This window comes from Haloferax gibbonsii ATCC 33959, from assembly GCF_000336775.1.
GTDB classification, from domain to species: Archaea; Halobacteriota; Halobacteria; order Halobacteriales; family Haloferacaceae; genus Haloferax; species Haloferax gibbonsii.
Map to the genome: position 1 here is coordinate 1 of NZ_AOLJ01000015.1, position 53,121 is coordinate 53,121.

62 protein-coding genes and 2 tRNA genes (1 of these 64 only partly in view) are annotated in these 53,121 nt (G+C 68.9%); 31 read left to right on the forward strand and 33 right to left on the reverse strand.

Going from position 1 to position 53,121, the window contains the following annotated elements:
- Positions 1 to 6 precede the first annotated feature (6 nt).
- A complete protein-coding gene (gene cruF, locus C454_RS09635; protein ID WP_081605200.1) occupies positions 7 to 750 on the forward strand; it encodes a bisanhydrobacterioruberin hydratase in 744 nt (247 codons plus the stop codon).
- A gap of 54 nt (positions 751 to 804) precedes the next feature.
- Here the strand turns inward: cruF and C454_RS09640 are convergent, their stop codons facing one another.
- The 4 genes from C454_RS09640 to C454_RS20725 all read right to left on the reverse strand — a co-directional run bounded on the left by C454_RS09640 (position 805) and on the right by C454_RS20725 (position 4,067).
- A complete protein-coding gene (locus C454_RS09640) occupies positions 805 to 1,752 on the reverse strand; it encodes a DMT family transporter (protein ID WP_004974989.1) in 948 nt (315 codons plus the stop codon).
- Between the two features lie 171 nt (positions 1,753 to 1,923).
- Positions 1,924 to 2,667 (reverse strand): helix-turn-helix domain-containing protein, encoded by a 744-nt coding sequence (locus C454_RS09645; RefSeq protein ID WP_004974997.1) that lies wholly within the window; start codon positions 2,665 to 2,667, stop codon positions 1,924 to 1,926.
- A 59-nt stretch (positions 2,668 to 2,726) separates the two neighbouring features.
- On the reverse strand, positions 2,727 to 3,746 hold the full coding sequence (locus C454_RS09650) for a phytoene/squalene synthase family protein (protein ID WP_004974998.1): 1,020 nt from the start codon (positions 3,744 to 3,746) through the stop codon (positions 2,727 to 2,729).
- 168 nt (positions 3,747 to 3,914) lie between these two features.
- Positions 3,915 to 4,067, reverse strand: a complete 153-nt coding sequence (locus C454_RS20725; protein ID WP_004974999.1) for an HVO_2523 family zinc finger protein — start codon at positions 4,065 to 4,067, stop codon at positions 3,915 to 3,917.
- 285 nt (positions 4,068 to 4,352) lie between these two features.
- Between C454_RS20725 and C454_RS09655 the strand changes: the two genes are divergently transcribed.
- The 3 genes from C454_RS09655 (at position 4,353) to C454_RS09665 (ending at position 5,862) form a co-directional block, all read left to right on the forward strand.
- The gene (locus tag C454_RS09655) at positions 4,353 to 4,628 is read left to right on the forward strand and encodes an ArsR/SmtB family transcription factor (RefSeq protein WP_004975000.1); all 276 of its coding nucleotides are present in this window, start codon (positions 4,353 to 4,355) and stop codon (positions 4,626 to 4,628) included.
- Positions 4,629 to 4,630: 2 nt separating this feature from the next.
- Positions 4,631 to 4,927 carry a hypothetical protein gene (locus tag C454_RS09660; protein WP_049905074.1) on the forward strand — a complete coding sequence of 99 codons (297 nt, stop codon included), beginning with the start codon at positions 4,631 to 4,633 and terminating at the stop codon, positions 4,925 to 4,927.
- 152 nt (positions 4,928 to 5,079) lie between these two features.
- A complete protein-coding gene (locus tag C454_RS09665) occupies positions 5,080 to 5,862 on the forward strand; it encodes a spondin domain-containing protein (RefSeq protein WP_004975003.1) in 783 nt (260 codons plus the stop codon).
- 487 nt (positions 5,863 to 6,349) lie between these two features.
- On the opposite strand, the gene C454_RS09670 is transcribed toward C454_RS09665, so the two are convergent.
- Positions 6,350 to 6,823, reverse strand: coding sequence for an Lrp/AsnC family transcriptional regulator (locus C454_RS09670; protein WP_004975004.1), 474 nt, complete (start codon positions 6,821 to 6,823; stop codon positions 6,350 to 6,352).
- 164 nt (positions 6,824 to 6,987) lie between these two features.
- Between C454_RS09670 and C454_RS09675 the strand changes: the two genes are divergently transcribed.
- Positions 6,988 to 8,049: a CNNM domain-containing protein gene (locus tag C454_RS09675; RefSeq protein WP_004975005.1), complete on the forward strand. Its 1,062-nt coding sequence runs from the start codon at positions 6,988 to 6,990 to the stop codon at positions 8,047 to 8,049.
- A gap of 126 nt (positions 8,050 to 8,175) precedes the next feature.
- Here C454_RS09675 and C454_RS20315 read toward each other — a convergent pair.
- Positions 8,176 to 8,324 (reverse strand) — tRNA-Met (locus tag C454_RS20315).
- Positions 8,325 to 8,452: 128 nt separating this feature from the next.
- On the opposite strand from C454_RS20315, the gene C454_RS09680 reads away from it, so the two are divergent.
- On the forward strand, positions 8,453 to 9,571 hold the full coding sequence (locus C454_RS09680; RefSeq protein WP_004975007.1) for a DUF7115 domain-containing protein: 1,119 nt from the start codon (positions 8,453 to 8,455) through the stop codon (positions 9,569 to 9,571).
- A 35-nt stretch (positions 9,572 to 9,606) separates the two neighbouring features.
- Here the strand turns inward: C454_RS09680 and C454_RS09685 are convergent, their stop codons facing one another.
- Positions 9,607 to 9,978 carry a DUF5830 family protein gene (locus C454_RS09685; RefSeq protein ID WP_004975009.1) on the reverse strand — a complete coding sequence of 124 codons (372 nt, stop codon included), beginning with the start codon at positions 9,976 to 9,978 and terminating at the stop codon, positions 9,607 to 9,609.
- 90 nt (positions 9,979 to 10,068) lie between these two features.
- Between C454_RS09685 and C454_RS09690 the strand changes: the two genes are divergently transcribed.
- A complete protein-coding gene (locus tag C454_RS09690; RefSeq protein WP_004975010.1) occupies positions 10,069 to 10,701 on the forward strand; it encodes a TVP38/TMEM64 family protein in 633 nt (210 codons plus the stop codon).
- Positions 10,702 to 10,751: 50 nt separating this feature from the next.
- Here the strand turns inward: C454_RS09690 and gpmI are convergent, their stop codons facing one another.
- Entirely contained in the window at positions 10,752 to 12,332 is a 1,581-nt protein-coding gene (gpmI, locus tag C454_RS09695) for a 2,3-bisphosphoglycerate-independent phosphoglycerate mutase (RefSeq protein WP_004975013.1), read from the reverse strand.
- Between the two features lie 182 nt (positions 12,333 to 12,514).
- Between gpmI and C454_RS09700 the strand changes: the two genes are divergently transcribed.
- Both C454_RS09700 and C454_RS09705 read left to right on the forward strand, forming a co-directional pair.
- Positions 12,515 to 13,192 carry a DUF1405 domain-containing protein gene (locus C454_RS09700; RefSeq protein WP_004975016.1) on the forward strand — a complete coding sequence of 226 codons (678 nt, stop codon included), beginning with the start codon at positions 12,515 to 12,517 and terminating at the stop codon, positions 13,190 to 13,192.
- A 112-nt stretch (positions 13,193 to 13,304) separates the two neighbouring features.
- Positions 13,305 to 13,958, forward strand: a complete 654-nt coding sequence (locus C454_RS09705; protein WP_004975018.1) for an ArsR/SmtB family transcription factor — start codon at positions 13,305 to 13,307, stop codon at positions 13,956 to 13,958.
- Positions 13,959 to 13,961: 3 nt separating this feature from the next.
- Here C454_RS09705 and C454_RS09710 read toward each other — a convergent pair whose 3' ends face one another.
- Complete coding sequence (locus C454_RS09710; RefSeq protein WP_004975019.1) at positions 13,962 to 14,456, reverse strand: hypothetical protein; 495 nt, start codon at positions 14,454 to 14,456, stop codon at positions 13,962 to 13,964.
- Between the two features lie 81 nt (positions 14,457 to 14,537).
- Positions 14,538 to 14,741, reverse strand: coding sequence for a PLDc N-terminal domain-containing protein (locus C454_RS09715; protein ID WP_004975021.1), 204 nt, complete (start codon positions 14,739 to 14,741; stop codon positions 14,538 to 14,540).
- Between the two features lie 255 nt (positions 14,742 to 14,996).
- Between C454_RS09715 and gatD the strand changes: the two genes are divergently transcribed.
- Positions 14,997 to 16,244 (forward strand): Glu-tRNA(Gln) amidotransferase subunit GatD, encoded by a 1,248-nt coding sequence (gene gatD, locus C454_RS09720; RefSeq protein ID WP_004975022.1) that lies wholly within the window; start codon positions 14,997 to 14,999, stop codon positions 16,242 to 16,244.
- 4 nt (positions 16,245 to 16,248) lie between these two features.
- Positions 16,249 to 17,157 (forward strand): GNAT family N-acetyltransferase, encoded by a 909-nt coding sequence (locus C454_RS09725; protein WP_004975023.1) that lies wholly within the window; start codon positions 16,249 to 16,251, stop codon positions 17,155 to 17,157.
- Positions 17,158 to 17,192: 35 nt separating this feature from the next.
- Here C454_RS09725 and C454_RS09730 read toward each other — a convergent pair whose 3' ends face one another.
- A complete protein-coding gene (locus C454_RS09730) occupies positions 17,193 to 18,230 on the reverse strand; it encodes a PAS domain-containing protein (protein WP_004975024.1) in 1,038 nt (345 codons plus the stop codon).
- A gap of 178 nt (positions 18,231 to 18,408) precedes the next feature.
- Positions 18,409 to 19,491, reverse strand: a complete 1,083-nt coding sequence (carA, locus tag C454_RS09735) for a glutamine-hydrolyzing carbamoyl-phosphate synthase small subunit (protein ID WP_049905075.1) — start codon at positions 19,489 to 19,491, stop codon at positions 18,409 to 18,411.
- 97 nt (positions 19,492 to 19,588) lie between these two features.
- Here carA and C454_RS09740 point away from each other — a divergent pair, with 97 nt between their 5' ends.
- From C454_RS09740 to C454_RS09755, 4 genes are all read left to right on the forward strand, one after another.
- A complete protein-coding gene (locus tag C454_RS09740; RefSeq protein ID WP_004042482.1) occupies positions 19,589 to 20,002 on the forward strand; it encodes an Lrp/AsnC family transcriptional regulator in 414 nt (137 codons plus the stop codon).
- A 72-nt stretch (positions 20,003 to 20,074) separates the two neighbouring features.
- Positions 20,075 to 20,644 carry an NUDIX hydrolase gene (locus C454_RS09745; protein ID WP_004975027.1) on the forward strand — a complete coding sequence of 190 codons (570 nt, stop codon included), beginning with the start codon at positions 20,075 to 20,077 and terminating at the stop codon, positions 20,642 to 20,644.
- The gene (locus tag C454_RS09750) at positions 20,631 to 21,050 is read left to right on the forward strand and encodes a desampylase (protein ID WP_004975028.1); all 420 of its coding nucleotides are present in this window, start codon (positions 20,631 to 20,633) and stop codon (positions 21,048 to 21,050) included. The genes C454_RS09745 and C454_RS09750 overlap by 14 nt, the downstream gene beginning before the upstream one ends.
- A gap of 87 nt (positions 21,051 to 21,137) precedes the next feature.
- The gene (locus C454_RS09755; RefSeq protein ID WP_004975033.1) at positions 21,138 to 21,836 is read left to right on the forward strand and encodes an SDR family NAD(P)-dependent oxidoreductase; all 699 of its coding nucleotides are present in this window, start codon (positions 21,138 to 21,140) and stop codon (positions 21,834 to 21,836) included.
- A 27-nt stretch (positions 21,837 to 21,863) separates the two neighbouring features.
- On the opposite strand, the gene kynU is transcribed toward C454_RS09755, so the two are convergent.
- Complete coding sequence (gene kynU / locus C454_RS09760) at positions 21,864 to 23,135, reverse strand: kynureninase (protein ID WP_004975037.1); 1,272 nt, start codon at positions 23,133 to 23,135, stop codon at positions 21,864 to 21,866.
- A gap of 84 nt (positions 23,136 to 23,219) precedes the next feature.
- On the opposite strand from kynU, the gene C454_RS09765 reads away from it, so the two are divergent.
- Entirely contained in the window at positions 23,220 to 24,248 is a 1,029-nt protein-coding gene (locus C454_RS09765) for an alpha/beta hydrolase (protein ID WP_004975038.1), read from the forward strand.
- Between the two features lie 6 nt (positions 24,249 to 24,254).
- Here C454_RS09765 and C454_RS09770 read toward each other — a convergent pair whose 3' ends face one another.
- The 7 genes from C454_RS09770 to C454_RS20535 form a co-directional block, all read right to left on the reverse strand.
- A complete protein-coding gene (locus tag C454_RS09770; RefSeq protein WP_004975039.1) occupies positions 24,255 to 25,295 on the reverse strand; it encodes an AIR synthase family protein in 1,041 nt (346 codons plus the stop codon).
- A gap of 314 nt (positions 25,296 to 25,609) precedes the next feature.
- On the reverse strand, positions 25,610 to 26,560 hold the full coding sequence (locus tag C454_RS09775; protein ID WP_004975040.1) for an alpha/beta fold hydrolase: 951 nt from the start codon (positions 26,558 to 26,560) through the stop codon (positions 25,610 to 25,612).
- A 94-nt stretch (positions 26,561 to 26,654) separates the two neighbouring features.
- Positions 26,655 to 28,874 (reverse strand): amino acid permease, encoded by a 2,220-nt coding sequence (locus C454_RS09780; protein ID WP_004975044.1) that lies wholly within the window; start codon positions 28,872 to 28,874, stop codon positions 26,655 to 26,657.
- On the reverse strand, positions 28,871 to 29,332 hold the full coding sequence (locus C454_RS09785; protein ID WP_004975045.1) for a universal stress protein: 462 nt from the start codon (positions 29,330 to 29,332) through the stop codon (positions 28,871 to 28,873). The genes C454_RS09780 and C454_RS09785 overlap by 4 nt, the downstream gene beginning before the upstream one ends.
- Positions 29,333 to 29,526: 194 nt before the next feature.
- Positions 29,527 to 29,922: a hypothetical protein gene (locus C454_RS09790; protein WP_004975047.1), complete on the reverse strand. Its 396-nt coding sequence runs from the start codon at positions 29,920 to 29,922 to the stop codon at positions 29,527 to 29,529.
- Positions 29,923 to 30,012: 90 nt separating this feature from the next.
- Positions 30,013 to 31,032, reverse strand: coding sequence for a YeiH family protein (locus C454_RS09795; RefSeq protein ID WP_004975055.1), 1,020 nt, complete (start codon positions 31,030 to 31,032; stop codon positions 30,013 to 30,015).
- On the reverse strand, positions 31,029 to 31,175 hold the full coding sequence (locus C454_RS20535) for a hypothetical protein (RefSeq protein ID WP_156037881.1): 147 nt from the start codon (positions 31,173 to 31,175) through the stop codon (positions 31,029 to 31,031). Before C454_RS20535 ends, C454_RS09795 begins: the two co-directional genes overlap by 4 nt.
- A gap of 208 nt (positions 31,176 to 31,383) precedes the next feature.
- On the opposite strand from C454_RS20535, the gene C454_RS09800 reads away from it, so the two are divergent.
- The 4 genes from C454_RS09800 (at position 31,384) to C454_RS09815 (ending at position 34,653) form a co-directional block, all read left to right on the forward strand.
- Positions 31,384 to 32,010: an adenylate kinase gene (locus C454_RS09800; protein ID WP_004975057.1), complete on the forward strand. Its 627-nt coding sequence runs from the start codon at positions 31,384 to 31,386 to the stop codon at positions 32,008 to 32,010.
- A gap of 121 nt (positions 32,011 to 32,131) precedes the next feature.
- Positions 32,132 to 33,052 carry a DUF106 domain-containing protein gene (locus C454_RS09805; RefSeq protein ID WP_004975060.1) on the forward strand — a complete coding sequence of 307 codons (921 nt, stop codon included), beginning with the start codon at positions 32,132 to 32,134 and terminating at the stop codon, positions 33,050 to 33,052.
- A gap of 150 nt (positions 33,053 to 33,202) precedes the next feature.
- Positions 33,203 to 33,781 carry a (d)CMP kinase gene (gene cmk / locus C454_RS09810; RefSeq protein WP_004975061.1) on the forward strand — a complete coding sequence of 193 codons (579 nt, stop codon included), beginning with the start codon at positions 33,203 to 33,205 and terminating at the stop codon, positions 33,779 to 33,781.
- A gap of 2 nt (positions 33,782 to 33,783) precedes the next feature.
- Positions 33,784 to 34,653 carry an RNA-guided pseudouridylation complex pseudouridine synthase subunit Cbf5 gene (locus C454_RS09815; protein ID WP_004975064.1) on the forward strand — a complete coding sequence of 290 codons (870 nt, stop codon included), beginning with the start codon at positions 33,784 to 33,786 and terminating at the stop codon, positions 34,651 to 34,653.
- Between the two features lie 12 nt (positions 34,654 to 34,665).
- Here the strand turns inward: C454_RS09815 and C454_RS09820 are convergent, their stop codons facing one another.
- A complete protein-coding gene (locus tag C454_RS09820) occupies positions 34,666 to 34,950 on the reverse strand; it encodes a hypothetical protein (protein ID WP_004975065.1) in 285 nt (94 codons plus the stop codon).
- 173 nt (positions 34,951 to 35,123) lie between these two features.
- On the opposite strand from C454_RS09820, the gene C454_RS09825 reads away from it, so the two are divergent.
- A tRNA-Pro gene (locus tag C454_RS09825) sits at positions 35,124 to 35,194 on the forward strand.
- 424 nt (positions 35,195 to 35,618) lie between these two features.
- Here C454_RS09825 and C454_RS09830 read toward each other — a convergent pair.
- The 3 genes from C454_RS09830 to C454_RS09840 form a co-directional block, all read right to left on the reverse strand.
- The gene (locus tag C454_RS09830; RefSeq protein ID WP_004975066.1) at positions 35,619 to 35,816 is read right to left on the reverse strand and encodes a hypothetical protein; all 198 of its coding nucleotides are present in this window, start codon (positions 35,814 to 35,816) and stop codon (positions 35,619 to 35,621) included.
- Positions 35,817 to 35,929: 113 nt separating this feature from the next.
- Positions 35,930 to 36,199: a DUF7571 family protein gene (locus C454_RS09835; protein WP_004042445.1), complete on the reverse strand. Its 270-nt coding sequence runs from the start codon at positions 36,197 to 36,199 to the stop codon at positions 35,930 to 35,932.
- Between the two features lie 337 nt (positions 36,200 to 36,536).
- A complete protein-coding gene (locus tag C454_RS09840) occupies positions 36,537 to 37,058 on the reverse strand; it encodes an HPP family protein (RefSeq protein WP_004975069.1) in 522 nt (173 codons plus the stop codon).
- Between the two features lie 136 nt (positions 37,059 to 37,194).
- Between C454_RS09840 and C454_RS09845 the strand changes: the two genes are divergently transcribed.
- Positions 37,195 to 37,779: a GNAT family N-acetyltransferase gene (locus C454_RS09845; protein ID WP_049905096.1), complete on the forward strand. Its 585-nt coding sequence runs from the start codon at positions 37,195 to 37,197 to the stop codon at positions 37,777 to 37,779.
- Position 37,780: 1 nt separating this feature from the next.
- On the opposite strand, the gene asd is transcribed toward C454_RS09845, so the two are convergent.
- A complete protein-coding gene (asd, locus tag C454_RS09850) occupies positions 37,781 to 38,815 on the reverse strand; it encodes an aspartate-semialdehyde dehydrogenase (RefSeq protein ID WP_004975076.1) in 1,035 nt (344 codons plus the stop codon).
- 197 nt (positions 38,816 to 39,012) lie between these two features.
- Here asd and pccA point away from each other — a divergent pair, with 197 nt between their 5' ends.
- Entirely contained in the window at positions 39,013 to 40,815 is a 1,803-nt protein-coding gene (gene pccA, locus C454_RS09855; protein ID WP_004975077.1) for a propionyl-CoA carboxylase biotin carboxylase/biotin-carboxyl carrier subunit, read from the forward strand.
- Positions 40,816 to 40,881: 66 nt separating this feature from the next.
- Positions 40,882 to 42,012: a bifunctional biotin--[acetyl-CoA-carboxylase] synthetase/biotin operon repressor gene (locus tag C454_RS09860; RefSeq protein WP_004975078.1), complete on the forward strand. Its 1,131-nt coding sequence runs from the start codon at positions 40,882 to 40,884 to the stop codon at positions 42,010 to 42,012.
- A 31-nt stretch (positions 42,013 to 42,043) separates the two neighbouring features.
- Here the strand turns inward: C454_RS09860 and C454_RS09865 are convergent, their stop codons facing one another.
- The 5 genes from C454_RS09865 to C454_RS09885 form a co-directional block, all read right to left on the reverse strand.
- A complete protein-coding gene (locus C454_RS09865) occupies positions 42,044 to 42,610 on the reverse strand; it encodes a universal stress protein (RefSeq protein ID WP_004975080.1) in 567 nt (188 codons plus the stop codon).
- A 132-nt stretch (positions 42,611 to 42,742) separates the two neighbouring features.
- Positions 42,743 to 43,756: an amidohydrolase family protein gene (locus C454_RS09870; protein ID WP_004975082.1), complete on the reverse strand. Its 1,014-nt coding sequence runs from the start codon at positions 43,754 to 43,756 to the stop codon at positions 42,743 to 42,745.
- A gap of 52 nt (positions 43,757 to 43,808) precedes the next feature.
- Entirely contained in the window at positions 43,809 to 45,032 is a 1,224-nt protein-coding gene (locus tag C454_RS09875; protein WP_004975084.1) for an HD domain-containing protein, read from the reverse strand.
- 70 nt (positions 45,033 to 45,102) lie between these two features.
- On the reverse strand, positions 45,103 to 46,275 hold the full coding sequence (locus C454_RS09880; RefSeq protein ID WP_004975086.1) for an HD domain-containing protein: 1,173 nt from the start codon (positions 46,273 to 46,275) through the stop codon (positions 45,103 to 45,105).
- A 99-nt stretch (positions 46,276 to 46,374) separates the two neighbouring features.
- Entirely contained in the window at positions 46,375 to 46,977 is a 603-nt protein-coding gene (locus C454_RS09885) for a hypothetical protein (RefSeq protein WP_004975088.1), read from the reverse strand.
- 134 nt (positions 46,978 to 47,111) lie between these two features.
- Here C454_RS09885 and C454_RS09890 point away from each other — a divergent pair, with 134 nt between their 5' ends.
- The 7 genes from C454_RS09890 (at position 47,112) to C454_RS09920 (ending at position 51,905) form a co-directional block, all read left to right on the forward strand.
- Positions 47,112 to 47,372 (forward strand): hypothetical protein, encoded by a 261-nt coding sequence (locus tag C454_RS09890; RefSeq protein WP_004975090.1) that lies wholly within the window; start codon positions 47,112 to 47,114, stop codon positions 47,370 to 47,372.
- A gap of 105 nt (positions 47,373 to 47,477) precedes the next feature.
- Complete coding sequence (gene cofD, locus C454_RS09895) at positions 47,478 to 48,470, forward strand: 2-phospho-L-lactate transferase (RefSeq protein WP_004975093.1); 993 nt, start codon at positions 47,478 to 47,480, stop codon at positions 48,468 to 48,470.
- Complete coding sequence (locus tag C454_RS09900) at positions 48,470 to 49,261, forward strand: tRNA-dihydrouridine synthase (protein WP_004975095.1); 792 nt, start codon at positions 48,470 to 48,472, stop codon at positions 49,259 to 49,261. Before cofD ends, C454_RS09900 begins: the two co-directional genes overlap by 1 nt.
- Positions 49,261 to 50,121 (forward strand): triphosphoribosyl-dephospho-CoA synthase, encoded by an 861-nt coding sequence (locus C454_RS09905; protein ID WP_004975099.1) that lies wholly within the window; start codon positions 49,261 to 49,263, stop codon positions 50,119 to 50,121. The genes C454_RS09900 and C454_RS09905 overlap by 1 nt, the downstream gene beginning before the upstream one ends.
- Positions 50,118 to 50,819 (forward strand): DUF447 domain-containing protein, encoded by a 702-nt coding sequence (locus C454_RS09910; protein WP_004975102.1) that lies wholly within the window; start codon positions 50,118 to 50,120, stop codon positions 50,817 to 50,819. The genes C454_RS09905 and C454_RS09910 overlap by 4 nt, the downstream gene beginning before the upstream one ends.
- Positions 50,820 to 50,843: 24 nt before the next feature.
- Positions 50,844 to 51,032: a 30S ribosomal protein S17e gene (locus tag C454_RS09915; protein WP_004042417.1), complete on the forward strand. Its 189-nt coding sequence runs from the start codon at positions 50,844 to 50,846 to the stop codon at positions 51,030 to 51,032.
- 216 nt (positions 51,033 to 51,248) lie between these two features.
- Positions 51,249 to 51,905 (forward strand): glycerophosphodiester phosphodiesterase, encoded by a 657-nt coding sequence (locus C454_RS09920; protein ID WP_004975104.1) that lies wholly within the window; start codon positions 51,249 to 51,251, stop codon positions 51,903 to 51,905.
- Between the two features lie 36 nt (positions 51,906 to 51,941).
- Here C454_RS09920 and C454_RS09925 read toward each other — a convergent pair whose 3' ends face one another.
- The 3 genes from C454_RS09925 to C454_RS09935 form a co-directional block, all read right to left on the reverse strand.
- The gene (locus tag C454_RS09925) at positions 51,942 to 52,250 is read right to left on the reverse strand and encodes a hypothetical protein (RefSeq protein ID WP_004975106.1); all 309 of its coding nucleotides are present in this window, start codon (positions 52,248 to 52,250) and stop codon (positions 51,942 to 51,944) included.
- Positions 52,251 to 52,313: 63 nt separating this feature from the next.
- Positions 52,314 to 52,583, reverse strand: a complete 270-nt coding sequence (locus tag C454_RS09930; RefSeq protein WP_004975108.1) for a hypothetical protein — start codon at positions 52,581 to 52,583, stop codon at positions 52,314 to 52,316.
- Positions 52,580 to 53,121 carry the final stretch of an acyl-CoA carboxylase subunit beta gene (locus tag C454_RS09935; RefSeq protein ID WP_004975110.1) on the reverse strand. 1,003 nt of this gene lie beyond the right edge of the window, so the window shows 542 of its 1,545 coding nt (coding positions 1,004-1,545); its start codon lies off the right edge, out of view; the stop codon is at positions 52,580 to 52,582. The genes C454_RS09930 and C454_RS09935 overlap by 4 nt, the downstream gene beginning before the upstream one ends.

Consider the following 53,121-nt stretch of genomic DNA (forward strand, 5'->3'; position numbering starts at 1 on the left):
TCAGAGATGTGTATAAGAGACAGCCCCGACCCGCTGGCGTTCAACGCGTTTCTCATCCTCCTCGGGACGTTCGTGATGCGCTCGCCGCTCATCGTGGGCGTCCTCCCGCTCGTGACCCGGCGGGCCGCCCTCGGCGTCGGCACGCTCACCGCGTACGCCTACGCCATCGAGTACACCGGCGTCACCACGGGCTGGCCGTACGGCTGGTTCCACTACGGCGTCGACCTCGGGCCGACGGTCGCCGGCGTTCCGATCGGCTTGCCGGTGTTTTTCATCCCGCTCGTGATGAACGCCTACCTGCTGTGTCTGCTCCTGCTGGGCGACCGCGCCCGCAACGGGGCCGTCCGCCTCGGCGTCGTCATCGCGGCCGTCCTCGCCATGGACGTGGTGCTCGACCCCGGCGCGGTCGCGCTCGGCTTCTGGGAGTACTACCGCCTCGCCGACGACGCGGTGCTGTTCTACGGCGTCCCGCTTTCGAACTACGCCGGTTGGGTCGTCAGCGCGACCGTCGCCGTCGTCGCGCTCGACTGGTCGTTCGACCGCGAGGCGCTCCTCGCGCGGCTCGACCGCACGGAGTTCATGCTCGACGACCTGGTGAGCTTCGTCATCCTCTGGGGCGGCATCAACGCGTGGTTCGGCAACTGGATTCCCGTCGCGGTCGCGGCGCTGTTCGGCGTCGGACTGCTCAAGACGGACCGGTTCGACTCGCGGCTTCTGCGGCTTCCGCGGCGGCTGCCGTGGCGCTCCTGAGCAGCGGGGTTCGCTCGCGCTCGCGCCCGTCTGTCGCGACCCCAGCGCTGTCTCTCAGTCGGATTCGACGCCGCGACGCCGGCCCCGATAGGCGGCTCCGAGCCGTTTCCACTTGAGCAGGCCGAAGCCGAGGAGGATGAACCCGAAGCCGACGAGCGTGGCCGCGGTGACGGGCTCCGTGAACAGAAGCCAACTGTACACCGTCCCGAAGCCGGCGATGGCGTAGGTGACGAGGTTGAGCTCGACGGAGCCGAGTCGGGGGAGAAGCGAGAAGTACAGCAGGTAACTGACCGCGCTCGCGAAGACGCCGAGGTAGACGAGGCCGACGACGCCGGCGACCGACACATCGACCCCCGCCAGCGACTCCGTCGGACTCGCCGCGCTCGCGAGATGGGTCGCGGCGGCCCCGACGACCATCGCCCACGCGGTCTGGGCGGCGAACGGCATCTCGGTCTCGATTCGCTGGGCGAGTACGCCGCCGAGCGCGAAGGACGCCGCGGCGAGCACCAGTATCACCTGCCCCGCGGCGTTCGCCCCGAGGAGGTTCGACGGGTCCGGGTCGGTGATGACGACTAAGCCGAGGAAGCCGACGACGACGCCGAGCAGTTCGACCGGGCCGAACCGCTCGTCGGGGAGAAACAGCTTCGCGAAGCCGACGGTCAGTATCGGAATCAGCCCCGCCAGCACCGACGCGACCGCGCTCGGGACGGTCTGCTGGCCGACGTTCTGGAGGACCCCGTAGCCCGCGAGCGTCAGGAGACCGGCGACCGAGACGGCCGCCCAGTCGCCTCGCGTGCGGGGCCGCCAGTAGTCGGTGCGCCACGCCGCGTACGGCAACAGGAGCGCCGCCCCGATGTCGAGTCGGAACGCGGCGTACAGAATCGGCGGGAACGACCCCAGCCCGAGCGTCACCGCGGGGTACGTCCCGCCCCACAGCGCCGCCAGAATAACGAACAGGACGGCGTTTCGGTACCGACCGGGGAGGAGTTGGTCACCGACCATGGGGCGGCTGATCGGGGACCCCCGGGGTCGCGGGCGCGGTCGAGTCAGCGGTTCGCGGTGGCGTGTCGAGAATCGATCTCGGCCCGTCGGCGGTCGAGAGCGATGCGTCGGCGTGTGCGCTCATCACCGTGACCTACGCCCGCGAGCCGGGAGAACCGGAGGGTTAGGATGCTAACCCCCGTCGCCGGGCCGCCCGGTCGGCGGGTCGCGGTCGGCGTCGAGACCGGCGAGCGCGGAGACGGCGGCCCCGAGGAGCTTTCGCTCCGCGCGGCGGAGCGTCTTCGAGATGGCGACGTCGGAGACGCCACAGCGGTCGCCGAGGGAGGCGAGCGACTCGCCCCGCGGCGTCTCGTAGTAGCCGTGTTCGACCGCGGTTCGAAGCACCCGCGCCTCCGTCTCGGTGAGTCGCTCACAGCCGTCGAGGAGCGTCGCGGCCTCGTGGAAGTTCCGGAAGACGGCGGCCGCACCCGAGTCCGTGAGCGGCGTCTGCTCGACGACGGTGAGTTCGTAGCGGCGGTCGAGCGAGTCGAGGGTGGCCGCCGCGGCATCCGGCTCGGCGAACCCGAGGTGCCACCGTTCCCAGCCGTCCCTGTCGCGGAACGGAGCGATGACAGCGCCGCCGTTGGCCATGACCGTCTCGATGGCGACGGTCTCTTCGAGCACGACGTGGGCCGTCGCGTGCGACCCGCGCTTCCACTTCAGTTCGAAGCGGCGCACGCCGTCGGCGTCTCTGAGCGCGCGGATGCCGGCCTCCAACTGCGACCGCCCCGGCGACGAGGCTTCGACCCAGAGGTCGCACTGGCCGGTTTCGGGCGAGAGATTCCAGTACGGCGTGGTCAGCGTCACGTCGTGCGCGGCGGTCACCCGTCCCAGCGGACAGTCGTCTAACCGGGTGTCGAGGGTGACGCGATGCATGCCGAGGGCTCTCTCGGCCGCCCACTAAATCTTTCAGTCGCGGAAAAATCGCGCGTCGCTCAGTCCGAGCCCCAGCGGTTCAGCGACCGGAGCCAGCCGGAGACGCGCCCGCTGCGTCGGGGGCGGGTGGCCCGCGTCGAACCGGGGCCGAACTCCGCGTCGAGGTCGTCGTCGTCCGGGTAGGGGACGACGCTGACGGCCTTGAACACGGCCACGGGGTCGCGCCAGACGGCCCAGTACGCCGCGGTCTTCGCGAGGAGCGTGAGCTTCCGCCCGAAGCTCAGTTCGGGTGTCGTCGCGAGCGTGTCGTAGCCGAGGTTCCGAATCGAACGGTGGTGGTCGGCGTACAGCACCGCCGAGAGGAGCACCGGGAACTGGCAGTCCGCCGGGAGGTACTCGATGCCGGCGACGCCGTCGCGGTACAGCGACTCCGTTCGGCGGAGTTCGTCGCGCATCACGTCGGCGACGCGCTCGTCGAACTCGAGGGCGAGTATCTGCTCGGCGTCGACGCCGTGGCGGTCCAGCGTCGTCCGCGGGAGGTACACCCGGTCGCGTTCGACCACGTCTTCGCCCACGTCGCGCAGGAAGTTCGACATCTGGAACGCCTGTCCGAGCGCCGTCGCGTGCGGGAGCGCCGCCTCGGGGTCGTCGGGACGCATGACGTCGGTCATCATCCGACCGACCGCCGAGGCCGACCCGTCCATGTACGTCTCAAGTTCGTCGTAGGTCTCGTAGCGGTCCTTCTCGATGTCCGACTCCATCGCGTCGATGAAGACGTTCACGTCGTCGGGGTCGATACCGTAGCGCTCTCTGAGTTCGGCGAACGCCGACAGGACGGGGTCGTCGGTCTCGACCTCGCCGAGCGCCTCGGCGCGGAGGCGTTCGAGACGCTCGCGCTGTTGTGCCGGCGGCGCGGTCTCCTCGGCGTCGACGACCTCGTCGGCGACCCGAAAGAACGCGTACAGCACGTACGTGGCGTGTCTGACGCGCTCCGGGAGGAGGCGCGTCGCGAAGTAAAACGTCTTTCCCGTCCGCTGTTGGATGTCTTTTCCCGCCTCGACCTGTGATTCGTTGAGCATCGTTTCGTGTACGTGGCCGCATCCGTCTCGGGACCAACTGAGCTGACCGGGGAGGACAGTCATTCGTTAGGTCTCCGCCGACATAACGCTTCGTGCTGTCGTGAAATCAACCCGCGAACCCGCCGACTTCGCAGTGGTACCAGCGCGGGCGCCTCCTGTCAGGTTTCGTTACCAGAACGTGTCGCTGCAGTCGTAGACGACCCCGTGTTCCGGGCAGACGTACTTGCAGTGGCGGTGGTCCATCGACGTGCCGCAGAAGGGACAGGGCCGTCCCTTCGGGGACTCGATGGCACACGCGTTCCGTCCGGTGTCGTCGTCCATACGAGTTTTCGTAGGACGCGACCGACATATCCCTTACTGCCGTCGGGGGGTCCTGCCGGTTCGAGTCGGTCCGCCGGTGAGGCCGAGTCGGTTCCGTCTCGGACACCGGCGAGCGCCGTTGGGGCGGCGGCACCGACCGACTCGACGCGTCCGGAGACTCCACCCGAATTTGGTACGGAACTGGAACAACGCTCATGTACGGTCGTCGCCGAGTCGAACTCGTCGCGTCGAACGGCACCCGCGAGAATATTACCGCGCTCGACCAATCAACTAAACGAACAGTCGATGGAGAAGGCGCTTTGGTATCTGCTCACGGCGACTCGCGGCGGTGAGAACCGCGTCCGCATCATCCGCGCCCTCTCGGAGCGCCCGCAGAACGCGAACCGCCTCGCCGACGAGCTCGACGTGGGCTACAAGACCGTCAGACACCACCTCGACGCCCTCGAATCCCACGGGGTCGTCGAGGCCGGCGGCGACAAGTACGGACGGCTGTACTTCCTCACCGACCAGTTCGAACGGTACCGCGACACCTTCGAAGAAATCACGACACACCTCGAATGACCATGGCAATGGACACCCAAATCATGGCGGCCAGCGCCCTCTCGGGCGCGAACATCGTCTTCCTCGCGGCGCTGACCGCCGTGTGGATTCGCAACTACCGGACGTTCCGCACCTCGCTCGTCCTCGGCCTGCTCGCGTTCGCCGTCGTCATGCTCGTCGAGAACGCCGTCGCGCTCTACTTCTTTTTCACCATGCAGAGCCTCTACTCCGGGGACCCCCACGTCCAGCAGGCCGTGTTGGTCCTCCGCGGCCTCCAACTCGTCGCGCTGGCGTTCCTGACCTACGTGACGGTCCGGTGAGCGCCCGGCGGTCTCGACCTTCGGCCCCCGCCCGGTCCGAATTTGGTACAGAGTCGACCCCGATTCGTCACGGAGTCACCCCGAATCTCGAAAAACCGCCTTTAGCCGGTCTCGCGTCTTCGTTGTCGTGGCATCGACCACACGTGAGACCAATGACGGACACGACGACTCCGACGACGCGACGAACCGTACTCGGACTGACCGGCGCGGGCGTGCTGGCCGCCCTCGCCGGCTGTTTGGGTAGTGCGAGCCTGCCGGGCCAATCGGCCGGAAACGGAAACAGCCAGTCCGCGCGAACCTACCGCGTGACCGTGGCGAACCTGACGACGGGACAGCCGTTCACCCCGCCCGCGGTGGTCGCCCACCGCGCCGGCGTGGAACTGTTCGCCGTCGGCGACCCGGCGAGCGACGCCATCAGGGAACTCGCCGAGAACGGGAACCTCGGCCCGCTTGGCGAACTGGCCGAGGAAACCGACGACGTTCGCGGCGTCGCGGTCGGCGACGCGCCGCTCGTCCCCGACGAACTCCCGGCGAGCGAGATGTTCCCCGCGGCCGCGACGCTCGAACTGGAGACCGACGCCAGCGGCGCGTACCTCTCGTTCGTCAGCATGCTCATCGGCACGAACGACGGGTTCGCCGGCCTCGACACCGTCCCGCTCCCGGAGCGGGTCAACGAGTCGCGGTCGTACTTCGCGGCCAGCTACGACGCCGGAACCGAGGTCAACACCGAGGCGTACGGCGACATGGTCCCCCCTGCACAGGCCCTCTACGGCATCGACTCCGGGACCGACGGAACCGGCATGAGCGACCCCGACCTCGCCGAGGACGGCGTCATCGCGCCGCACGCGGGTATCGTCGGCGACGGCGACCTCGACCCCGCCGTCTACGGCTGGGACGACCCCGTCGCGCTGGTTCAGGTCGAGCGACTCGACTGAGTCGGCCGCGACCTGACTTCCCGACCGTTGAAACGCCGTCGCTCGCGGGAATCGGCGTCGTCGGAGAACAAAACCCGAGGCGTGGACGCCGTCGGAAGCGAACGACCGGGGGCGGTCGTTCGGTGAAACCACGTAGCGTACCACGCGGCGAGTGCAGGGAGGCCCGACCGCGCGATGCTGTTGCAGCTGCGTCTACCCGTTGTCGGAGCGCGTTGAACCGCTCTGGTGGTGATGGTGGTGGTGGTGGGGGGCATCCGGTCGGCGAGAGACCGACGCGAACGGGAGGGTCTCTGACAACGGCGATTACCAGTTCGTTATCACCTGTCAAAGCTGTACCGGTGGTTCGAGGGCCGGGCCATCGGACATCGACGGAGTCGAATTCGGCACTGAGACGGCGTTTCACGCCCCGTGGGATCGGTTCACCTACCGAACTGTCACCGGTGTCGGTTCCGAGCGGCGGCGCCTCGCGCGTCGACTCTCGGCCGAGTCACTCGTCGCCCCCGTCGCCGAACTTCGCGTACGGCCGGCGGTGGGTGTTCCGAATCAGGTCCTCGTCGGAGACGCGAAGCCCCAGTTCGTCTAACTCCTCGCCGATTCGACTGAGGTCGTCGCCGTCGACGCCGATGGCTCGGACCATGACGTTTCGCTCGCCGGTCATCACCTCCTGTACCTCGACGACGCCGGGGACCGCGGCGGCGGCCTCGGCCAACTCCTCGCGCTCCGGAATCGGGGCCGTACAGACGATGAGCGTGTACAGTTGGTACCCCGCGCGCTCGTAGTCCACGTCGGCGTGGTAGCCGCGGACCACTCCGTCGGCTTCGAGTCGCTGGATACGGTTTCGGACGGTGCTCGCCGAGGCGTCGAGTTTGTCGGCGATGTCGGTCGACGACGTGCGGCGCGCCTCCGACTGCAACGTGTACAGTATCTTCCTGTCCAGCGCGTCGAGTTCTCGACTCGTCATTCGTCCGGTCGTCTGTCGCCCGCGACATTAACCCTCCCGGCATCGTTGTCAGAAGCTTAGTTCAAATTGAATAATACGCGACTCCCGACAATACACTACATATACGTCCGGACGGCCGATGCTTTCTAACGGGTCGAACGCGAACGAAGGGGACACCGACACAGATGAACCCAACAGAGATCGGTATACGCCTCGTCGCGGGGGCGTTGCTCATCCTCACGAACGGTTTCTTCGTGGCCATCGAGTTCGCGCTGACGCGCGCCCGCCAGTTCACCGAGTCCGAGTTCGTCGACGGCGACTCCCGACTCGAACGGGCCTGGGAGATGACCCAGGAGCTCGAACTGTATCTCACGACCTGCCAAGTCGGAATCACGGCGTCGAGCATCGCCGTGGGTATCGTCGCCGAGCCCGCGCTGGCGGCGCTGTTCGAACCGCTACTCGAGCCGCTGTTCGCCGGCACGACGCTCGCGACCATCGGCGCCGGCGCGCTCCTCGCCTACCTGATCATCAACCTCCTCCACCTCACCCACGGCGAGCAGACGCCGACGTACCTCGGCGTCGAGCGCTCCCGGATGGTCTGTCGCTACGGGGCGGCGCCGCTGCACTGGTTCTACGTCGCCATCTCGCCCGTCATCAAGTTCGGCGACTGGGTCGCCAAGTGGACGCTCAAGCTCTTCGGCATCGAGATGTCGGGCGCGTGGCTCGAAACCGAAACCGACGTCATCGAGTCCCGCGGCCAACTCCGCGAGCGTCTGAACTCGCTGCTTCAGGAGGGCGAACTCACCGAGGAGCGCCGCGACGAGGTGCTCAGCGCGCTGGACGCGGACGAACTCTCCATCAGCGAAATCATGATTCCGACAGACGACATCGTCTCGCTCTCGACGGCGGCGACGCCCGGCGAGAACTTCGACCGGATTCGGAACACGCCCCACACCCGGTTCCCGCTCGTCGGCGAGTCGCTCACCGACTTCCGCGGCGTCGTCTACGCGCCCTCCATCATCGACAACTTCGAGGCGCTCCGCGCCGGCGAGCGCTCGTTCGACGAAATCGCCGCGCCGCCGATGACGCTCGCCGCCGACACGAACGCCAGCGACGCGTTCGACCAGTTCCAAGCGGAAGACCAGGAACTCGCGCTCGTCCTTCGGGACGGCGAGGTCGTCGGCCTCCTCACCGCGACCGACGCTCTCGAAGCCGTCATGGGCGAACTCGACGACCCGCTCGACTAGCGTCGCAGACGACGTTTTCGGCTTTTTTCGGTGATTGGCCGTCGCTCACAGCGACGTGGTTTCGCGGAAAACGGGCGCGGCCGTGACGACCCACGGACGGCTCTGCGTGCGTGACGAATCGAAGAATGCCCGGGGTGGGCTCCGAACCCACGATCTCCGCATGTCCCAGGTGCGAAGCCGGCATGACTTCGCGAGGGGCGGAGGCTTCCAAGGCGTTCCGCACCGATTGTGAAACCCTATGAGTGCGGCGCTATGTCCAGCTAAGCCACCCGGGCTCAACTTCCCGTTGTGTGCTGGTTGTATTTAAGCTTCTCATCTCCGACGACCGCGGGGCGAGTCACCACGCCACTCGATTCGCGTCATCACCCGCGGATTTATGTCCCAACACCGGGTGCACACACGCATGAGCCAACCGGAGATCGTCCAGTCCGTCCTCGGAGAGGAAGACGTGGTGACGCGCGTCCACCTCGGGGGCGAGGACGAACTGTTTGTGACTCCGACGCGGACGCTCGTCTATCGGGCCGAAGGCCTCCTCTCGGACGAGTCCGTCGACGAATTCTCGCACGCCGCGGAGCGACTGTCCGTCAAGGAAGGGCGACGAAAAGCGAAGCTATCGCTCGACTACGGTCTCGACGGGAGCGAGACGTTCTCGATGTCCTCGAAGCGGCTCGACGACGCGCTCCAACCCATCGTCGAGGGCGTGCTCGCGGCCGCCGGCGTGACCGACGAAGAAGGCGAGCGCGTCGTCCAGACGTTCCGTTTCAGCGAACTCACGTTCGTCGTCACCGACGCCCGCGTCGTCCGGCACATCGGCAGCGCGGTCTGGGACGAAGACTACGAGTCGTACCGCTACGCCGACGTGACTGACCTCGAATTCGAGTCCGGAAGCGTCGCTACGACGGTCGTGCTCACCGTCGACGGCCGCCAGGAGCGGTTCAAGATTCCCAACGAGGAGGCCCGGCTCGTCCGCGAGAAACTTGCACGTGCGCTGTGTGACTACCACGGCGTCGGCAGTCTCGAGGAGTTCCGCGTCCAGATGGAGAAAGCGCGGGCGAACGACGAGTCCGCCGACGCCGCCGACCGCGACAACACCGACTTCGGCGCGGGCCCCGACCCGCTGAGCGCGAATCCCGGTGAGCTGTCCGACGAACCGGCGAACGCCACCCGCGCCGAGGGCGACGCGCCCGCCGAGGCGAGCCAGCAGGCCACCCGGACGCAGTCCGTCGAAGCCCCCTCCGCGACCGGCGCGGTGGCGGAGGCGAAGCAGGCCGCCGAGGCGGCGTCGACCGAGTCGGCGTCGGGCAACGTCGCCGACGCCGCGGACCTCGGGTTCGAGGGGTCCGGCTTCGAGTCGGCCGCCGAGTCCGAGTCGGCGGGCTCCGGCGCCGTCGATGCCGACTACGCCGAACTTGCAGACGAAATCGAGTCGCTCCGCGAGGTCGTCGAGGCCCAAAGCGAGCAGATTCGCCACCAGCAGGAGCTGGTCGAACAGCTCATCGAAGAACTCCGCCGCGGGCGGTAACCGCGGAGTTCGCCCGCCGACGACCGTCCGGACACCTATTCCCGCCCGAGCACTTTCCTGATACACGACGAGCCGAAGGGCCCGAGTTCGCCGGACTCGAACCGCACGAAGTGGCCGGTGGAGATGGACGCGCCGCAGCGGCGGCAGTCGAAGTCGCCCTCGCGCTGGACGACCTGACTCTCGAATCTGACGAACGTGCCGCCGCGGTTGTGACGGACGCGGCCGCCGTCGCGCTCGATGATGCCCCGAAGCTCCGCGGTATCGAGGATGTCGCGCGTGAGCGTCGGGTCCGTGGTGACCGTCTCGATGCGGTCGACGACCTCGGCGAGGGAGAGTTCGTCGGCTTCGAGGTGCGCGAGGAGGTCGAGCGCGAGTTCGACGCGCTCGTCGCGTGTGGGCTCGGTCACGGTTCGGGAGCCAATCGAACCGGGGCGGGCTAAAGCCCTCCGAAGCACAAAGCGTTTGGTCGCGGCGCGACGACCGACTCCAGAGCTTCCGTGCCCCGTCCGCGTCTCGCCGCCGGCCTCGCGCTCGCGGCCGTCGTCGCCGGTCTCCTGTTCGCGTCTCCAGACGCCGTCATCGCGCGCGCGGCGTGGGTCGCCGCCGACCCCGTCCGACTCGTCGTCGTCGTGAGCGCGCTCGCGCTCGTCCGCCCGCTTCTCGCGTGGCCGACGACGCTCCTCGCGCTCGTCGTGGGCTACGGCCTCGGCCCGGTCGGCGTGCCGTTCGCGCTGGCGCTCATCGTCCTCACGAGCGTCCCGCCGTTCCTCTTCGCGCGGCGCTACCGCGGGACGACCAGACTGGCCGAGGTCGGCGAGCGAACCGTCGAGCAGACGGGGTCCGTCAGGGGCGTCGCCGCGAGCCGCCTGCTGCCGATCCCCTCCGACGTGGTGTCGGTGGCGGCGGGCGTCGCCAACGTCCGGCTCGGCGCGTTCGCGCTCGGAACCGCCGTCGGCGAACTCCCGTGGGCCGTCGCGGGCGTCATCGCCGGCGCGTCGGTCGAGACGCTCACGACCGAGTCGCTGGCCGCGGCCGTCCGCCCGGAGTTCGTCGTGCTCGCGGCGGTCGCGGGCGTGTCGATGCTCGTCCCGACCGCGTACCGTCGCTACCGGGCAGAATCGGGCGCGTAGGGGACGAAAATAGAGGGCAGAGAGTACGTAGAGCGCGCGAGCGGCGGGCCCTATTCTAACAGCGACTCGCCGGTCATCGCGGCCGGCTGGTCGACGCCGACGAGTTCGAGGATGGTCGGCGCGATGTCGCACAGCGAGCCGCCCTCGCGGACGGTCCGACCGCCCGAAAGCGGGTGTTCGGGGTCGAGGTCGGCGGCTTCGTCCTCGGCGTCGTTCTCCGGGGCGGCCTCGTCGTCGCGGTCGGCCGCGAGGTAGACGAACGGGACGGGGTTGAACGTGTGGGCCGTGTGCGGGTCGTCCTCGGTGCCCATGTCGTCGGCGTTGCCGTGGTCGGCGGTGATACAGACGTGGCCGCCGTGCGCGCGGACGCTCTGGACGAGCCGCCCGAGCTGTTCGTCGACCGCCTCGACCGCCTCGATGGCGGCCTCGTAGTCGCCGGTGTGGCCGACCATGTCGGGGTTGGCGTAGTTGAGCACCATCACGTTCGGGTCGTCGGACTCGATGATGTCGATGGCCGAGTCGGTGAGTTCCGCCGCGGACATCTCGGGTTGGAGGTCGTAGGTCGGCACGTCGGGGCTCTCGACGATCTTCCGAATCTCGCCGTCGAACTCGACCTCGCGGCCGCCGTTGAGGAAGTAGGTGACGTGGGGGTACTTCTCGGACTCGGCCATGCGCAGTTGCGTCATGTCCGCCTCGGCGAGCACCTCGCCGAGCGTGTCTTCGGGCTGTTCCGGCGGGTAGGCGACCGAGACGTCGAACGTCTTGTCGTACTGCGTCATCGTCGTCATGAGGATCTCCGGCGGCGCCGTCTCGAACTCCCAGACGGGCTCGATGTCGCAGAGCATCCGAACGAGCTGTCGCGCGCGGTCCGCGCGGAAGTTGAAGAAGATGACCGAGTCGCCGTCTTCGAGGGCGGGCGCGTCGTCGACGACGGTCGGCTCGACGAACTCGTCGGTGTCGCCGCGGTCGTACGACTCGGTGACGGCGTCGACGGCGGTGTCGGCGGTCCACTCCGCCTCGCGCTCGACGATGGCGTCGTAGGCGCGCTTGGTGCGCTCCCAGTTCTGGTCGCGGTCCATCGCGTAGTAGCGCCCGGAGACGGTGGCGACGCCGCCGGTTCCCTGCTCCTCGGCGACGGCTTCGAGGTCCGAGAGGTACGCCTCGCCGCCGGTGGGACTGGTGTCGCGGCCGTCGGTAAAGGCGTGGGTGACGGCGTCGACGCCGCGTTCGGCGGCGAGTTCGATGAGCGCGTGGAGGTGCTCCTGGTCGGAGTGAACGCCGCCGTCGGAGACGAGGCCCATGAGGTGTACGCGGCCGTCGTGTTCGTCGGCGTGGTCGTAGGCGGCCGTGATGGCATCGTTCTCGAAGAACGAGCCGTCGTCGATGCTGTCGCCGATGCGGGTGTACGCCTGCTTGACGACGCGGCCGGCCCCGATGTTGAGGTGGCCGACTTCGCTGTTGCCCATCTGGCCGTCCGGAAGACCGACGCGCCGGCCGTCGACGATGAGCGTCCCGAACGCGCCCGCGTCGCGGTAGCGGTCGAAGTTCGGCGTGTCCGCCGCCTTGATAGCGTCGCGGCGGTCGTGGTCGCCGAGTCCCCACCCGTCGAGGATGATGAGTGCTGCGTCCATGCGTCGCCGTTCGGCGCGCCGGGCTAACTGTCCTTTGCTCCCGACATGGAATGACAACGTGTCGCGTACGGAGATGAGAGGGCGGCGTTCGCGCCCCGACGGCGGGTTCGAGCCGCCCCGTCCCCGTCCCAGCCGTCCCCGCCCCGACGGTCTTTTCTTTCGGCGCGCCGTCCGACTCGGCGATGGGTCTGCGAGACTTCGACCTCGGCGCGGCGGTCGACGACTGGACGGAGTACTACCTCGGAAACGGCCCGAGCCTCGTCGTCTTCCTCGTCCTCAACGCCGCCGCGTTCCTCGTCGGGGTGAGTTTCTACGTCCACTCGGACCCCGCGCTGTCGGACCTGCCGACGTTCCTCTACCCGCTTTTCGGCGACTCGCCGACCGCCCTCGCGCTGATGACGCTGTCGGCCGCGACGCTGCTTCCGAACCTCGGCCGCCGCGTCGCCGACGCGCCGGTCAACCGGCCGCTCGCGTACCTCCACACGCTCGCGTTCGTCTGGCTCGTCAAGTACGGCGTCTGGACGGTCGTCGCGCTCAACCTCCGGCCCGACCTCTACGTCGGCTTCTCTGGGGCCGCGCTCTGGGACTACTGGGGCATCATGCTCACCCACGCGGGCTTTCTCGCGCTCGCCCTCGTCGTCCCGCGCTACGGCGCGACCACGAAGGGCGCGCTCGGGTTCGCCCTCACCCTCGCGCTCGTCAACGACGTGTTCGACTACGGCCTCGGCTACTACCCGCCGCTGAAGTACGAGGCGGGGGCGCTCCTCGCGGGCATCACCGTCGCCCTCTCGTTTCTCGCGGTGTTCCTCGCCTCCCGGGCGTTCGACCGCCTCTCAGAGACGCCGGAGACGGCCCCGTGAGCGCCTCGGGACGGCCCCGACAGCTCCCCGTGAGCCACAATCGCTAATCGCATGACGGCGCGGAGTATCACATGAGTCAGGCTTTTCCCCGCCCGCAGTCTATGACCTCGTAATGGACTCCGCGGTACTGCTTGACCTACTCGGGAACGAAAACCGCCGGCGCATCCTGCGGTTGCTCTCGCACAAACCGTGCTACGTCACCGAGATAAGCGAGTACCTCGGCGTCAGCCCCAAGGCCGTCATCGACCACCTCCGAAAGCTGGAGGACGCGGGGCTCATCGAGTCCCGCACCGACGACCAGCGGCGCAAGTACTTCCACATCTCGCGGAACCTCAGGCTGGAGGTGAACGTCTCGCCGTACGGGTTCGGGGCGAAAAGCGCCTATCCGCCGAGTCCGAGCCTCGACATGGCCGGGCGCTGTCCGCACGTGACGCTCGAAGTCGAGAACGCCGGCACCGACGACGTCTCGGAACTGGCGCGCGAACTCGGGAAACTGGAGGAACTCGACAACGAACTCTCCTTGGCCCAGCGGTGGGTGCAGGGCCGCATCACCGACGTGCTCGACCGCCTCAACGACCGCCTCGGCGTCGACGCCGACAGCCGGTTCTACGCGGAGATTCTCGCCGCGCTCGCCAACGGGTCGAACACCGTCCGCGGCATCGCGAAGGACCTCAACGCGGACCCCGCGGTCGTCGACAGCGCGCTGCACCACCTCGCCGACGGCGGTCTGGTCGCCCACAACGGCGACCGCTGGCGAATCGACTGACGCCTACAACTCCTCTGTCAGGCCCGCCCGGAGGTCGCGGCCGAAGTAGTGACCGACCAGCCCCGCGAGCCCGCCGCTCGCCGCGCCGACGCCCGCGATGGCGACGCCGTAGTCCGCGAGCAGTTGGACCGCGAAGGGCGCGAACACGGCGAACAGCGTCGAGAGGACGAACGCGAGGCCCGCGGCGATTGCGCCGGCGAGGACGACTTCCGTGTAGCGTCGCTTCGACCCGACGAGGCCGAGGAGGAAGCCGGCGGCGGCGATGCCGACGAACCGCCCGATGAAGCCGACGATGGGAATCGCGCCGCCGACGAGCAGTCCGCCGATGGAGAGCAGGAGCGCCGCGAGGAATACGCGCGGGGAGAACAGCCCGCCGAGGCGACCGCCGCCGGACGAGGCGGAGCGCTCCGCCCGCATCGAATCGTCGCTCTCGCGGTTCACGCCGGAGAGCAGGTCGTCGACGGACTGCTCAGACTCCCGTTGGTCCGACCGTTGCATGTGTACAGGGTCGCGGGCGAGCCTGATGGCTCTTGTGCCGGTGCGACAGGTGCCCGTCGAAAAGGAGGCGCGACGCGGTCGTTACGAACCCCGACCCAAGATGAGGTACAGGAGGATGCCGAGGAGCGGGGCGAGGAAGACGACGACCGCCCAGAGGAACGCCGGGTGACTGCTGTTTCGCTTCGCGTCACTGTACGTCCACGCCGCCATCCCGATGGTGACGAGGAACACCAGAAGGAACACGCCGGCCGCGCCGCCCGACTGGAGGAGTATCGTGGGGAGCATACGCTGGCCGACGGACGGTCCGGTAAAATGTCTTGTGTCCGTTATGTCGGTGGAGCTAACGTCCCCTCAGCCACGCTCGTGGGTCGGGTATGAATCTGTGATAATCGTGGCCAGCAATCGCACCGAACGGTGAGCGTAGCGAGCCGTTCGGTATTTTTGGTCCAGATTTTTGCTCCGAGCGGGTCGCTATGCGACCCCGAGGAGGAAAAAGGTGGAATGGTGGGTTTGAAGTCTGCCCCCACGGTATCCCGCGATATGAACGCAGGGGACCGCGTCCGCGTCACCCGCGCGGACGTCACGAACGAAGGCGTACTCATGCCGTCTTCCACCGAGGACCACCTCGTCGTCAAGCTCGACGGCGGGTACAACGTCGGCATCGCCCGCGAGGGAGCCGACGTGGACGTGCTCGAAACCGACGTGTACGACATCGAAGACGCACAGTCCGAGGGCGACGGCACCTCAGAAATCGAGTTCGACGACGACCTCCCGACCATCTCGCTCATCTCGACCGGCGGGACCATCGCCTCGACGGTCGACTACCGCACGGGCGCGGTGACCGCGCAGTTCGACGCCGAGGACGTGCTCCGGGCCGTCCCCGACCTCGCGGGCCGGGCGAACTACCGCGGCCGCGTCGTCGCCAACATCCTCTCGGAGAACATGACGACAGACGTGTGGGTCGACCTCGCCGAGGCCATCGCCGAGGAAATCGAGGCCGGGGCCGACGGCGTCGTCGTCATGCACGGCACCGACACGATGCAGTTCTCCGCGTCGGCGATGTCGTTCATGCTCGACACGCCCGTCCCCATCGTCTTCACGGGCAGTCAGCGCTCGGCCGACCGCCCCTCGTCTGACAACGTGATGAACGCCGTCTGCGCCGTCGAGGCCGCCAAGGCCGACGCCGCCGAGGTCATGGTCTGCATGCACGCCTCGGAGTCCGACGACGTCTGCGCGCTCCACGAGGGGACGCGCGTCCGCAAGAACCACACCTCCCGACGCGACGCGTTCGAGACCGTCGGCGCGAAGCCGCTCGGCGAGGTCGACTACGAGGCCGAGGAGGTCACGTTCCGCCGCGACTACGCCCCCCGCGGCGAGGCCGACCTCGCGCTCCACGCCGACATCGAGTCCGAGGTGGAACTCGTGAAGTTCACCCCGGGGATGGACCCCGCGGCGCTCGACTACCTCGACGGGAAGGCCGGCGTCGTCATCGAGGGGACGGGCCTCGGCCACGTCCACACCGACCTCATCCCGCGGTTCGAGGAACTCGTGGAAGACGGAACCACCGTCGCCATGACCTCGCAGTGTCTCGACGGCCGCGTCTGCGACCGCGTCTACGACACCGGCCGCGACCTGCTCGACGCCGGCGTCGTCGAGGCGGGCGACACGCTCCCCGGCACGGCGAAGGTGAAGCTCATGTGGTCGCTCGCCAACCTCTCCGACCCGGCCGGCGCGATGGGCCGGAACCTCGAAGGCGAGCTGACCCAGCGCTCCGTCCCGTGGGAGTGAACTGATGGAGATTCGACCCGCCCGACCCGAAGACTACGACGCGGTCGCCGCGTTCACCCGCGACACGTGGGCCGACCGCGGCGGGTCGGACTACATCCCCGACATCTACCACGACTGGATTTCCCCCGGCGAGTTAGCGCAGGCGACGCTCCTCGTCGATATGGGCGAGGAGACGCCCTCCGACGACGTGGCCGCCATCGCGCAGGTCGTCATGCTCTCGGAGTACGAGGGCTGGGCGCAGGGGATGCGCGTCGCGCCCGACTACCGCGAGCGGGGGCTCGCGACCCGGCTGTCGCACGCGCTTCTCGACTGGGCGCGCGAGCGGGGGGCGCGCCGCGTCCGCAACATGATTCACTCGTGGAACGTCCCGAGCCTCGCCAACGCCCGCACGGTCGGGTTCGACCCCGGCGTCGAGTTCCGCTGGGCGACGCCCGAACCGGACGCGGCCGCCGAGCCGGAGACGGCGGTCGGCGACGACGCCGACGCCGCGTGGGCCTACTGGACCGGGTGCGAGGCGCGAACCGCGCTGTCGGGGCTCGCGCTCGACCCCCTCGAGTCGTGGGCGCTCTCCGAGCTGACCCGCGCGCGCCTCCACGACGCCGCGGCCGACGACCGACTGTTCGTCGTCGGCGACGACCGCGCGACAGGCTTCACCTACCGGAATCGAACCTACACCCGCGAACGCGACGACGAGGGCGAGGTGACGTGGGCCGAGTACGCGGTCGCCGCGTGGGACGACGCGCCGGCCTGCGAGTCGCTGTTGGACGCGGTTCGACGCGACGCCGCCTCGGTCGGCGCGGACCGGACCCGCGTCCTGTTCCCCGAGCGAATCGATTGGATTTCCGACGCGTCGCTCGCCCGGAGCGACCTCGCGGAGGAACCGACGTTCGTCATGGAAGCGGACCTCTCCTGACCGGCGCGTCTCGTTCGCTCTCGGCCGAACGCGGCCTACTTCCACACGACGCCGCGGACTTCGAAGCGCGCGCCGCCGAGTTCCGAGTCGGCCACGTCGAGTTGCCACCCGTGGAGGTCCGCGATTCGCCGGGCCGTCGAGAGGTGAAGCGAGTCGTAATCGACGCCGAGCAACTGGTTCGGGGTCGGGGCCGTCGCCGCGCGCTCCTCGGACGACGGGCGGGGGCCGTCGTCGTCGACGTAGAACCCGTCGGCAGTCGTCCCCACGACGACGCTGGAAGGCGGCCCGGGCAAGGCGTTCCGCTCGAAGCAGTTGGTGAGTAGCGCGACCAACAACAGCCCGAACAGGTGCGTGTCGGCCAAGAGCGACCCGTCGCCGACAACTCGGTAGGTGGCGTCGTTCGCGCCGTCGAGCGACGCGACGGCCCACGCCTGCGCGACGTGCTCGCGGAAGCCCACGGGCGCGAGGTCGAGCGTGCTCGATTGTTCGGCGACGTCGATGCCCCACTCGACGAGCGACTCGATGCGCGAGAGGCTCTCGAACAGCGCGGCGGCGTCGTCGCCGTCGACCGAGACGAGCCGTTCGGCCGACTCGGTAGCCGACGCGAGGTGGGCTTTCAACTCCGAGGCGAGCCCGCCGACGAGCGCCGCGAGGTGTTCGTTCTTCTCGTTGACCTGCAGCTCCGCGAGCCGCCTGTCGGTGATGTCGAGGTGGATGACGAGCGCGAACTCCCCGTGTCTCGGCGTATCTATCGGGACGACGCGGAGCGAGAACCACCGGTAGACTGCGGGCGAGTGACACGGGTATTCGGCGGTGAAACAGTCGCGGTCGCCGCGGAGCACCGCGCGGATGCCGTCGGCGACGACCCCCGCGATCTCGTCGCTCTCGCGGGCCGCGTCGCACACGTTGAGGTAGTTGACCCCCGTCGAATCGGGGTCGCCGGCGTACCCGTTCTCGTCGGCGAACGTCCGCCACGCCCGGTTCGTGTAGACGATATCCCCGTGCCTGTCGAGAATCGCCACCGTCGCCGGGAACTCCTCGAACCCGCGTTCGATGAGCGATACGTCGTCCATTATAGGTGAGAATACGCCGGGGAACAGTTTGACAGTTTCTACCACATCCGGTCCGAAATGCGAATCCCGTTGCTCGTGGGGGAAACGCGCCGAAAAATCGGTGTTCTGTCGCCGGCGGTCGGGGTGCAGTCGACCGGGGCGTCTGGAATCGGGCTAGTAGAAGTCGCGGTCGGGGTGGTCAGTCCGAGGGAGCGACTCGGGGCTTATGCTCGTTTCCCTCTGTACCCGCCATGGCGAGCACGTCGTCGAAGAAGCCGAGCGAGTCGTGGGGACCGGGGTGGGCTTCGGGGTGGTACTGGCGCGTGATGACGCTCAGTTCCTCGCTGGCGAGGCCTTCCGCGGTGTCGTCGTTGACGTTGACCTGCGTCACGTCGAGTTGGTCGCCGGGGTCGGCGACGGTGTAGCCGTGGTTCTGGGTCGTCATGACGACCTTTCCGCTCTGGAGGTCGCGGACGGGCTGGTTGACGCCGCGGTGGCCGAAGGCCATCTTCTCGGTGGTGCCGCCGAGCGCGCTGGCGACGATCTGCTGGCCGAGGCAGATGCCCGCCAGCGGGACCTCGCCGGCGAACTCCTCGACGAGGTCGCGCGTCGCGGTGTAGTTCTCGGGGTCACCGGGGCCGTTGGAGATGAACAGCACGTCGGGTTCGAGCGCGGTCACGTCCTCGGCGTCCGCGTCGTAGGGAAGCACGTGGACCGTCGCGCCGCGGTCGACGAGGGAGTCCACGATGGAGCCCTTCGCGCCGCAGTCGACGAGCGCGACGGTGGTGTCGCCGTCGCCCTCGAACGTCGTCAGCTCGGTCGTGGTGACCTGCGCGCCGATGTCGACGTGCTCGCTCATGCCCTTACACTGCGCGAGTTCTTCCTTCGCGTCCTCGGGGGTCACGTCCTCGCCGACGGCGATTCCGACCTTCATCGCGCCCTCCTCGCGGATGGACGTGACGAGGTCGCGCGTGTCGAGGTGGTCGACCGCCGGGACGCCCTCGTCGGCGAGCCACTCGACGACCTCCTCGGTGAACTCGCGTGCGACGGCCGCCCGAGGGTGGACCCGGTCGGACTCGAATCGCTCGGCTCGGACGCCGTAGTTCCCGATGAGGGGGTACGAGAAGGTGAGCACTTGTTCTTCGTACGAAGGGTCGGTCAGACTCTCTTCGTATCCCGTATATGCGGTTGTGAACACCAGTTCACCGCGTGTGCGCCCCGGAACACGGCCACGCGCTTCGACCACGCGACCGTCTTCCAGCGCCAGATAGGCGTCCGACATTACGAGAAACGAACGGAACACGGGTGCATAAGTGTTACTTTCGAAGTCGAGTTACGAAATTCGTAATCGGTAAGTCGCTGGGGACGGCACGTGAGATATGGACGAGCTTGACCGACGCATCCTCGATATCCTTCGACGGGACGCTCGGACCCCCAACACGGAGATTGCGGCCGAAGTCGGGACCTCCGAGGGGACCGTCAGGAACCGCGTCGAGCGGTTGGTCGAGGAGGGCGTCATCGAGCGCTTTACGATTTCGACCCGCACGGGGAACCTGAAGGCGATGATAGAGGTGACCGTCGCGGTCGACGTCGACACCAACGACGTGTCCGAGCTGATGGCCGACTGGAAGGACGTGGACTTCGTCTGGCAGGTCTCCGGCGAGGAGGACATCGTCCTCGTCGTCGACGCCGCCGACACCCGCGCCGTCAACGACCTCATCACCCGCGCCCGCGAGCACGACGACGTGAAGAGCACGAAGACCCGCCTAATCCTCGACGAGCGCCTCGGCTAATCCCGCGCCGCCGCCGCGTGGTCCGCGGTTCGCATCGAAGCTTAGTTGACCCCCGACTCCGACGGAAGGCACATGAGCAACGCAGCGGCCGACGAGGCTACTGAACTCCACAAGAACGCAGCGCAGGACGTCATCGCCGTCGACTCCGACGACAACGCCGAGGGGACGGTCAACCGACTCGACGCCCACACGGGCGACGGCATCCGCCACCGCGCGTTCACCTGCCTCGTGTTCAACGAGGAGGGACAGATACTCCTCGCCCAGCGCGCGCCCAACAAGCGCCTGTGGGACACCTCCTGGGACGGCACCGTCGCCTCCCACCCCGTCGAGGGCCAGACCCAAGAGGAAGCCACCGAAGAGCGCCTCGAAGAGGAACTCGGCATCTCGCCCGACCAGTACTCCGACCTCCGCGTCACGGACAAGTTCGAGTACAAGCGCTACTACGAGAACGCCGGACTGGAGTGGGAGGTCTGTGCCGTCCTGAAGGTCACGCTCGAAGACACCTCCCTCGACCCCGACGAAGAGGAAATCGCGGGCATGCTCTGGGCGGATTACGAGCACCTCCACGACAACCCCGAGTGGTACCGCCAACTGCGTCTCTGCCCGTGGTTCGAAATCGCCATGCGCCGTGACTTCGAGTAGGCTCTCGCTCGCGGTCGACGCGCGGCAGTCGGTTCTCTCGCACGCCCGCGAGGGAGCCGCCAGCGACCCGCCCGCGGAGGTCTGCGGCGTCCTCGCCGGCGACGGCGACGCGCGCACCGTCACCGCCGCCCACCCCGTTTCGAACGTCGCCGACGACCCGCGGGTCGCCTACGAACTTGACCCCGAGGAGACGGTTTCGATTCTCGAAGCCATCGAGTCCGCGGGCGACGACGCGGTCGGCTTCTACCACTCGCACCCCGAGTCCGACCCGGTCCCGAGCGCGACCGACCGGGAACAGGCGTCGTGGCCGGGCTACGTCTATCTCATCTGCTCGCCCGACGGCCGGATGACCGCCCACGAGTGGACCGGCGACGAGTTCGGCGAACTCACTATCGCGGTCGAGTGACCCGTCGGCCTCCCGAACCTCGCCGGTACGCCGCGACCGCCGGCACGCTTCGGTGAGAATATCCTTTCTCAGTTCACAGACGCAGCCATGGAACCCGACCGCTACGACGACCTCGACGGACAGGTCGCACTCGTCACCGGCGCGAACCGAGGTATCGGCCGCCAGATAGCCGAGAACCTCCGCGACCGCGGCGCGACGGTGTACGCGGGGTCGCGCAGCGTCACCAACGAGACGCCCGAGGGCACCGAACGCGTCCTCCTCGACGTGACCCAAGAAGGCGACATCGAGGAGGTCGTCGACGGCATCTTCGCCGACCAGAACCGCCTCGATATCCTCGTCAACAACGCCGGCGTCGGCGGCGAGGGCGAGGACATCGTCGCCGAGTCGACCGAGCGAATCGACCGCACCCTCGGCGTCAATCTCCGCGGGCCGATGCTCCTGTGCAAGCACGCGGTTCCCCTCCTCCTCCAGTCCGACGGCGGCCGCGTCGTCAACGTCTCCTCCGGGATGGGCGCGCTGGGCGAGGGGCAGTCCGGCGGGTCGCCCGCGTACCGAATCTCGAAGACCGGCCTCAACGGCCTCACCGCCTACCTCGACGGCCAGTACGGCGACGACGGTCTCATCGCCAACTCGGTGTGTCCCGGCTGGGTGCGCACCGACATGGGCGGCGAGGAGGCGAACCGGCCGGTCGAGAAGGGCGCGGAGACGCCGACGTGGCTCGCCACGTTCAAGCCCGGCGCGCCCGCGGGGAAGTTCTGGCGCGACAAGGAAGTCATCGACTGGTAAGCGACCGACTCCCCGCCGCCGCGACCCTCACGTGACGCCGCCACTCTGCTTCTCGAACGCCTCGTATTCGTCCCCGTCCAGAATCTCTCGGAAGTGCTCGACCGCCCGGTACACGTCCTCGAAGCCGACGTAGGCCGGCGCGGGAGCCATCCGGACGACGTTCGGTTGACGGAAGTCCACGATGACGCCCCGTTCCTTGAGCGCGAGGCTGACGCGGTAGGCCTCGGGGTGTTCGACCGCGACGTGGCCGCCGCGGGCCGCGGGGTCACGCGGGGTTCCGACCTCGCACTCCGGCAGTCGCTCGTCCACGAGGGCGATGAGGTAGTCCGTGAGCGCCAGCGACTTCTCGCGGAGGGCGGCCACGCCGCCGGCGTCCTCGACGACGTCGAGCGCGCCGTCGAGGGGGGCCGCGGACAGCACCGGGACCGTCCCCGACTGGAACGCGCCGGCCGACTGCGCCGGCTCGTAGGTCATCACCATGTCGAACTGCGTCTCCTTGTCGTTGCCCCACCAGCCGGCCAGCGCGGGCGTGACGCCGAAGTGGCGCTCGTTGACGTAGAGGCCGGCGATGGAGCCGGGGCCGGCGTTGAGGTACTTGTAGTGACACCAGACGGCGAAGTCCACGCCGACCTCGGAGAGCCGGTGCGGGACCGCGCCGACCGAGTGCGCGAGGTCGAAGCCGGCCAGCGCGCCGGCCTCGTGAGCGGCTTCGGTGATGGCCTCGACGTCGAACAGTTGGCCGCTCCGGTAGAGGACCGAGGGGAGAAACACCATCCCCACGTCGTCGTCGATGGCGTCGAGCACGTCCTCGGTCTCGATGGTCCGCCCGTCGCGACTCTCGACCACGCGGAGCGCCTCGTCGGGGTCGCGGCCGGCGTGCCGGAGTTGCGCGCGAATCGCGTAGTGGTCCGTCGGGAAGTCGAGGTCGTCGACGACGATGTTCTCGCCGCGGGCGGGGTCGTAGAACGTCCCGACGAGCGCGTGGATGTTGACCGTCGTGGAGTTGGCGACGACGACCTCCTCGGGCGTCGCGCCGACGAGCGGGGCGAGTCGCTCGCCCAGTCGCTCGCCGTAGGTGAACCACTCCGGGTCGGCGTCGGTCCACCCGCGGATGGCGAGGTCGCGCCACTCGTCGACGACGCGTTCGAGGGCCGCCTCCGCGTCGACAGACAGCGGGCCGAGCGAGTTGCCGTCCATGTACAGTTCGCCCTCAGGGACGTAAAAGCGGTCTCGGAGGTCCGAAAGCGGGTCCGCCGCGTCCATCTCGCGGGCGGCCTCGACGGTGGGGTCGTCGGTCATACGCGTGTCGAAGCGCCGGCGCGACAAGTAGATTCACGACCCGCACGGCGTGGTGTTTTTCACGGTCGCCCGCGGCCCACCGGTATGGCTCTCTTTGACGGTGACTCCCGACGCGACCCCGAGGACGATTCTAATGGCTCGTCTGCCATCGGTGTCGCCGACCGCGCGGCCGACCTCGACCCGAAGGCTCACGCGGCCGTCGCCGAGGTCGAGCGTCTGGGCCTCCCCGAGTGGTCCGCGCTCGGCGTCGAAAGCGCCCGCCAGGTCGAAGACGAGGTGTTCTCGGCCGGCGACGCCCCCGAAGTCGCCCGCGTTACGAACTTCGCAATCGACGGCGAGAGCGGCGACGGGGCCGCCTCAGCCCACGAGATACCGCTCCGCATCTATCACCCCGAACCCGGCGAGACGCGTCCCGCGCTCGTCTTCTTTCACGGCGGCCTCTGGGCGATGGGCACGCTGGACTCCATCGACGGCGTCTGCCGACGGCTCGCGGTCCGCTCGGGCCGCGTCGTCGTCTCGGTCGACTACCGACTCGCGCCCGAGCACCCGTTCCCCGCCGGCCTCGACGACTGCGTGCGGGCGGTCGAGTGGCTCGCCGAACGCGGCGCGTCCGTCGGAGCCGACCCCGACCGAGTCGCCGTCGCGGGGACCAGCGCCGGCGGGAATCTCGCGGCCGCCGTCTCCCTCCACGCCCGCGAGTTCGACGGCCCGACCATCGAGAGACAGGTCCTCCTGTACCCGATGACCGACTGCTCGGCCGACCACGACTCGCTCCGGGAGAACGCCGACGGCCCGCTTCTCACCCGCCGCGACGTGCTGTGGGCCCACGACACCTACCTCCGAAACCCGGTGGACCGCTACAACCCCTTCGCCGCGCCGCTCCGGGCCGACTCGCACGCCGACCTCCCGCCGGCGCACGTCGTCACCGCCGGCTTCGACCCGCTTCGAGACGAGGGCGCGGCCTACGCGTCGGTACTCGACGCCGCCGGCGTGGAGGCCGTCCACGACCACGAGGCCGCCATGCCGCACGGCTTTCTGAGCCTCGCGGCCGACGTCGACGCGGCGGACGCGGCGCTCGACCGGGTCGCTGACGCGCTGGAAAACGAGGGGTGAGTCTGCTTATTCGTCGGCACCCGACTGCTCGGCCTCGCTGGCGAGCCGGTCGTAGGCGGCCCACGAGGGGTCAACGTCGGGGTGCTCGATGCGCTCGCCGTCGACGACGACGCCCTCGCCCGCGACGACGGTGCCGGCGACGCCGACGGGGGTGCCGCGGGCGTCGAGCGCGGCGACCACGTCGTCCGTGACGTCGGGGTCCGTGGCGACGACGAGCGACCCGGCGGTGGTCGAGCGCCACGGGTCGATGCCGAGGAAGTCGCAGGTCTCGCGGACGCCGGGCCGGAACGGGATGCTCGACTCGTCGATTTCGAGTTGGACGCCCGCGCTCTCGGCGATTTCGTTGAGCGCGCCGTGGACGCCGCACTCGGTGGCGTCGTGCATGGCGTGGACGCCGCGGCCGCCGGCGGCCGAGACGGTCATCGCGTCGCGGACCGCGTCGGTCTCGTCGAGTCGCGCCTGCGCGGCGGCGAGCACGTCGTCGTCGAGGTCGGCGAAGGCGTCCGGAAAGAGCGTCGTCAGGAGGCCGGTCGCCTCGACGCCGGGGCCCTTCGTCACGAGCACGTCGTCGCCGGGTCTCGCGCCGTCCGGGCGGACCACGTCGTCGTGGTCGCCGACCGCGAGGGCGGTCGCGCCGCCGACCCACGGGTACGAACAGCCGGCGTAGCGGGCGGTGTGGCCGGTGACGATGCTGACGCCGAGGTCGTCGGCCTCGTCGTGCATCGCGCCCCAGAGTTCGGCGAACTGCTCGTCTGTCATCTCGGGCGGGAGGGTAAAGGAGACGGCGAGGTGCGAGGGGTCCAGCCCCGAGACGGCGATGTCCGAGAGGACGATGTCGATGGCGAACCGGCCCGCGCGCTCGAAGCCGAGCGCGGGGAGCACGGAGACGGGGTCGGTCGCGATGGCGACGGCGGTGCCGTCGATGTCGAGGAGGCCGAAGTCGACGCCGTGGGTCGGGCCGAGCGCCACGTCGTCGCGGGCCGCGCCCAACCGCGGGTAGATGTACTCGTCGAAGAACTCGCGGTCGACCTTTCCGAGGTCGGTCATACGCGACCTGCGGGGGCCGCGAGTAAGAACGTACTCATCCGGCGACGACGGGTCCGGCCCGGTGGGGTTCGAGGCCCGGTCGTGGGCGCAGTCGCTCGCCGGTCGAAAGGTGGGACGGTCCCCCGTCCCTGCTCATGAAGAGACGCGGAGACGGTTCGAAGGGGCATGGAAAGTCCCACCACCGGACTGCTCCCGCGTCGATTCAACGTGCACGCCGGACGTACAAGAACCTCGCTAAGTTCCCTCGATGGACCTATATAGCTTCAACGAGCAACCAGCAAATATTGCTCATTAATCAAAATCGCCGGCGGAGCTCAGACTGGGCGATGGCCCGCCTCGTCGGGGGTGTTGTTCGGCGTTCGCCACGCGTCGTCGAGGTGTTCGACGAGCGCGCGGGCGACGGCCACCGGCTCCTCGTGGTGGACCCAGTGGGTCGCCTCGTCGAACGTCTTGAGGTGGCCGTCCTCGCAGAACGCGAGGCTCTCGCGCGCCATCTTCGGCCGGAGGAACCGGTCCCGGGTCCCCCAGACGACGAGCGTCGGGGGCTCGACCGTCTCGACGCGGGGTCGCGGGCGCTCGCGGGCGACCGCCCGATACCAGTCGACCATCGAGCCGTAGGCTCCGGAGACCGACCACGCGGCGCGATAGCAGTCGAGGTCGGCCGCCGAGAACGTGCCGGGAAGCGCGGTGCCGGTCATCGTCCGCTCCAAGACGGCCCAGTCGCCGACGGGGGCGACGAGCTCGGGGAGCTTCGGCAGTTGGAAGAACAGGACGTACCAGCTCCGGAGCTGCTGGGCCGGGTCGCGTCTGAGGTGGCGGGAGAGCACTACCGGGTGCGGGAGGTTCATCGCGGTGAGAGAACGCACCCGGTCGCGGTGGTGGAGCGCGGTCCACCACGCCACCGCGCCGCCCCAGTCGTGACCGACGACGTGGGCCTTCTCGTGGCCGAGCGCGTCCGCGACGCCGACCACGTCGTCGGCGAGCTCGTCGATGCTGTACCACTCGACGCCCGAGGGGCGGTCGCTCAGGTTGTAGCCGCGCTGGTCGAGCGCGACGACCCGGTAGCCCGCTTCGGTCAACGGGCGGAGGTAGTCCGCCCACGCGTACCAACACTCCGGAAAGCCGTGGAGGAGGACGACGAGTTCGCCGTCTTCCGGTCCGGCTTCGACCGCGTGGAGCGTGACCTCACCCGCGTCGATGCGGCGGCTCGTCGCCTCGACGGACAGCTCCGCGTCGTCGCGCGACAGCCCCGATTGCTTCGCCATACCCCCGCTACGGCGGCGAAGGACAAATGTGCCGCGGCGACGCGAGAGGCCATCGGCGGCGAGAAAACGGGTCGGTTCCGCGGCGCCCTTCGGACTACCCGAACAGGCGCTCCCTGATGCTCCGCGAGCGACTCCGCTCGGCCAGGAGGACCGAACACTCCACGTCGTCGACGACGTCCATGACGACGGTGCCGCGGACGAGCCGCGAGAGGAGGCCGCGTTCCGTCGCGCCGACGACGAGCAGCGACGCCTCGGTCGCGTGCGACTCGATGGCTCTCTCGACGTCGCCGGTCTCGACGGTGAGCGTGGCGTCGCCGAGACCGCGCTCGTCGGCCCACTCGCGGAGGAACTGCTCACCCGCTTCCCTGTCGTCGGCGACGTGGAGAAGCTCTATCTCCGCGTCGCAGAACTCGCGCAGGACCGAGGCGATAGACGCCGAGAGGTCGGAGTCCGGACCGCCGGCGGTCGGCACGAGCACGTGCGAGGGGTCGAACCCGCGGTCCTTCAGCACCAACACGTCGTAGGGGAGCGCGTGCGTTATCTCCTCGAACGCGCTCTCGGCGCGGCCGGGCGACCCGTGGCTGTCGGGGCCCCAGCCCATGACGACGAGGTCGGCGCTGTAGGTCTCCGCCGCGTCGAAGACCTCCTCGAACGACCGGTGAGAGAGGACCGTGTGGGTCTCGATGTCCACGCCGAGTTCGTCGGCGTCGACGCGGGCCTGTTCGAGCAGGCGGTCGGCCTCGGCGAAGTCGTACTCCTCGCGGGCCGATTCGAGCGCGGTCTGGTCGGGCACCTTCACGATGTGGACGCCGACGAGCGTCCCGTCGTTGGCCTTGGTGACGGCCCCGGCCAGCGAGATGAGGTCGCGCTCGCTTTCGGGGTTCGAGAGGGGGACCATGACGCGATAGCCGCCGTCGGGCTGGACCGACGTGGCGGCCGAGACTGCGGCATCCGGGAGCTGTTCCGACTGCTGGAGCAGGTACTTCCCGAGGATGCCCTGTTTCGTCGCCCTGGTGCGGGCGTAGGCGGCGTACCACAGCATGGCGAACACCACGAACCCGGCAGCGAGGAGGACGATGTTGTTGGCGAAGAAGGCGATGAGGGCGAACGACGTAATCGCCCCGAGGATGGGGGTGATGGGGTACAGCGGAACCCGGTAGTCCGGCTGGTAATCCTCGGGGTCGGACACGCGCATCACGATGAGCGCAACGTTGAGCAGCCCGTAGATGATGAGGTGGAGGACGCTCCCGGCGTTCGCGAGGGTGTTGACGTCGGCCAGCAGGATGAACAGGAGGATGAACCCGCCGGTGATGGCGATAGAGCGGTACGGCGTGCCGAACCGGGGGTGAATCTCGTTGAGCTCCTCGGAGACGATGCGGTCGCGCCCCATGGCGAAGTTGATGCGCGAGGAGGCGAGAATCGAGGCGTTCGCGGACGAGGCGGTCGCGAGGAGGCCGCCGAACAGCATCGCACCCGCGCCGACCGGACCGATGAGGAGCCGGGCGACGTCGACGACGGCGGTGTCGTTTCCGGCGACGAGGCTGTTGTCCACCGCGGCCAGCACGGTCAGGAGGACGAGCGCGTACACCACCGTCACGATGACGACGCTGCCGAGGACGGCCCGCGGGAGGTTCTTCCCGGGGTTCTTGATCTCCTCCGCGACGGAGGTGATCTGGACGAATCCGAGGTACGAGACGAAAATGAGGCCGGTCACGGGGAGGAGCGGCGACACGCCCTTGTCCGGCGGGACGAACGGTCGGAGTTTTGCGAGGTCCGCGTTCAGCAGTCCGAAGACCGTGAACACGGCGAGGATGGCCAACAAGATGAGCACGATGGCGTTCTGTAGCTTCCCCGTCTCCTTCGCGCCGACGTAGTTGATGAACACGAAGAGGAGACCGCCCGCGAGGGCGACGAGTTTCACGCCGGAAACCGTGATACCGCCGAGGACGAGGCTCGGAATGGGGAGGAACGTCACCACGTACTGACCGAACCCGGTCATGTAGAACGCGGAGGCGAACGCGAGCCCCATCCAGTTGCCCCACCCGGCGACGCTGCCGAACAGCGGCCCGAGGGCGTGGTTGATGTAGTAGTACGCGCCGCCGGATTTCGGCATCGCGGTGCCCAGTTCGCTGGCGGACATGGCGGTCAAGAGCGCGATGACGCCGCCGAGGACGAACGCGGCGGCCGCGAGCGGCCCGGCCTGTTGGACCGCTGCCCCCGGAAGCACGAAGATGCCCGCGCCGATCATCGTCCCGATACCGATAGTCAATGCCGCGAGCGGGCCGAGGTCTTTGGCGAGTTCCCCGTCCGTCATGTTTCACCGTCTTCGTCGGCGTCGTCCGCCGGCAGCACGACCACGGGACGGTCGCTGTGCCGAATCAACTCCTCGCGGACCGCGCCCGAAAAGAGGTCCCACCACGAGCGGCCGCCGCGCGGGGTGAAGACGATGGCCGTCGCGTCGGCCTCGCGAGCCGCTTCGAGAATGGCGTCGCCGACGTCGGTCGCGAACCGGAGGTCGGTCTGAAGTTCGATGCCGGCGTCGTCCGCGGCGCGGCGGGCGATGTCGAACAGTTCGTCCGCGACCTCCTCGCGCTGTTCGACGCCGGCTTTGTCCGGCGCGCCGCCCGCCTTCTCGATGACGTGGACGACGGAGGCCCGACCATCGGCCGCCGCGATGCGCGGGAACGCGGTGGCACAGGTAGTATCGGCGTCGTCCGCGTTCGCGAGCGGGAGCAGCGGGCGAGAGAACAGCGACTCGACGTGTTCAGTCATGTGTCGGACCTGCGAGAGTGGAGTAAGGGAGGCGATTCCACCCGGCGGAACGGGATTGTGCCGGGGCGAGCGAGCCCACTTCACAACGTGACCGTCGGGAATTCATGCGCGGAGGTTGTGCGGCAATAGATTTAGAAGTTCGCAAACCGGGGCACAGCGTCGAATCGAATCGAACGCGGAGGGAGCGCGCCCGCTCAGACGGCGGTGACCCACGCCCGGTACGCCTCGTCGCGGCCGTAGACCGCCTGAAAGACGCGGTCTGCGAAGCCGGCGAGGCGGTTCGCGTCCGAGCGGGCGGTGATGCGGACGTTCGTCCCCTCGGCCTCCTCGGGGCTCTCCAGTTGGTCGATTCGGAACTCGGGGAACTCCGCGAGCAGCCCCTTGAGCCGGTCGAGTTCCTCGTCGGTCACGTCCATGTTGAACGTCTGGTCGGCGAACTGAATCCACGGGCCGGGCCCCTCGCCGTCGACGTCGGCGAGGCGTTCGGCCTCGATGGTGAGAAAGGCGCTGCCGCGGTCGCGGTGCGCCGACACGGCGTCGGCGAAGAGCTTTCGGCGCTCGCGCGCGGTGTCGCCCTCGAATCGGGTCATGCGACTTGCTACACGCGCGCGGTACAAAAACGGCCCGCGTCGGGGCGGTGAGTCCCGGACCGCGGAGCGACCGGAACGGCCGTCAGCGCGTCAGAACAGCGCGAGAACCGCGACGAGCGCGAGCGCGCTGATGGTGAGCAGTTGCAGTCCGAGGACGGCGAGCGGAGCCGCGCCCGTCTGTCGCATCGCGTCGAGCCGAACGTCGAGGCCGAGACCGACGAACGCGAGCGCGAACAGGGCGTCGCTGGCGGTGCCGACGGTCGCGAGCGTCGCCTCCGAGAGGAGGCCGAGGTTGGCGACGGCGGCGACGGCGACGAAGCCGACGAGGAACCGGGGAACGCCGTCGAAGACGGCGCGCAGACCGGTGGCTGCCTCCTCGGCCCGGCCGGCGTAGCGAACCGCGTAGGCGACGGCGACGAAGCCGAGCATGGAGTTTCGCGCGAGTTTGGTCACGGTCGCCCAGCGACCGGCGACCTCGGAGTGGGCGAAGCCGGCCGCGGTGACGGGGCCGGTGCTGAACATGCTCAGGCCGGCCCAGATGCCGAACTGACGGCCGGACAGCGGAAGCAGGTCGCCGGCGATGGGGAACACCGCGAGGGTGAGCGCGTCGAACAGGAGGACCGCGGCGACGACGTGGGTGAGGGACTCGCCGTCGGCGTCGATGGTGCCGGCGATGGCGGTGGCCGCGGAGACGCCGCAGACGCTCGCGCCGGCCGCGAGGAGCGACCCGGTCTTGTCGGCGAGGCCGAACACGCGGCCGGCGACGGCCTCGACGAGGAGGACGCCGGCGGCGACGGTGACGACGACGAGCGCGACGAGCACCGGCCCGGAGGCGACGAGTTCGTCGATTGCGATGCGAGCGCCGAGCAGGACGATACCCGTTTCGAGGAGGAGCTTCTGCGTGTCGACGCCGGGGCGCGCCCAGTCGGGAACGCCGACCGTGTTGGCGACGACGGCCCCGAAGAGCACGCCGAGCAGGAGCGCGTTGACGCCGGGGACGAAGCCGGCGACGAGCGCCGCCGCCCCCGCGAGGACGACGAGGATGCCGACGCCCGGTGCGAGTCGCGCGAGCCGGCCGATGCCGGCGTCCGAGCTCTCCCCGGCGCTCACGGCCCGAGCGTCGCGAGGACGGTCACGACGACGAGCCCGAGGGCGGTCGCGCGCCAGCCGCGTTCGAGCGTACACCACAGACCGTACGCGCGCTCGACGGTGGCCGCGCCGAACGCGTCGCGCATGAGGGACGAATCGCGCATCTGTCGGTGCCACGAGGGCCGCGCCGTTGAACGTGTCGCTTCCGTCTGTGAAACCGGCAACAAAACCCGCGAACACCGCGGTGGGACGGCCGTGAGAGCTGTAGAACGACGAACAAGGAGCAACATTGTCTCGTTCCTCTGACCGCCGCCGTCGCAGAACTCAGTACGTATCTTCAACACTATATGCTCTCGCCGGATGGGGTCAGATATGGGAAAGCGCATCCTCCTGCTCGGAGCGCCGGGCGCAGGTAAGGGCACACAGTCGAAGCGACTCGCCGAGACCTACGGCGTCGAACACGTCACCACCGGCGACGCGCTGCGCGCGAACAAGGACATGGAGACCGAGTACGGGACGCCCCGCTCGTTCATGGAGAAGGGCGAACTCGTCCCCGACGCGGTCGTCAACGAAATCGTCGAGGCCGCGCTGGAAGACGCCGACGGCTACGTCCTCGACGGCTACCCGCGGAACCTCTCGCAGGCGGAGTACCTCACCGAAATCACCGACCTCGACGCGGTCATCTACCTGCAGGTCGCCGAGTCCGAGCTCGTCGAGCGCCTCACCGGCCGTCGCGTCTGCGACGACTGCGGCACGAACTTCCACGTGAAGTTCAACCAGCCCGAAGCGGAGGGCGTCTGCGACGACTGCGGCGGCGAACTGGTCCAGCGCGACGATGACACCGAAGAGACGGTCCGCGAGCGCCTGTCGGTGTTCAAGGAGAACACCGAGCCGGTCATCGAACACTACCGCGACGAGGGCGTCCTCGTCGAGGTCGACGGCGAACAGACCCCCGACGAGGTCTTCGAGGACGTTCAGGTCGTCGTCGACGACGCGTAAGCGCGCACTCGGAACGACGTTTTTCACCGACTATACTCGGAGCGCCGGCGCTGTCGCCGGCGCGCCCGCTCTCGTCTCCAGAGTAAAACCTTGATAACAGCCGGTTGCTAAAGGGCCGGTAATGGCACGAATCGAATCTCGGGTGCGCGACCTCGTCGGCTCCGACGCCGACATGCGCGCCGCCGTCGAAACCGTCATCGAACGGGCGGACGACGGAGAAGTCGAGTGGGCCGACGTTCGCGACGAGCTCACGAGCGGCCAGTGGGGTCGCCTCATCGAGAAAGGCATCCTCGTCGACGGCGACGAGGGGTTCCGGCTCGCCGACGCGGCGGAGACCCGCGCCGGCCTCGAAGACGACACGTCCGACTCCGGCGGCTCGTCGTCGTCCTCGTCGGTCGATACCGACACCGGCGACTCCTCGTGGTCGAAGTACGACAAGGGCGCGGCCGTCGTCACGGTCGGCCTGTTCCTCGGCTACTCCGTCTCCGAGGTCCGGAACGTCATCGGCGGCGTGATGGACGTGGCGCTCGGCCCGCTGGCCGACATGCTCCCGTTCTACGCCGTCGTGATGGTCCTCGCGCTCGCGACCGGCCTCTACTCCACGCTCCTGCAGGCGAACCTCATGGACATGGAGAAGATGGGCATGTATCAAGAGCGGATGAAGGACATCCAACAGCGACAGAAGGACGCCAAGGAGCGCGGCGACGACGCGGCGCTCGAGAAGATTCAAGAAGAGCAGATGGAGGCGATGGGCGACCAGATGGGCATGTTCAAAGAGCAGTTCCGCCCGATGGTCTGGATCATGTTCCTCACCATCCCGGTGTTCCTCTGGATGTACTGGGCTATCGGCGTCGGCGGGGGCTCCGACCCGCACATCGTCACCGATAACATCGTGCTCCCGCTCGTCGGGTCCGTCGAGTGGAAGCAGGGTGTCATCGGGCCGATGCAGGCGTGGATTGTCTGGTACTTCCTCTGCTCGATGGGCTTCACCCAGATCATCCGCAAGAGCCTGAACATCGACATGTCGCCGTCGGCGTCGTAAGCCGACCCGCGCGACTCGAAACGACTCCGTTTCTCTCTCCGTTTCCGCGTCTCACCACCCTCGGTTCTCTCCCACTCTCCCCCGTGAGAAGCCTCCGCAGGGGCCGTCGGCAACGATAACACCTTTTAGCCGACCGCACGCAGCATGGATATGTTACTGACCGTCTCCGGACCACCGGGCAGCGGGAAAAGTACGACCGCCGCCGCGCTCGCCGAGGCGTTCGACCTCGAACACATAAGCGGCGGGGACATCTTCCGCGAGCTCGCCGCCGAGCGCGACATGACCGCCGTCGAGTTCAACAAACTCGCCGAGGAGGACGACCAAATCGACCGCGACCTCGACCGCCGCCTCCGCGACATCGCCCTCGACCGCGACGACGTGCTCCTCGAATCCCGCCTCGCCGGCTGGCTCGCCGGCGACGCCGCCGACCTCCGCTTCTGGCTCGACGCCCCCGTCGACGTTCGCGCCGAGCGCATCGCCGACCGCGAGGACAAAGCGCCCGACATCGCCCGCGAGGAGACGACGACCCGCGAGGCGAGCGAGGCCAAGCGGTACGACGCCTACTACGACATCGACATCACGGACCTCTCTATCTACGACATCGCGCTCAACACGGCCCGCTGGGGGCCCGACGAGGTGACCGCCATCTGCATCGCTGCGGTCGACTCCTACGATTCCGAGGCCGACGAGGGCAAGTACCCGGTCGACGGCGTCCGTTACGACTTCTGACCATGCTCCGAGACCCGCCCGAACACCGGAGCGTCGACGACCTGCTTTCGTTCGGCGTCGTCAACCTCGACAAGCCGCCGGGGCCGTCGGCCCACCAAGTCACCGGCTGGGTCCGCGACATGGCCGATGTCGACCGTGCCGCCCACTCCGGGACGCTCGACCCGAAAGTGACCGGCTGTCTCCCCACGCTCCTCGGCGACGCGACCCGCATGGCGCAGGTGTTCCTCGAAGGCTCGAAGGAGTACGTCTCCGTGCTCGAACTCCACGGGCCCGCGCCGGCCGACATCGACTCGACCGTCGCCGAGTTCGAATCGAAGCTCTACCAGAAGCCCCCGCGGAAGTCCGCCGTCTCGCGCCGCCTCCGCGTCCGCGAGGTGTACGACCTCGACCTCCTCGAAGTGAAAGACAGACAGGCGCTATTGCGCATCCGCTGCGAGTCGGGGACGTACATCCGAAAACTGTGTCACGACCTCGGACTCGCGCTCGGCACCGGCGGCCACATGGGTCACCTCCGCCGGACCGCGACCGACCCCTTCGACGACGCGGACCTCGTGACGCTCCACGACCTCGCGGACGCCCTCGCGTTCGCCGAGGAGGGCGACGAGTCGTGGCTCCGCGACGTGGTCTCGCCCGCCGAACGGGCGCTGTCGCACCTCCCATCGGTCACCGTGGCCAACAGTGCGGCCCGCGAGATCGCCAACGGCGCGCCCGTCTACGCGCCCGGCGTCTTCGACGTCGACGCCGACGCCTCCCGCGGCGACCTCGTCGCCTGTTACACCGACGACGGTTCGGCCGTCTGTCTGGGCGAACTCGTCGGCGACGCGGACGCCGACGCCGGCGAGGTCGTCTCGCTGGAAGCCGTGTTAGTCTGAGACCGGTTCGCGCTACTTTCTCCGGCGCTTTTTCTCCGCGTCCGCGAGCGTCTCCGCCTGCTCGTTGACCGACGCGACCTCTCGTTTCGCGTCCGACTTGTCGAGGTCGTAGACGTAGCGCCACGACGCCAGCGGGTAGCCGTGGGACTCCTCGGGGCGGTCCGCCGACGGTTCGGACTCGGAACCGCGACGAATCGCCCACCACCGGAGGCCTGCGACGCCCACCGCGAGGAGAACGAGGAGCATCGCGACGAACGGGAGGAGTCCGAGCGGGACGCTCTGGAGGGACGTGAACATACGTTGTCATTACTTCCGAGGCGGCAAAAGCGTACTCGTGGGGCGGAATCGGTTTCTTGGCACCGCTCGAACCGCACGACGACGGTGCGATACAGTGGCACGACAGCCCTTCGCGTCGCCGCGACGAAACGAAGGGCTTAACCGCGAGACACGCATCGCTTTGAATGCACCCCGGGACCGTGGGGTAGTGGTATCCTCTGCCGATGGGGTCGGTAGGACCTGAGTTCGACTCTCAGCGGTCCCATACTTTTGCCGACGCAACACGACGAGCCGTGAGTCCGTCAGGACTCCGGCGAGACCCGCCGTCGGGTCACGTATGCACGGAACTGAGCGTCGACCCCGGAAGTCGCAGCCAGCGAGCGAAGCGAGCGGGACCGTCTTCCGACGTTCGACTCTCAGCGGCCCCGTACCACCGTTTTACGTCGTCGACTGTCGCTCTGCGAGCGACAGTCTCCTCACAAAAAGCTGTCCTCGTGAGCGACAGCGAACGAATGCTCGTGAGACGCCTCGCGTCTCACGGTGGACTAAAAACTCCCCGCGAGGGCTCGCTCTGCTCGCCTCGCGGTGCAGTAACCGAAGGGTGGCGGGTGTCTATTCAGGCTCAGAAGAGGTCAATTTGGTACGAGACCCAGTTCCAACGTAACCGACTCGCACGACCGAACCGAGTCTCACTCCCCGTAGAGCAGATACGAAAACGCCAGAAACGCCAGCACCGACCCGACGAAGAACGCCAACAGCCCCATCGTTCCGCCAGTCCGCGACCCGACGAACACCGCGGAGACGCCTCCTACGAGCGCCGAACCGAGCAGGAGAAACGCGCCGCGTTGCCACTCCTCGACGAACTCGACCACACTCTTTTCAGCCATACAACATTTTTCTCGGCGGCAGACAAAAATCTCGTGGTGACTCCGGGACAAACACGGTGTGACAGACCGTCACACCCTGCAACAACCACCAAAAAACGGCCGGGAACCGCTATTCAGGTCGAGACGGCATCGCAGGTCCAGCCGGGGTCGCTCCCCGTGCGCCGGATGAGGTCCGCGCGGCACGCCGGACAGTAGTCGGGGACCGTCGTTTCGCCCCGCGGGACATAGACGCCACCGCCGCATTCCACGCACGCATCGGCGACGACTGTCGTGCAGTCAGCACAGAGGTTGAAGTCGTCAACCGTGAGGTCGCGCAGCACTTCGAGCTTTTTGTCCAGGATGTACTCGTCGATAACCGCCTGACAGCTGTGGCACGGCTTCATAGCGATACAGCGTGTCAATTGAGACCATGGCACATATACCTGTCGTCGTAGGTGTCTCTTGTCGCGGAATGTCAGTTAGGGCGGAGGCTCATCGATGCCGGATATGCCACGTTTGCACGCGAGCGACCCTAGCGCGGCCGGTGCGAACGTGTTTCACAGAAATCATAAGTTACTACATGACGAATTACGTTTGCTGCTGTCAGAGGCACATCAGGGCGACAAGCGGAACCATTCGCCCTCTACCCATCTACTCTCTCGGCTATCGATTCGAGCCGGCGGTACCGAGAATCGACCGTCTGAGCGGCGTCCGAGCGGCCTCCGAGGGCCGGCCCAGACCTCAACCCCGCGTTCCCGCGTCGGTTGGACTGTCCCCGTACATCTCAGCGAACAGCGCGCCCGTCGCCCGGTGGACCCCCACGAGAACGACCACGCTCGCGACGATAGTCGCGACCGACTGCGGCGTCGAGAGCAGGCCGAGCGAGACGATGAGCGTCGTCGCGCAGGCCGGCGGGTGGACCGCGTCGAGTTCCACCATTCCCCAACTCGTCGCAGCGACCGAGACCGCCCCGCTCGTGACGAGGCGCAGCGTGTCCGTCGACGCGGCCGAGAGCGACGGGTCGAGCGTCACGCCGGGGGCGACGAGCGCGTAGGCCGCGAAGCCGACGACGGCGCCGACGGCGTGGCCGCCGACGATGCGAGACGAGCGGGAGCGCCCGCCGCGACGGCGGAAGGCGAGGACGAACGCCGTGGGGCCGAGGCTCGGAAAGACGAACGGCTCGCCGGTCGCCCACGCGATGCCGCCGAGTGCGGCGACGAGCAGGCCGGCGGAGAGTCCCGTTTCGAGACCGCGTCGAGACATGTGACACGCTCTGTCGACGCGGCGTGAAAACGGTGTCTAACTCTGGACGAATCGAACCGGTTCCGTGGGGCTCGCCGACAGATACCGCGTGCTCCGCACGCCCACGTTGAAGTGCGACCGCGACGACGGACGGGATATGTGCGGAGCCGCGTTTCTCGAAGGCGACCGCGTCGAACTCAGAACCGTCGAGTCGGAGCACGTCGAGTTCCTCCACGAGACGGTCAACGACCCGCGGGTTCGGCGGGGAATCGCCGCCGCCGACCCGGTGACGCGGGCGACAGAGCGCGAGTGGGTCGAGTCGCGCGGCGACGGCGACGACATCAACTTCGTGGTCGTGGTCAACGGCGACCCGGTCGGGACTATCGGGCTCAAACCGCCGAACGTCGTCACCGGCGCGGCCGAGGTCGGCTATCTCGTCGCGCCCGACCACTGGGGCAACGGCTACGCGACAGACGCGCTGCGGACGCTCTGCGGCTACGCCTTCGGCGAGCGCCGACTCAACAAACTGTACGCGAACGCCTACGAGACGAACCCGGCGTCGACCCGCGTGCTGGAGAAGGCCGGCTTCGAACGCGAGGGCGTCCACCGGGAACAGGGATTCGTCGACGGCGACCACGTCGACGTGCTTCGATACGGTCGACTCGCCGACGAGTGGCGAGACGAAGAGAAGGTCGGCGACGCCGAAGGCGAGTCCGGGAGCGACGCCGACGGGTGGATATAGCCTAAATCCAGCCCTCTTGGGCGAGGAGTTCGCCGTTGAGGACGGACGCACCGGCCGCGCCGCGAATCGTGTTGTGCGCGAGGCAGTTGTACTTCACGCCGCGTTCAGTCGCCTGGATGCCGCCGGCGGAAATCTGCATGCCGTCGCCGCGCTCGCGGTCGAGGCGGGGCTGCGGGCGGAAGTTGTCCTCGAAGACGTGGATGAGCTGTTCGGGCGCGCTCGGGAGGTCGACGCCGGGGTACTCGCGCATCGCGGCCGCGACGTCCTCGGGGGAGGCGTCGTCGGCGAGGTCGGCGAAGACGCTCTCGAGGTGGCCGTCGAGCGTCGGGATGCGGTTACACGAGGCGTTGACCTCCGCGCCGTGGAGCGCGACCTCCGCGCCGTCGAACGAGCCCAGAAGCTTGCGGGACTCCGTCTCCATCTTCTCTTCTTCGCCGCCGATGTGCGGGATGGCGTTGTCGATGATCTCCATCGAGGTGACGCCGTCGTAGCCCGCGCCGGAGACCGCCTGCAGGGTCGTGACGTCGACGCGTTCGAGGCCGAACTGGTCGAGCGCGGCGAGCGTCGGGACCATCGTGATGGTCGAGCAGTTCGGGTTCTTCACGAGCGCGCCGTCCCAGCCGCGCTCGTCGCGCTGGACCTCGATGAGGTCGAGGTGCCCCGGATTGATCTCCGGAATCGTGAGCGGCACGTCGGGGGCCATGCGGTCGTTCGAGGAGTTCGACGAGACGACGTAGCCCGCCTCGAGGAACTCGGGTTCGACCTCGGCGGCGACCGACGACGGGAGCGACGAAAACAGGAGGTCGATGTCGTCGGGCACGTCCGCGGGGTCGGTGCTGCCGACTTCCATCGCGGCCACGTCGTCCGGGATGGGGGTGTTGACGCGCCACTTCGCGGCCTCGTCGTATCGCTTGCCCGCGCTCGACTCGCTCGCGGTCAGCGCCGCGAGTTCGAACGTCGGGTGGTCTTCGAGGAGCTGGATGAATCGCTGTCCGACTGCGCCGGTTGCACCGAGGATGCCGACTCGTACTGCCATTACCCGTGTCGTAGTGTGGCACACGCATAAGGCCGTTTGGATTTGAACCAGTATTCGCGGCGTATAGTGCCAGAGAAGTGTAATCTCGGCCGTTCCTTCACGGTCGAACACGTAAATCGTCGTCTGTCGAAGCGGGCACCGACGTGCGTTGGTAAAACCGATAGAATAACGTGCGGTTCCCTGAAAGACTACCGCAAATGTTCAGCAAGGTTCTCGTCGCCAACCGAGGCGAGATCGCGGTGCGCGTCATGCGCGCCTGCGAGGAGTTAGGAGTCCGGACCGTCGCCGTCTACAGCGAGGCGGACAAACACGGCGGGCACGTGCGGTACGCCGACGAGGCGTACAACATCGGTCCCGCCCGCGCGGCCGATTCCTACCTCGACCACGAGTCGGTCATCGAGGCCGCGCGGAAGGCCGACGCCGACGCCATCCACCCCGGCTACGGCTTCCTCGCGGAGAACGCCGCGTTCGCCCGGAAGGTCGAGGAGTCCGAGTTCAAGTGGGTCGGCCCGTCGGCCGACGCCATGGAGCGCCTCGGCGAGAAGACGAAGGCCCGCGCGCTCATGCAGGACGCCGACGTGCCGGTCGTTCCCGGCACGACCGAGCCCGCCGACTCCGCCGACGACGTGAAGGACGTCGCCGACGAGTTCGGCTACCCGGTCGCCATCAAGGCCGAAGGCGGCGGCGGCGGCCGCGGCCTGAAGGTCGTCCACTCCGAGGACGAGGTCGACGAGCAGTTCGAGACGGCAAAGCGCGAGGGCGAGGCGTACTTCGACAACGCCTCCGTCTACGTCGAGAAGTACCTCGAAGCGCCGCGCCACATCGAGGTGCAGATTCTCGCCGACGAGCACGGTAACGTCCGCCACCTCGGCGAGCGCGACTGCTCGCTCCAGCGCCGCCACCAGAAGGTCATCGAGGAGGCCCCGTCGCCGGCGCTGTCCGACGACCTGCGCGAGCGCATCGGCGAGGCCGCCCGCCGCGGCGTCCGCGCCGCCGACTACACCAACGCCGGCACCGTGGAGTTCCTCGTCGAAGATGGCGAGTTCTACTTCATGGAGGTCAACACGCGCATCCAGGTCGAACACACCGTCACCGAGGAAGTGACGGGCCTCGACGTGGTGAAGTGGCAACTGCGCGTCGCCGCCGGCGAGGAACTCGACTTCTCGCAGGACGACGTGGACATCGAGGGCCACTCGATGGAGTTCCGCATCAACGCAGAGGCCCCGGAAAAGGAGTTCGCGCCCGCGACGGGCACGCTCGCGACCTACGACCCGCCGGGCGGCATCGGCGTCCGCATGGACGACGCCGTCCGTCAGGGCGACGAAATCGGTGGCGACTACGACTCGATGATAGCCAAACTCATCGTCACCGCCTCGGACCGCGAGGAGGTTCTCGCCCGCGCCGAGCGCGCGCTCGCCGAGTTCGATATCGAGGGGCTCCGCACGGTCATCCCGTTCCACCGCCTCATGCTCACCGACGAGGCGTTCCGCGAGGGGAGCCACACGACGAAGTACCTCGACGAGGTGCTCGACCCCGACCGCATTCAGGCCGCCGTCGAGCGCTGGTCGCCCGAGGCCGTCGCCGACGATGACGACGACGACGAGGTCACGGAACGCACCTTCACCGTCGAAGTCAACGGCAAGCGCTTCGAGGTCAGCCTCGAAGAGCGCGGCGCGCCCGCCATCCCGGTCGGTAACGCGTCCGCGGGCAAATCCAACTCCTCCGGCCCGCGCAAGCGCCGCGACGACGGCGGGAACGACGACTCCCAGCAGATTATCGAGGGCGACGGCGAGTCCGTCACCGCCGAGATGCAGGGGACCATCCTCTCCGTCGAAGTCGAGGAGGGTGACGAGGTCGAACCCGGCGACACCGTCTGCATCCTCGAAGCCATGAAGATGGAAAACGACGTGGTCGCCGAACGCGGCGGCACCGTCTCGCAGGTCCTCGTCTCCGAGGGCGACAGCGTCGACATGGGCGACGTGCTGCTCGTCCTCGAATAGTCCCGAGACCTCGGGACCGACGCCCGAACCGCGAACCTCTTTTCCCGTGCGCCGGTATCCACCCGCATGAGCGACACGCGACGCGCCCTCCTCGACGCACTCGCCGAGGGTCCCGTCTCCGGGCCCGACCTCGCCGACCGACTGGGCGTCTCCCGCGCCGCCGTCTGGAAGCACGTCGAGTCACTCCGCGACGAGGGGTTCGGCGTCGAGAGCGCCGGCGACGGCTACGTCGTCACCGACGTGCCGGAGTACGGCGGCCCGGCAATCGAGTACGGCCTCGAAGTCGACTACGACATCGAGTTCCACGAGACGCTCGACTCCTCGAACGTCCGCGCCCGCGAACTCGCCGCCGAGGGCGCGAGCGACGTGGTCGTCGTCGCCCGCGAGCAGACCGCCAGCCGGGGGAGAAAGAACCGCGAGTGGTCCGCGCCCGACGGCGGCGTCTGGATGAGCCTGCTCGTGCGCCCCGACGAACCGCCGGCGTACGCCCCGCTGTACACGCTGGCGATGGCCGTCGCCGTCTGCGACGCGGCGCGCGAGGCCGGGGTGGACGCGAGCATCAAGTGGCCGAACGACGTTATCGTGAGCGAAGCGAACGATAACCCGTCGGGCGCGTCAGCGTCCGACGGTGTCTCCGCGAGCGAAGCGAGCGGAGGTTCACCGGCTCACGCCGGTGGCGTTGCCACGAGCGAAGCGAGTGGCAGTTCGTCTGCGAATGCAGACGGCATTTCCGCGAGCGAAGCGAGCGGAGGTTCGAAGGACTCCGACACGCCTACTGACCGCGGCTACCGAAAGCTCTGCGGCATCCTCACCGAGATGGAAGGCGAGGCCGACCGCGTCTCGTGGCTCGTCATCGGCCCCGGAATCAACGTCAACCTCGACCCCGCGGACCTCCCCGAGGGCGCGACGAGCGTCGCCGCGGAAGCGGGCCCCGTCGAACGCCGCGTGTTCGTCCAGCGGGTGCTCGAACGCTTCGACGAACTGCGCGGCGACATCGACGCCGTCCTCCCGGCGTGGCGCGAGCGGGCGGACACGCTCGGCAGGCGGGTCCGCGTCCACACCGCGAGCGGCGTCATCGAGGGGGAGGCGGTCGATATCGAACACCCCGGCACGCTCGTCGTTCGAACCGACGAGGGCGAAAAACGAGTCCACGCCGGCGACTGCGAACACCTGCGCCCGGCCGACGGCGGGCGCTGAAACCGCGACCGACCCCCGCGCGGCTACGTCGCTATTCTCCGCCGTCGGCGGTCGCCGTCGAATCGGCGGCGGCGTCAGCCTCCGCGGGAGAATCCGCGGGCGACTCGGGCGCGGCGTCGTCCGGTACCTCGACGGCGAACTCGTCCGCGTCGTCGCCGCCGCCCTCGATGCGGACGGTCAGGACGGGGACTTTCGACGCCCGGACGACCTTTTCCGCGACCGACCCGAGGAGGAGGCGGTCGATACCGCCGCGGCCGTGGGTTCCCATCACGATGAGGTCGCACCCGCCGCGCTCGGCGAACTCGACGATTTCCCGGCTCGGCGTCCCTTCGAGGACGTGCGTCTCGACGGGGACGCCCTGCGACTCGGCCGCGCGCTCGACCTGGTCGAGCGCCGACTCGGCGTCGGCGCGCAGCATGTCGTCGAGCCCCTCCCACGACGATTCCATCGGGAGCCCCGCGAAGCTCCCGGCGTTCACCACGTACACCCCGTGGAGTTCCGCATCGTGGACGGCCGCTAACGCCGCCGCGTGGACCGCGACGCGCTCGGAGCCGGCGGAGCCGTCGATGGGAACGATGATTCGGTCGTACAACACCATGACACTTGATAACATTTTCTCGGGGTCGGTAATAACCCTTTGCTACGGGAGGAGTACTGCGAGAATAGGTCGGTTCCATGGGAGTTCTGGGCGGCTTCGGTCGGAAGCCGAAGGCGGGGACGTCGCCCGAACTCAGAGGTACACGTCTTTCACGTCCGCCTGCCCGGCGCGGCGGACGACGGCGCGGACCACGTCCTCGACGCCCGCGAGGTTGTCCGTGTCGCCGTCGAGGACCAGCAGCTTGGCGTCGCGGCCCTCCTCGACGAGGCCGTAGTTCAGTCCGGCGATGTCGGCCCCGTTGACGGTCGCCATGCGGAGAACCTCGGCGGCGGAAACGTCCGCCAGCTTGGAGGTGAACTCCATCTCGCGGAACATCGAGGGGCTGTTGAGCATCACGTTGTCCGTGCCGAGCGCGACGGTGGTGCGGTCGGCCAGTTCGCGAATCGGCGCGACGCCCGCGTCGGTGACGAGGTTCGACCGCGGGCAGATGACGACGGGAATCTCGCTGTCCTCGACGCGTTCGAGGTGGAGCGCCTCCGGGTGGACCATGTGGACGAGGAAGTCCGGTTCGAGGTCCAACGCGGCGTTGATGTCGTGGGCGTCGCGCTCGCCCGCGTGGATGCCGAACAGCTTTCCGGCGGCCGCGGTCGCGTTCCGGAGCGCGCCGAACTCGCCGTCGCGCGCACCCGACGCGCCGAACCCGTCGGCGATTTCCATCGCGTCGGCCGTCTCGCGCCCGAAGACGACCGCCTCGATGTCGCGGCCGTCGAGCGCCCGCCGGATGACGTCGACGCCCTCGACGCCGCCCTCGCGGAACTCCAGACAGGCCGCCGTGCCGCCGGCCTCCATCATCCGGAGCGACCGGTGCATCGCGGCGGCTTTCTCCTCGGTGCTCGCCGCGCGGAGGAGCCGGTGTTTCAACCCGTCCGGCGGCGCGACGAGGTCGTCGAGCGACAGTCCCTCGCCGGCCTCCTTGGCGATGGAGTCGCCGAGGTGGGTGTGGGCGTTGACGAACGCGGGCAAGATGATGTCCGTCGACTCGGTCTCTGTCTCCTCGATTGCGGTTATCGTGCCGTCTTCGACGACGACCCGCCCCTCGACCGGGTCGAAATCGCGGCCGCGGAGTATCGTACCCTCGAGTTGCATCGCTCTCGAATGCGTCTCGGCGGTGCTTGAACCTCCCGTCTCGGGACGGGGATTACTCGAACTCGTCGAGCGTCGCGTTGAGGCCGCTTCTGACCTCGGCGACGAGCGCGCCGTCGACGTCGAGGCCGAGCACGTCCGCGGCCGCGCGGCCGACGCGCTCCGTCTCCTCGCGCGGGGCGTAGACGCCGAGTCGCCACTGCTGTTCCTGTGCGGTCCGCAGCGCCTGCACGAGCGGCGACTCCCGCTCCAACTGCCGAATCTCGCCGTTGACCATCACCCGCGACGACGACTCGGTCATCGACGGGCGCGAGGGCACGTCGAGGATGACCGACTCGGGCGACGCGTCGGCGGCGTCGGCGATGTCCCGCTCGAACGCCGCGAGCGCGTCGTGCCCGGCGTCGATAATCGAGTCGGGGACGTTCGGCAACTCCGCCCAGACGGCCCGCTTGTAGAGGTCGCGGGTGGCCAGTCGCTCGGCGAACTCGCTCGTCGAGTCGGTGAGTTTGAGCGCGACGAGCAGGTCGGGGTCGTCCATTCGACGGAGTTCCTCGGCGTCGATGTCCGGCTCGGCGAGCAGTCGCTCCGACGCGCGCCGGAGCATCGCCTTCGAGATGCGCGCGACGTGGTGCTGGTAGACGGTCGGGTTCATGAGCGCCCGGGCGAGCAGGAGCGATTCAGCGGTCTGGACGTTTCCCTCGGCGAGGACCAACTCGCCGTCGACGAACGTCAGCTCTCGAATCAGGCGCTCGTGGTCGATGGTGCCGTAGGGGACGCCGGTGTGGTGGGCGTCGCGGACGAGGTAATCCATCCGGTCGACGTCCAACTCACCGGAGACCAACTGGCCGAACTCGCCGTCGCCCTCGACTAAGGCGGCGACCCGCTCGGGGTCCAGTCCCTCGTCCTCAAGCGTCTCGCCGACGGTCCCGCGGGCGACGAGTTCCTCCACGTCGTCGTGGTACTTGCCGGTGTGGCGGTGGGTCACGTCCTCGATGTTGTGGCTGTAGGGTCCGTGGCCCACGTCGTGGAGGAGCGCCGCGGCCTCGACGTGGGCGGCGGCGTCGCCCTCGATGCCGAGGTGCGAGAGGGCGCGGGAGGCGAGGTGGTAGACGCCGAGGCTGTGTTCGAACCGCGTGTGGTTCGCCGAGGGGTAGACCAGTTGGACGGTTCCCAACTGCTTGATGCGCCGGAGTCGCTGCATCTCCGGCGTATCGAGGAGGGCTTCGGCCGCGCCCTCGACCTCGATGTGGTCGTGGACGCTGTCCTTGATGGTCGTCATTGTGGGTGAATCGGCCGCCATCGGTGAAAAAGGGTCGGACGGGTGGTGTGTCTCCGGCTCTCTCCGCGCCTCAGACCGGGGTCGTCACGCGAACCGGAAGCCCGAGCACGTCCACGGCGGCCGCGGCCACCTCGTCGCGGACCGCGTCGGGCGCGTAGACGCCGAGTCGCCACTGCGTCCGCTCGGCCGACCGGAGCGCGCCCACGAGTTCCGAGGCGTCTTCGAGCCGCCGGACGACGCCGTTGACGACGACGCGCGACCGGGACTCCTTGATTCGCGGGCGCGACGGCGCGTCCACGATGACCGACTCGGGCGACACGTCGGCGGCGTCGGCGACGTCCCGCTCGGCCGCCCGCGTCGCCTCGAAGTCGAGTTCGACCACGTCGGTCGGCACGGCGTCGATGGGGGCCCAGACGGCCCGCTTGTAGAGGTCGCGGCGCTCGATTCGGCGGCCGAGGTCGGGCACGCGCTCGCCGAGCGCGACGAGCAGGTCGTGGTCGGCCATCCGGACGAACGCCTCGATTGGCACGCCGCCGTCGACGAGGCGCTCGGAGGCGCGTTCGAGCATCGCGCCCGCGATGCGGGAGACGTGGTGACGGTAGACGGTCGCGTTCATCAGTGCCCGCGCGAGAAGGAGCGATTCGGCGGTCTGGACGTTCCCCTCGGCCAACACGAGTTCACCGTCCCGGTACCGGAGTTCGCGGATGAGGCGGCCGTGGTCGATAGTGCCGTAGGGGACGCCCGTGTGGTGGGCGTCGCGGACGAGGTAGTCCATCCGGTCGACGTCCAACTCGCCCGAAACCAACTGGCCGAGGCCGCCCGCGCCGTCGACCATGTCAGCGACGCGGGCGGGGTCGAGGCCGTGGTCGATCAGGACGTCGCCGACCTCGGTCCCGTCGAGCAGATGGTGAATCTCGTCGTGGTCGCGGCCGGTGCGCCGGCGGATGAGGTCCTCGGTCTGGTGGCCGTAGGGGCCGTGGCCGATGTCGTGGAGGAGCGCGGCGGCGCGGACGTGAGCGGCGCGGTCGCCGTCGACGCCGAGGTGCGAGAGGGCGCGGGAGGCGAGGTGGTAGACGCCGAGGCTGTGTTCGAACCGCGTGTGGCTCGCGGAGGGGTAGACGAGCCGGACCGTCGAGAGCTGTTTGATGTGTCGAAGCCGCTGGAAGGCGGGCGTATCGACGAGTTCGGCGGCCACGGGGTCGAGCGAGATGTAGTCGTGGACGCTGTCCTTGACGGCGGTCATAGCGGGTGTTGCACGAGAGGAGTCAAATAGCCGAGCATTCGGGTCGTCGCGGGGACGGAATGGCTGCCCGTGCGGCTGTTCGGCCCCGTGCCGCCCGCTTCACCGCTGGGAGAACTGCCCGACGACCTGCTCTGCAGTCGCGTCGGCGACGACGCCGACGAGGTGCGCGCGGTAGGCGGGTCGGCTGACGACCCCGGTTCCGGCGCTGTCGACCGACGCTTCGACCGACCCCGCGAGGTCGGGACCGTCGGTCGACTCGAAGACGAGCGCGTCGCCCGAGAGCGCCGCGTCGACGTGTCTCGCGTGCCCGCCGGCGTCGAAGGCCGCGCGCCACGCCACCGACCCCGCAGGCGCGACCGGGTTCCAGCGCGAGTCCCACTCGTCCACGACGACGACCACGACCGGACCATCAACGTCCTCGTCGCGGGCGTCGGCCGGTTCGAGGGTCACGCCGCGCTCCGCGAACGATTCGACGAGTGCTGCCGTGAGGTCGTCGCGGACGGCTTCGGGCGCGTCGACCACGAGGGTCCCGTCGGTAACCGGCGGGAGCGAATCGACGTTCGCCCCGCCCGACGCGGCGGTCGCCGAGGCCGTCGTCTCGTAGCTCGCCGCCTCGAAATCGAGGGCGAGCAGGCCACCGGCGACGGCGGCGACGACGAGAACGACCGCGACCGCGACCGTGGTTCGAGGTGACAATTCCATGGATGGTATATTCGTCTCGCTGCGGCGATAGCCGTTCTGTGACGCGTGTTGTCTGTAGTCCGCCCCGTCGAACGGTGATGGCGGTGGTTCGACCGCCCACAAACCGTTTCACTCGGGGGCGACGAGACGCTGACATGAGTCTCCGCTCGGCGCTCGGAAACGCCGTCGGCTACGCGCTCCTCGGCTTCGCCTGTCTCTCCGTGGCTTTCGCGGGCTACTGGGCCGCGATGAGCGCCTTGACCGGCGTGACTGCCGGGCGCGTGATGTTCGTCGTCTCCGGCCTCGGAGCGGCCGTGACGACCGGCTTTTCGGGTTATTTCGTCAGGAAGGCGGTCGCCGGACAGGTGATGCCCGCTGAGTTCGACGTGTCGGTGGCCTACCGCGGCGGGCCCTGACGAGGGCTTCGTCGGTCTCCGCGGCCGTATCGACCGCGTGGACCGCGACCGGCCGTCGTCTCCGGTGAAGGAACTTTCAAACGGACACTCGCCCTACGGCGCACCATGGTCACCTTCCTCGCCGGGGGTACGGGCACCCCCAAACTCCTCGACGGGGCCGCCGGGGTGTTCGACCCCGCCGAGACGACCGTCGTCGCCAACACCGGCGACGACGTGGAACTCGGCGGCCACCTCGTCTGTCCCGACGTGGACACCGTCCTCTTCGCCGGCGGCGGCGTCCTCGACACCGACCGCTGGTGGGGCGTCGCCGGCGACACCACCGCGACCGACGACGAACTCCACCGGCTCGCCGACGCGGCCGGCCTCGAACCCGGCCCGCGATACCTCCCCGAGTCGGCCCAGACCACCGGCCGCGACATCGCCCGCTGGCGTCGCTTCTCCGGCGTCGCGGAGTTCATGGAAATCGGCGACCGCGACCGCGCGGTCCACATCACCCGAACCTCGCTTCTCGACGAAGGGGACACGCTGACCGAGGTCACGGAAACCCTCGCCGACGCCTTCGACCTCGACGCGTCGCTCCTCCCGATGAGCGACGACCCCGTGGCGACGCTGATTCACACCGACGAGGGGACGATGCACTTCCAGGAGTACTGGGTCCACCGCCGGGCAGACCCCGCCGTCCGCGACGTTGAGTTCCGCGGCGCTGCCGACGCGACCGTCACCGACGAGGTCGCCGACGCCCTCGCGGACCCCGTCGTCGTCGGTCCCTCGAACCCGGTCACGAGCATCGGGCCGATGCTCGCCATCGACGGCTTCGCGGACGCCCTCGCCGACACGCCGGTCGTCGCCGTCTCGCCGTTCGTCGAGGACACCGTGTTCTCCGGGCCCGCCGCCGACCTCATGGAGGGCGTCGGCTACGACCCCTCGACCGCGGGCGTCGCCGAGGCCTACCCCTTCGCCGACGCGTTCGTCCTCGACCGCGACGACGGCACCGACCTCGACCGCCCGGTGGTCAGAACCGACACCCGAATCGACGGCCCGGAAGACGCCGAGCGCGTCGCCCGCGCCGTCGCCGAGGCGCTCGCGGAGGTGTCGTGATGTTCGACCCGCGCGTCGCCGTCGCGAGCCTCAGCGGCGAGTCCGACGCCGCGTGGGCGGACGCCGCGGCACCGCACGTCGGCGCGGCGTTCCTCGGCGGCGTCGCCCTCGACGACGCCTCGCAGGCGGCGGCCCGCGAACTCGTCGCCCGCGGGCGCTCGGAGTTCCTCGCCGACGACCCGGTCGCCTTCGTCTCCGACCAACTCGCTTCCCTCGCCGGATTCGACGGCGAGGACCGCTTCGTCGCGGTCAACGTCAGGGCGACCTCGCCGGCCCCGATTCGGGAGGTCGCGGCCGTCTGCGCCGACCGCGGCGCGGGCGTGGAGATAAACGCCCACTGCCGACAGGACGAACTCCGCGCCGTCGGCTGCGGCGAGACGCTCCTGCGCGACACCGACCGACTGGCCTCGTACGTCGCCGCGGCCGCCGAGTCGGGCGCGCCGGTCGGCGCGAAAGTCCGTGCCGAAATCGACGATGTGGACCTCCCGAGTCTCGCGGTCGCGCTCGCCGACGCCGGAGCCGACTGGGTCCACGTCGACGCGATGGACTCCGAGGCCGTGATTGCCGACGTGGCCGCCGCCGCGCCCGAACTCTTCCTCGTCGCCAACAACGGCGTCCGCGACCGCGAGACGGCGACCGAGTACCTCGATTACGGGGCCGACGCGGTGAGCGTCGGGCGGCCGAGCGACAACCCGGCGGTCCTCCGCCGGGTCCGAACCGCCGTGGACGACTGGTTCGGTGGCCGCGAGGACGCGGCCGATTCGGGCGACGAGAGCGGGGTGTCCGCCTGATGGTCGCGCCCGTCTCCGACCGCGGGTTCGGCCCCGCGCGCCACGCCGAACTCGCGCTCCTGCTCGAAGTCGCCGGCACGCCCAAGCCGGGGAACGTCGACCGCCGCCGCGACCTCTCGGACCTGCACTTCGAGCACTTCCTGACGGGCGCGGTCGGCTCCGCGGCCGGCCTCGGACTCGCCGCGTCGGGCGCGCCCGTCGGCGAGGCGTTCGAGGAGGCGGTCGCCGGCATGAGCCGACAGGGCGGCGGGAACACGCAGTTCGGCTGTCTCCTGCTTCTCGCCCCGCTCGTCCGGGCCGCGGCCGACGGCGACCGAAACCTCTCGCCCGCCGGGGCGACCGACGTGGTCGAGTCGACCACCGTCGCCGACGCGGTCGATTTCTACCGCGCCTTCGAACACGTCGACGTGGCCGTCGGCGACGTGCCCGAGGACGCCCCCGACCTCGACGTTCGGCGCGGCGGCGACGCGGCCGACGCGCTCCGGGACCGCGAGTTCACGCTCTACGACGTGATGGACCTCAGCGCCGAGCGCGACGCCAACGCCCGCGAGTGGGCCGGCGGCTTCGCCCGGACCTTCCGCGCGGCCGAGGCCATCCTCGCCGACGACGGCCCCGTCACCGACCGCGTCGCTCGCGCGTTTCTCGACCTCCTCGCGGAGGAACCGGACACGCTCGTCGCGACGAACCACGGCGAGGCCGTCGCCCGCGACGTGATGGACCGCGCGGCCGCGGTCTCGGACCTCGACGAGGCCGAGGAACTGGCCGACGAGTTCGTCGCCGAGGGAATCAACCCCGGCACGACCGCCGACATCGTCTGCGCGGCGACGTTCGTCGCGCTGGAGCGGGGGGTCCCGCTGTGAGCGACGACGAGACAGTGGACGCGGGACGTCGAGCCGGCGACCGCGACAGCGACGACTGGCCCGTCGAACTCCGCGGCGTCACCGAGACGGTCGTCGCCACGCTCGGGCCGAACGACCGGTGGAACTTCGCGGCGCTCGGCGTCCGCGCGCCGGAGTCCGACGCCGGAACCGACGATAGCGGCGGCTCGGCTACCGGCTCTCCCCCGCCCGCGACCGCGACGACGTGGGGAAACACCCGAACCCGTCGGAACTTCCACCGGCAGGGGGGCGGCGTCGTCCAGTTCGTCTCCGACCCGCGGGCGTTCGTCGAGGCCGCGATGACCATCTACGAGCGAGACTCGCCGCTCCTCGATTCGGCCGACGCGTGGGCCGAAGTCGAGGCGACCGCGGTCGATTCCGGCGAGGACGGCGGGACCGAGTGGGAGGAATGGGAACTCCGGCCCGTCGATGCCGCGGTCGAGCAACGCCGACCGTTCACCATCAATCGCGGCTTCGGCGCGGTCATCGACGCGACGGTGGCGGCCTCGCGCCTCGACGTGCCGGCGTTCGACACCGACGACCTGCTGGACCGGCTCGCGTACTTCGCCGAGACGGTCGGGAAATGCGGCGGGGAAAGAGAGCGCGAGGCGTTCGCGCGAATCGACGAGTTGACGGGCTGGCGCGAGCGGGCGGCCGCGAGACGGAACGAATCGTTTTAGTGTTCGTCCGGGGAATCTTCCGACATGGCAATCAAGCCCAAGTACGTCAAGCAGCTTGGTAACATCCTGCTGGAGCGATACCCGCAGGCGTTCAACACGGACTTCGAGACGAACAAGGACAGCGTCGAAGAACTGACCACGGTCGAGTCGAAGGGCGTCCGCAACCGCATCGCCGGCTACATCACGCGCAAGAAGGGCGGCCAGGGCGCGTAAGTTCGAGTCAGTCGATTCTCTCTGCGAACACATCTTCTCCAGCCCGCGCGGAGCGGCCGCGCCGGTCCGCGCGCGACGGGCCGCGCGACGCCCGCACGGCTCGGTCCCCAGTAAACGATTCCCGTACGAACTGCTCCCCACCGTTCCCCTCCGCTCACCATCGCTTTCGACCGGTCCGGAGGAAGCGTTTAGTCCGCCCTCCCGCGATGCACCGACATGCGCGTCATCGGTCACCGCGGCTGTCCCGCCCTCGCCCCCGAAAACACGCTCGCCGCCTTCGACGCGGCCGCGGCGCGACTCGACTGGGTCGAACTCGACGTCCGGCGCTGCGGCTCCGGCGAACTCGTCGTCTTCCACGACGAGACGCTCGACCGCCTGACGGGCGCGACCGGCCGCGTCGCCGACACGAGTCTCGTTGACCTGCAAGAACTCACCGTCGGCGACTCCGACGAGTCGATTCCGACGCTCGCCGCGGTGTTCGACGCCCTGCCGGACCGCGTCGCGGTCAACGTCGAACTGAAGGTGGCCGGCCTCGCCGACGACCTCGCCGCCGTCGTCGGCGACGCGGGAAACGAGGTGCTCGTCTCGTCGTTCGACGCCGAGGCGCTCCGCGAGGTGCGCGAGACGACCGCGCTCCCGGTCGCCTTCCTCTTCGCGGCCGACTGGACGGAGTCGCTGTCGGTCGCCGCCGACCTCGACTGCGCGGCCGTCCACCCGCACTACGACCTGCTCTCGTCGGCGCGGGTGGACGAGGCGCACGGCCGCGGCTTCGAGGTCAACGCGTGGACGGTTCCCGACCGCGAGGTCGCGCGGCGACTTCGAGAGTACGGTGTGGACGGCGTCATCGTCGACGACCCGAAACTCGCGGAGTGAACTACCGAGCATCGACCGCCGGCTACTGACCGCCGGTTACCGAGACCGAGTCCGAGCGTCGCCGCGGAACGCCTGAAACGCCGTCTGGTCCCGTTTCACACCGAGCGCGAGCGAGAGGAGGGCGACGACGACGCAGACCCCGACCGCGACAGACGGGAGGACGCGATCGTGAATGTAGCCGTTCGCCATCCCGAGTTCGACGCAGGTCCCGGCGAAGACGGCGGCGAGCGCCGCGGAGACGAAGTCGGGTTCGCCCTCGTCGGCGTAGTGTGCGGCGGACGCGACGGCGGCGAACCCGGCGAGGACGGCGTTGAGAAACAGCCAGACGAGCGCGGTTTGGGCCATATTGGTCCGACTGATGTCGGACGAGAATGTATGCGTTCTGTCGTGAAACTGCAGTCCTCAGACTCAGAACCGGTCGGTGCGGCCCGAGGCGGCCCACGCGTCGGTCGGCGCGCCGGTGGGGACGCGACGGCCACAGCCGGTGACCGATTCGAGGCGACCGGCGTAGCGCCAGCGCTGCTCGTTCCACGTCTCCTCGCCGTCCGCTGCGGCCGCGGCGGCCGCGGCGACCGACTGGTCGTGGAGGTGCGCGCCGACGGCGGCGGCGATGGCCGCGGCCTCCTCGGCGTCGGCGTCGTCCGGAATCGACAGCCCAGACAGCAACTCCCCGCTCATAGCGGGATGTTGCCGTGTTTCTTGTCGGGTTGGGACTTTCGCTTGGAGTTCAGCATCCGGAGGTCCGAGATGAGGCGCTCGCGGGTCTCGCCGGGTTCGATGACGTCGTCGATGAAGCCGCGGTCCGCGGCGGTGTAGGGGTTGGCGAACTCCTCGCGGTACTCCTCGATGAGTTCGTCGCGGCGGGCGTCGGGGTCGTCCGCGGCGTCGAGTTCGTCGCGGTAGAGGATGTTGACCGCGCCCTGCGGGCCCATCACGGCGATTTCGGCGGTCGGCCACGCGTAGTTCACGTCCGCGCCGAGGTGCTTCGAGGCCATGACGTCGTACGCGCCGCCGTAGGCCTTGCGCGTGATGACGGTCATGAGCGGCACCGTCGCCTCGGAGTAGGCGTACAGGAGCTTCGCGCCGTGGCGGATGATGCCGTTGTGTTCCTGGTCCGTGCCGGGCAGGAAGCCGGGCACGTCCACGAAGGTGAGGATGGGGATGTTGAACGAGTCGCAAAAGCGGATGAAGCGCGCGCCCTTCTCGGAGGCCTCGA

Bases quoted from the DNA above. Each gene is read 5' to 3' on its own strand.
- cruF (WP_081605200.1), top strand. From the start codon at position 7: ATGTGTATAAGAGACAGCCCCGACCCGCTGGCGTTCAACGCGTTTCTC.
- C454_RS09640 (WP_004974989.1), bottom strand. From the start codon at position 1,752: ATGGTCGGTGACCAACTCCTCCCCGGTCGGTACCGAAACGCCGTCCTG.
- C454_RS09645 (WP_004974997.1), bottom strand. From the start codon at position 2,667: ATGCATCGCGTCACCCTCGACACCCGGTTAGACGACTGTCCGCTGGGA.
- C454_RS09650 (WP_004974998.1), bottom strand. From the start codon at position 3,746: ATGCTCAACGAATCACAGGTCGAGGCGGGAAAAGACATCCAACAGCGG.
- C454_RS20725 (WP_004974999.1), bottom strand. From the start codon at position 4,067: ATGGACGACGACACCGGACGGAACGCGTGTGCCATCGAGTCCCCGAAG.
- C454_RS09655 (WP_004975000.1), top strand. From the start codon at position 4,353: ATGGAGAAGGCGCTTTGGTATCTGCTCACGGCGACTCGCGGCGGTGAG.
- C454_RS09660 (WP_049905074.1), top strand. From the start codon at position 4,631: ATGGCAATGGACACCCAAATCATGGCGGCCAGCGCCCTCTCGGGCGCG.
- C454_RS09665 (WP_004975003.1), top strand. From the start codon at position 5,080: ATGACGGACACGACGACTCCGACGACGCGACGAACCGTACTCGGACTG.
- C454_RS09670 (WP_004975004.1), bottom strand. From the start codon at position 6,823: ATGACGAGTCGAGAACTCGACGCGCTGGACAGGAAGATACTGTACACG.
- C454_RS09675 (WP_004975005.1), top strand. From the start codon at position 6,988: ATGAACCCAACAGAGATCGGTATACGCCTCGTCGCGGGGGCGTTGCTC.
- C454_RS09680 (WP_004975007.1), top strand. From the start codon at position 8,453: ATGAGCCAACCGGAGATCGTCCAGTCCGTCCTCGGAGAGGAAGACGTG.
- gpmI (WP_004975013.1), bottom strand. From the start codon at position 12,332: ATGGACGCAGCACTCATCATCCTCGACGGGTGGGGACTCGGCGACCAC.
- C454_RS09700 (WP_004975016.1), top strand. From the start codon at position 12,515: ATGGGTCTGCGAGACTTCGACCTCGGCGCGGCGGTCGACGACTGGACG.
- C454_RS09705 (WP_004975018.1), top strand. From the start codon at position 13,305: ATGGACTCCGCGGTACTGCTTGACCTACTCGGGAACGAAAACCGCCGG.
- C454_RS09710 (WP_004975019.1), bottom strand. From the start codon at position 14,456: ATGCAACGGTCGGACCAACGGGAGTCTGAGCAGTCCGTCGACGACCTG.
- C454_RS09715 (WP_004975021.1), bottom strand. From the start codon at position 14,741: ATGCTCCCCACGATACTCCTCCAGTCGGGCGGCGCGGCCGGCGTGTTC.
- gatD (WP_004975022.1), top strand. From the start codon at position 14,997: ATGAACGCAGGGGACCGCGTCCGCGTCACCCGCGCGGACGTCACGAAC.
- C454_RS09725 (WP_004975023.1), top strand. From the start codon at position 16,249: ATGGAGATTCGACCCGCCCGACCCGAAGACTACGACGCGGTCGCCGCG.
- C454_RS09730 (WP_004975024.1), bottom strand. From the start codon at position 18,230: ATGGACGACGTATCGCTCATCGAACGCGGGTTCGAGGAGTTCCCGGCG.
- carA (WP_049905075.1), bottom strand. From the start codon at position 19,491: ATGTCGGACGCCTATCTGGCGCTGGAAGACGGTCGCGTGGTCGAAGCG.
- C454_RS09740 (WP_004042482.1), top strand. From the start codon at position 19,589: ATGGACGAGCTTGACCGACGCATCCTCGATATCCTTCGACGGGACGCT.
- C454_RS09745 (WP_004975027.1), top strand. From the start codon at position 20,075: ATGAGCAACGCAGCGGCCGACGAGGCTACTGAACTCCACAAGAACGCA.
- C454_RS09755 (WP_004975033.1), top strand. From the start codon at position 21,138: ATGGAACCCGACCGCTACGACGACCTCGACGGACAGGTCGCACTCGTC.
- kynU (WP_004975037.1), bottom strand. From the start codon at position 23,135: ATGACCGACGACCCCACCGTCGAGGCCGCCCGCGAGATGGACGCGGCG.
- C454_RS09765 (WP_004975038.1), top strand. From the start codon at position 23,220: ATGGCTCTCTTTGACGGTGACTCCCGACGCGACCCCGAGGACGATTCT.
- C454_RS09770 (WP_004975039.1), bottom strand. From the start codon at position 25,295: ATGACCGACCTCGGAAAGGTCGACCGCGAGTTCTTCGACGAGTACATC.
- C454_RS09775 (WP_004975040.1), bottom strand. From the start codon at position 26,560: ATGGCGAAGCAATCGGGGCTGTCGCGCGACGACGCGGAGCTGTCCGTC.
- C454_RS09780 (WP_004975044.1), bottom strand. From the start codon at position 28,874: ATGACGGACGGGGAACTCGCCAAAGACCTCGGCCCGCTCGCGGCATTG.
- C454_RS09785 (WP_004975045.1), bottom strand. From the start codon at position 29,332: ATGACTGAACACGTCGAGTCGCTGTTCTCTCGCCCGCTGCTCCCGCTC.
- C454_RS09790 (WP_004975047.1), bottom strand. From the start codon at position 29,922: ATGACCCGATTCGAGGGCGACACCGCGCGCGAGCGCCGAAAGCTCTTC.
- C454_RS20535 (WP_156037881.1), bottom strand. From the start codon at position 31,175: ATGCGCGATTCGTCCCTCATGCGCGACGCGTTCGGCGCGGCCACCGTC.
- C454_RS09800 (WP_004975057.1), top strand. From the start codon at position 31,384: ATGGGAAAGCGCATCCTCCTGCTCGGAGCGCCGGGCGCAGGTAAGGGC.
- C454_RS09805 (WP_004975060.1), top strand. From the start codon at position 32,132: ATGGCACGAATCGAATCTCGGGTGCGCGACCTCGTCGGCTCCGACGCC.
- cmk (WP_004975061.1), top strand. From the start codon at position 33,203: ATGTTACTGACCGTCTCCGGACCACCGGGCAGCGGGAAAAGTACGACC.
- C454_RS09815 (WP_004975064.1), top strand. From the start codon at position 33,784: ATGCTCCGAGACCCGCCCGAACACCGGAGCGTCGACGACCTGCTTTCG.
- C454_RS09820 (WP_004975065.1), bottom strand. From the start codon at position 34,950: ATGTTCACGTCCCTCCAGAGCGTCCCGCTCGGACTCCTCCCGTTCGTC.
- C454_RS09830 (WP_004975066.1), bottom strand. From the start codon at position 35,816: ATGGCTGAAAAGAGTGTGGTCGAGTTCGTCGAGGAGTGGCAACGCGGC.
- C454_RS09835 (WP_004042445.1), bottom strand. From the start codon at position 36,199: ATGAAGCCGTGCCACAGCTGTCAGGCGGTTATCGACGAGTACATCCTG.
- C454_RS09840 (WP_004975069.1), bottom strand. From the start codon at position 37,058: ATGTCTCGACGCGGTCTCGAAACGGGACTCTCCGCCGGCCTGCTCGTC.
- C454_RS09845 (WP_049905096.1), top strand. From the start codon at position 37,195: ATGTGCGGAGCCGCGTTTCTCGAAGGCGACCGCGTCGAACTCAGAACC.
- asd (WP_004975076.1), bottom strand. From the start codon at position 38,815: ATGGCAGTACGAGTCGGCATCCTCGGTGCAACCGGCGCAGTCGGACAG.
- pccA (WP_004975077.1), top strand. From the start codon at position 39,013: ATGTTCAGCAAGGTTCTCGTCGCCAACCGAGGCGAGATCGCGGTGCGC.
- C454_RS09860 (WP_004975078.1), top strand. From the start codon at position 40,882: ATGAGCGACACGCGACGCGCCCTCCTCGACGCACTCGCCGAGGGTCCC.
- C454_RS09865 (WP_004975080.1), bottom strand. From the start codon at position 42,610: ATGGTGTTGTACGACCGAATCATCGTTCCCATCGACGGCTCCGCCGGC.
- C454_RS09870 (WP_004975082.1), bottom strand. From the start codon at position 43,756: ATGCAACTCGAGGGTACGATACTCCGCGGCCGCGATTTCGACCCGGTC.
- C454_RS09875 (WP_004975084.1), bottom strand. From the start codon at position 45,032: ATGACGACCATCAAGGACAGCGTCCACGACCACATCGAGGTCGAGGGC.
- C454_RS09880 (WP_004975086.1), bottom strand. From the start codon at position 46,275: ATGACCGCCGTCAAGGACAGCGTCCACGACTACATCTCGCTCGACCCC.
- C454_RS09885 (WP_004975088.1), bottom strand. From the start codon at position 46,977: ATGGAATTGTCACCTCGAACCACGGTCGCGGTCGCGGTCGTTCTCGTC.
- C454_RS09890 (WP_004975090.1), top strand. From the start codon at position 47,112: ATGAGTCTCCGCTCGGCGCTCGGAAACGCCGTCGGCTACGCGCTCCTC.
- cofD (WP_004975093.1), top strand. From the start codon at position 47,478: ATGGTCACCTTCCTCGCCGGGGGTACGGGCACCCCCAAACTCCTCGAC.
- C454_RS09900 (WP_004975095.1), top strand. From the start codon at position 48,470: ATGTTCGACCCGCGCGTCGCCGTCGCGAGCCTCAGCGGCGAGTCCGAC.
- C454_RS09905 (WP_004975099.1), top strand. From the start codon at position 49,261: ATGGTCGCGCCCGTCTCCGACCGCGGGTTCGGCCCCGCGCGCCACGCC.
- C454_RS09915 (WP_004042417.1), top strand. From the start codon at position 50,844: ATGGCAATCAAGCCCAAGTACGTCAAGCAGCTTGGTAACATCCTGCTG.
- C454_RS09920 (WP_004975104.1), top strand. From the start codon at position 51,249: ATGCGCGTCATCGGTCACCGCGGCTGTCCCGCCCTCGCCCCCGAAAAC.
- C454_RS09925 (WP_004975106.1), bottom strand. From the start codon at position 52,250: ATGGCCCAAACCGCGCTCGTCTGGCTGTTTCTCAACGCCGTCCTCGCC.
- C454_RS09930 (WP_004975108.1), bottom strand. From the start codon at position 52,583: ATGAGCGGGGAGTTGCTGTCTGGGCTGTCGATTCCGGACGACGCCGAC.